Genomic DNA, 56,017 nt, shown 5'->3' with positions numbered 1-56,017 from the left:
CGATTCCTGTCCGGCCTTCACATCTGGGGAGCTAGACCTTTTCACACTCCAGCTTTTCCTGCAGTGCCTTGATGGCAAGGTCTAGAGCAGGGATAGACTTGGCGGTGGCATACTGCTTCATGTGCTCCAATTCCCGGATGGCTTCTTTAGTGGTCATAGCGGTCACACTCCCTCAATCATTTTTTACTATTATAGCATGGGAGGGAGAAAATGTAAATCACCGGCGCTTTCGCCAGCCGCCGCCAAGGAGGACAAGGCCGGCGGCCAGGGCAAAGAGGAGCCAGAACAGAAAACTTCCACTGGGGATGGTGTCCGTAAAGGCGAGCGCCACCAGGGTGACAGCTACGGCGCGGCCAGCCCAGATCAGGGGCATAATTTTTGGCATAGAGGTTCCTCCTTATCTCCGATGGGCCAGAGCGAAAGCTCCGGCCAGAGCCAGCAGTGCCAGGACCAGCACCCGCTCCACGGCGGTAGCGATCCAGGCGAAATGCAGGACAGACAGGGTGATGGATACCAGGCAGCCCGTCCATACCATCAGGACCCCGGTTTTCATATCAAAACTCCTTCTGTTCCATGATACGGCAGGAGATGAGGTAGGATAGCCCAAGTCCCAGGAGTGGGATCAGAGGGAGTAGGGAGCCCACGGCCAGAACAGTGCTCTCCGGCATCCGGTCCAGAGAGGAGAGGTCGATGCCCTCGAAGAGCCCCAACTTGTAGGCACCGAAGAACAGGAGCAGGGGGGCGAAAATGACGATATACATATAGGGGCGGGCCCGTTCCACCCCCAATTTATAGCACAGGGGGAGGAGAATATCAGCGATGATGAGTCCCAGCCCCAGAGATACCATCAGGCTCAACAGGTTTTCGGCCATGGCGCTCTGCCCTTTCCCAATGGACAGGACCACGCAGGCCACCAGGGAGTAGAGGGTTGCGGCGGCGGCCATCACCAGGGTGAACAGGTAGCGCGCGCCCACCAGACTCCTCCGGCCAGTGGGGAAAGTGAGGGCGTATCGGTCCCACTTGGCCAGTTCGTCGAAGGAGAAGGCGGACAGGGGCAGCATCATGATAATGATTTGAGTGACGGCGGTGATGGTGGAGATGGGAAAGAGTCCAATCACGGCCAGCAGCAGGTAAAAGGCTAGAAACAGCACATAAGTCTTAAGGGTCTTTCGCATCACGAGCATATCTTTTAGAACCAGTCCGGTCATTGTGCTTCCCCCTTTGCGATGAATAGCATGATGTCTTCCAGCGTGGTCCGCTCCACCAGCAGTTCTGGATACCGGCGGCGGAAGGCGGCCCGGTCGGCCACCAGGCCCTCGCAGCCGTAGGAGCTGCGGCGTACCCGGATCAAATCGTCTGGGGCCACAGAGTTCAGCTGTGCGACGGTGCAGGCCAGACGACCGTAATTGTCCAGAATACGATCCTTGGCGTCGGACAGGACCACCTGCCCCTGGTGGATATAGGTGATGTAATCAGCTGCCTTCTCCAGGTCGCTGGTGATGTGGCTGGAGATGAGGATGGCATGGTCATCGTCCTGGATAAATCCGAGAAACTCGTCCAGAATTTCATCCCGGACAATGGGATCCAGACCGGAGGTGGCCTCATCCAAGATCAGCAGCTTGGGGCGGTGGGACAGGGCGGCAGCCAGGGACAGCTTCATCTTCATCCCGCGGGAGAATTCCTTGACGAATTTGCGCTCCGGCAGCTGGAATTTGGACAGATAACGCTGGTAGAGGGCGCTGTCCCAACCTTGATATATCCGGGAGAGGATCAAATCGATGTCCCGGGGGCGGAGGGAGTCGTGGAAAAAGCATTCGTCCAGCACCACGCCGATCTCCAGCTTGGCGGCCCGCTCCTCCCTCTGGTTGTCGTGGCCCAGGAGGGTGATTGTCCCCTCGTCCCGGCGGATCAGGTTCAAAATACATTTGATGGTAGTGGTCTTGCCTGCCCCATTCTCGCCAATGAGGCCCATGATGGCCCCTCCGGGAACGGTCAGGTTGATATCCCGCAGAGAAAAATCGCCATAGGACTTGCGGAGCCCTTGTACTTCAATACTATTTGTCATAATTCGTCACCTTTATACAGAATATCCAATAGCTCATGGAGCTCATCGAGAGAGAAGGCTCCCTTCCGGGCCTCCTCCACCGCCTGGGTAAGCTTCTCCTCCACCCGGCGGAGCTGGGCCTCCCGCAGCAGCTCCCGGTTTTGGGGCGCCACGAAGCAGCCCTTGCCTGGGACGTTCTCCAAAAAGCCATCTCGTTCCAGCTCCTCGTAGGCCCGCTTGGTGGTGATGACGGAGATACGGAGCTCCTTAGCCAGCAGGCGCATAGAGGGCAGGGCATCCCCCGCCGACAGGGTTCCGGCCATGATTTGCTCCTTCACCTGGTCGGTGATCTGCTCGTAAATGGGTTTGACGCTGGAATTACTTAGAATGATGTCCATCTCATGCCCCTTCTAACAGTGGAGAGAGGGGAGAGCTGCCGGCCGGTACCAGGTCCAGCGCCCGCCCTCTGACGCACTGTTATTTTGTGTTTTCTGTATATATACTACATATACAATATAACAATAGAAAGCTGTTGTCAATAGGGCGGGTAAAAAATTTTTTGGCAGTGGTATGGCGGAAGGCGGAGCATGGGAGACAGCCGGCCTCCGCCATTAAGCATTTTGGCCAGTTTTCTGGAAAAAAAGCGGGAAATGCTATGGTTTTGCCTAATTTACAAGGAGAGAGGCCGGTGCTATAATTGCCAGCGCCTAGAGAAGACTTAGAAAAAGTGTGTGGAGAGGCGAAGAACGTGAAACTGGAAAATGATCTGGGCCGCGATCCCATCCGAAAGCTGGTCCTGAATATTGCGATTCCCAGTATGCTGGCCCAATTTGTCAGTGTGCTGTACAGCATTGTGGACCGCATCTACATCGGGAATATCCCGGAGATCGGCAACCTGGCCCTGGCGGGGGCCGGCGTCTGTGGTCCCGTGGTCACCATGATCGGCTCCGTGGCCTTTTTGGTAGGGGTCGGCGGTTCCCCCCTGATGTCCATTCGAATGGGCGAGGGTAACCTGGCCCAGGCCAGAAAGATACTGGCAAACTGCTTTCTCCTGCTTAACGTGCTGGCGGTGCTCCTGATGGCCGGTGCCCTGTTGACCAGGCGGCCTCTGCTCCTGCTTTTCGGAGCCAGTGAGACCACCCTGCCCTATGCTCTGGACTATTACACCTACTACCTGTTCGGCACGGTATTCGCCTTGCTGGCCAACGGAATGAACCAGTTTGTCATCTGCCAGGGCTTTGCCAAGAAGGGGATGCAGTCGGTGATGCTTGGGGCGGTGCTCAACATCGCCCTGGACCCAGTGTTCATCTTTGGGCTGAACATGGGGGTACGTGGAGCGGCCATCGCCACTGTAATCAGCCAACTGGGCAGTTGCCTGTTTGTCCTCCATTTTCTCTTTGGCCCTGTACCCCAGGTGCGCATCACCTTCGGGGGATACAGCCGGAAGATCATCTCCAGGGTCCTGCTCACTGGGCTGGCTCCCTTCCTCATCATTGCGCTGGACAATGTGATGATTATCGCGCTGAACGCTGTTCTCCAGAACTACGGCGGACCGGAGCAGGGAGATATGCTGGTAGCCGCCGCTACCATCGCCCAGTCCTTCATGCTCATTATCACCATGCCCATGGCGGGGATCACCGGCTCTACCGGCTCCATTCTGGGCTATAACTTTGGGGCTGGCCGCCCCGACCGCATTCTGGAGGCCCAGAAGTACATCCTGGCCCTTTGTCTGGCCTTTACCACCGTGCTGTTCCTGGTGGGCCAGTTCCTGTGCGCCCCCTTTACCCACATTTTCACTCCCGACCTCCAGGTGTCCGCTCTGGCGGTCCAGGCCATCAAGATATGCACCATTGGCCTCATCCCACTGGCCTTCCAGTACACCTTGATCGACGGGTTCACCGGCATGGGGATGATGCAGTGGTCTCTGCCCCTGTCTCTGCTCCGCAAGGGCGTGTACTTCACCGCCCTGTTCCTGCTGCCGGCAGTCTTCGGCGCTACTGCCGCTTTCTTCGCGGAGACGGTGTCCGACCTGTTTCCGCCCCTGGTCACCATGGTGGTCTACTGGAAGCGGCGGAACTGGATTATCCAGGAGGCGGCTAGCCACCGCCGTCTGGAGAGTGACGCCCAGACCGCAGTGCAGCAGCCAGCGGCATTGGGTCAGGCTCAGGCCATATAAAAAGAAGCTCTCTGTCAAACCTATCTGACAGAGAGCTTTTTTATGGATATCGTTATGGCCGCCGGCTCATGGCAAAGCCTAGGCAGGCCCCGCACAGCCCGCCCACCACATGGGTGAGCTGGGATACGTTGTCCCGGAGGGTGATGGCGTCAACCACCTCGCCTCCCAAATAGAGGACGGCCACCAGAATAAGGGTCAGAGGGATAGCCCCCGCCCGCATACCGGACAGGGAGGAGAGCAGGATCAGCATGAATACGATGCCGCTGGCCCCAAGCAGAGCTGTCTTAGGAAAACACAAAAACTGGACCAGCCCGGAGATAAGGGCCGTGACCAGGATGCACAGGAGCAGGCGGCGGGAGCCGTACTTTTCCTCCAGGGGAGGGCCCACCACCAGCAGGAGCATCATGTTGCTCAAGTAGTGGGCATAGCCGGAATGGCCCAGCACATGGCCCACCAGACGCACATAGGTCAGGGGGTCAGACAGGGGAGAACGATAGACACAGAACAGATGCAGGGTGGTCCAGCCACCGGTGGCCCACCCCAGGGCCAGAGCGCCGAGGGAGAGGAGAGCAAAGGTGAGGACCACCGGGGAGTTGTACTGGATATGGGGCCGCATCAGTGGTTCAGCACCCGGACACGGATCATATTGGGGATGGCCCGCAGCTCATCCGCCACTTCGTCAGTCAGCCGGGTGTTCACATCTACGATGGTGTAGGCATAGTCCTTTCTGGACTTATTCGTCATATTTTCCACGTTGATGCGGTCGTCAGAAAGGGTGGACATGATCTGGGTCAGCATGGCGGGCACGTTCTTATGGATCAGGCACAGCCGGGCGATGCCGCTCCACTCCTGTGACACGTTGGGCAGGTTTACCGAGTTGGTGATGTTGCCGTTAACCAGATAATCCTGGAGTTGGCGGGCGGCCATGACAGCGCAGTTCTCCTCGCTCTCTGGGGTGGAAGCCCCCAGGTGGGGCAGGGCGATGACGTTCTTTACCGTGGTAATGCGCTCGTCCGGGAAGTCTGTGACATATTTGGCGACCCGGCCGGATTCCAGGGCGGCAATCATATCCTCGTCATTGACCAGGCCGCCGCGGGCCAGATTGAGGACGCGCACCTGGCCCTTCATTTTGGAAATGGCCTCGGCGTTGATAAAGTCCTTGGTGTTGTTGTTATAGGGGACGTGAATGGTGATGTAGTCAGACACCCGGTACAACTCATTCACGTCCTTGACCACATGGACATGGCGGTCCAGCCGGAGGGCCGCGTCCACAGATAGGAAGGGGTCATAGCCGTATACATCCATCCCAAGGTCCAGGGCGATGTTGCACACCAGGGCGCCGATGGCGCCCAAGCCGATAACGCCCAGGGTCTTGCGGTAGAGCTCTGGCCCCACAAAGGCGGATTTGCCCTTCTCCACAGCGGCGGCCACATCCACCTTAGGAGTGTGGGCCTGCTCCTGGACCCAGTCCGCCCCTCCCAGAATATCCCGGGAGGCGATGAGCATGGCGGCGATGACCAGCTCTTTCACCGCGTTGGCGTTTGCGCCGGGGGTGTTGAACACCACGATGCCGTTCTCGGAGCAGCGGTCGATGGGGATGTTATTGGTCCCGGCGCCCGCCCGGGCAATGGCCCGGAGGGCGGGGGGGAAGGAATAGTCCTGCATGGGGGCGGAGCGGACCAGGATGCCATCCTCGTTCTCCACTTCCGTTCCGATCTGGAAGCGGCTTTTGTCCAGCTGGTCCAGCCCGGCGGAAGAGATTTTGTTCAAAGTCTTAATACGGTACATACGATCACCTTATTTTATGTTATAGGAGCGGCCATGTCGGCCGCGTCGGTCCTTCCGGTCAAACGCCTGGATAAAATCGCACAGCTTTTTAACGCCCTCCACAGGCTTGGCGTTGTGGTTGGCGCAAAGTTCGCTTCGCTCGGGACGCTCTGGCAGTATTCCTCGCTGCGATTCCTTGCGCCTCCTCTCCCCATGGGACCCACTGCGCGGGGCTCCTATGGGGGCCCCGTCAGTTCGCTTTATCGAAGGCCTTGATAAAGTCGCAGAGCTTTTCCACGCCTTCGACGGGCATAGCGTTATAGATAGAAGCCCGCATCCCGCCGGTCTTCCGGTGGCCCTTCAGATTGACAAAGCCGGCCTGGGCCGCCTGGGAAACGAACTTGGCGTCCAGTTCCTCGCTGCCGGTGCGGAAGGTGACGTTCATGCCGGAGCGGGAGCCCTTTTCCCCGTGACACCGGAACAGCTTGGAGTTGTCCAGCGTGTCATAGAGCATATTGGCCCGCTGCCACTTCAGCTTCTCCATACCGGCCAGTCCGCCGTTCTCCTCCACCCAGTCCAGAGTGAGGCCCAGCATATAGATGCACCAGCAGGGGGGTGTATTGTACATGGAATCCTTGTCGATCATGGTCTTGTAGTTCATGATAAGGGGGGTATAGGGCAACTCATGCCCGGCTAACTCCTCCTTGATGATGACCACAGTGAGGCCGGCAGGGGCCATGTTTTTCTGTGCCCCAGCATAGATAAGGCCGAATTTGGATACATCCACCGGCATGGACAGGATGTCGGAGGACATATCACACACCAGGGGCACGCTGCCGGTGTCAGGGACATATTGCCACTCGGTGCCATAAATGGTGTTGTTGGCGCAGTAGTAAAAATAGCTGGCCTCTGAGTCCAGCTTCAACTGGCTCTGGGCGGGGATGTAGCTGTGGTCCCGGTCCTCGCTGGAGGCGGCCAGATGGATCTGGCCGTACTTCTGGGCTTCCTTGTAAGCCAGGTTGGAGAAGTTGCCGGTGACGGCGTAGTCGGCCTTTCCCGTCTTTCCAATGAGGTTCAAGGGGATCATGGAGAACTGGCCGGAGGCGCCTGTCTGGAGAAACAGGATCTTATATCCCTGGGGGACGTCCATGATCCGGCGCAGTTTCTCCTGGGTCTCCTCAAAGATCTGGATGAAAACTTTTGACCGGTGACTCATCTCCATCACAGACATACCGGACCCCCGGTAGTTGGTGATTTCTGACCCGGCGCGCTCCAGTGCGGACAGTGGAAGCATAGACGGGCCGGCGGAGAAGTTGTAAACACGCTGGTCGCTCATTTGAAGAGCCCCTTTCCTATAAAAAATTGCCCCGCTCCGCAGAAGGGACCGGGGCAACTTTTAATTATAGACAACTGAAAAGGGAGTGTCAATGGCTGAACAGGGAAAAGGGGCCAGGAAACGATCTCTTTTCTTAGATTTGCCGAATGGAGAAGTCATATCGGACATACTGCTCCTGGCCCGGCAGGGAAACCAGCTGGCCCTTGTGGCTGTCATACCCCTTCAATTCTAGCTCCAGGGTGAGCTGCCAGCCGTCCACAGTCCAGCTCTGGGTGCCGGGACGGGGTTCCTTCAGGGCGGACAGCACCGGTTTCAGGGAGGGGTGGGCCAGCAGTTCGCCGTGACCCAGCAGGGCGTTCACCGTGTGCCATACCTGAGTGGTGGAAAGGGAACGGACGCCGCCCTGCTCCCGGTTCTCCATGGAGAAGGACAGACCGGTGACCGCCCCCTGCCGGCTTTGGATGTCCATATCCAGAGGGCCGGAGCCAAACAGAAAGATGGGGAAGCTGTTTGGGTCCGTCTGGAGCCAGGAGCCGTCTGGCTGGAGCATATAGCCGGGCTCCTCGGGGGCGGAGGCAAAGGTGGCTAGATGGTTGTAGTTGGCGGCAAATTCCTCCGGGGTCAGGGCGCCATGGTGCCGGGGGATAGCGGCAAACAGAGCGGCGCCCATAAGGAGGGCCACACAGAGCGCGTAGATGCCCGGATAGGCTGCCGCGCGGCATCCGGAGCGGGGCTGATCCCAGAAGCCCTGAGTGCCGTCGGTACCGTCGGACCAGGCCTCGTCCTCCAGGGCCCAGGGCTGCTCCCGCCCCTTTTTGCAGCGGACGTAGCCCAGGATCAGAGTCACAAGAGGGATGAGGGCGAGAATGGAAAGCGTGATGGTCAGACCCAGCCCCATAATGATTACCGACAAGGTCCGCCGAAAGCCCTCCTGGAGGGAGAGATAGCTGCCGTCTGACCGGGTGAGCTTCAGCCGGAAAAGGGCCTTGCCTGGGGTGGTCCCCCAGCGGTGGAGGAACAGGGGCTCCAGCGCCGCCATAAGGGTCAGGGTGGCCGCCGTATCCAGCAGATCCCCCAAAGGGCCCCGCCAGAGGATGTTGATCCGAAAGACCAGAGCAAGCAGTACGCTCCACAGAGTGCCATACAGCAGCAGGTCCAGGGAACGTGCGAAATACCGCCGCCAGGGGATGCGGAAGCGGATGTCGGCCACCTCATCCGCTGGGGTGGAAGGGGCCCAGGAGAGATAGCGGGCCGGGTCCATGGAGGACCAGTCCGCCCGGTCCTCCCGCAGCTTCTGGCACAGGGCCTTGGCCTGTTCCAGCTCGGCGTATCTGCCCTCCAGCTGGGCCAGCCTCTGCTCCAGGAGCTGATCCAGGGATCGTTCTCCCGCTTGGAGGGACCGGATGTCCTCCAGGGAGCAGTCCAGCTTCCGCAGCAGCTTGATTTTCAGCAGAGTCTGACAGTCCTCCTGGGAGTAGTCCCGATAACCGTTTTCCCCACGGCTTGGGGCGATCAGGCCCTGGGACTCATAGAACCGGATATTGGCCCGAGGCAGCCCGGTGCGGTCTTCTATTTCTTTGATGGTCATAGCTGTCTCCTTCCTGAAAATGAATGGCTTAGATGGGACCAGTGTAAAGTATGAAGTCCCTTTACAGTCAAGAGAAAAAGAAGAATATAATCAATTATATAAATATTTTCTGAAAACGACAAGAACTGCCGCCCAGAAAAGCCGGGCGGCAGTGTGAAAGGCGGCTATATAAAGCCTGGTCAGGCCATCTATTTTAGCACCCACTGGAGCATCAGCAGCAGGCCGAAGCCAGGTACGCCCAGCAGCCCCAGCACCAGGGCATTGACCAGGTTGACCCCCAAAGTCACGCCCAATGCCTGACCAACCTGGGAAAACAGGGCCAGGGCGGCCAGTCCCACTGAGGAGCGCAGAATCAGACGGATCAGCTGGGCCACAGGGCGGCGGAGGATCAACAGGGCGGTGCAGACCAGCAGTCCGGCCAGCCCCCAGGCTGCGAATCCCGGCAATCCTGTCATGAAACCCCCTCCAGCTGCTTGACCCGGCGCAGCAGGTAGTTGTACCGCGCCTGGAGGGCATTGATCTCAAAAACATAGGACTCGATGAGGTCCCCGTCGCTGGCTGTATTAAACCCCCCATAGGCCTGATTGATGAGGGTGCGGGTGTGGGCCAAGGAGGCCACCAGCTCCTGCCGCTCCAACTCCTGTGCGCTATCACACCGGCGGCGGGACAGAGAAAACGCCATATAGCCACGCTCCTTTCATTTCTTCCTGTGGACCATTGTATGGATAGTTTGGACAAATATTCCAGCCTTTAACCACACAGGGAAAAAAGAGCACGGACCCGGCCGGAAAACCGGCCAGGTCCGTTATGGGAAAGGTCAAAGCTCCAGGAGATCCTGACAGAAGCGATACAGAGCCACAGCCAGTTCCGCACGGGTGACGCCCTGTCCGGGATGGAGGGAACCATCCTCATAACCGGACAGCAGCTGATGGTCCACAGCCCAGCCCAGGGCCTCCCGTGCCCAGGAGGAGGTAGAGGGACCGTCGGTAAACAGCGCCAAAGACTGCCCACCCTCCATCTGGAGCCCGGTCCTGCGGGCGTATTGGTACAGGATCAGAGCTAACTGCTCCCGGCTGAGTACCTGGTTCGGGCCAAACCGCTGGTCGCCTACACCGGACATGACTCCCTCCTGGGCGCACCAGCAGGCGGCGTCAAGGAACCAATCTCCGGAGGAAACGTCGGTGAAGGAAACTTCCCGCCCTTCTTCAGAGCCGCCCAAGCGCCACAGAATCTGGGCCAGTTGGGCCCGTGTGACCGTGCCCTGGGGGGAGAAGGAGTCCTCGCCGGTGCCGGAGAAAAAGCCCTGGGCCAGACCATATTCCACAGCCTCGTAGTACCAGGAGCCAACGGGCACATCGGAGGGGATGATCACCGACTGGAACAGCTGGAGGTAATAGTGGAGCGTCTGGGGCTCGCCCCCGCCGGCAGGAACATAGGAAAGGGAGAGCAGGTAGATCAGATGGTCCGGGTCCACATCCTCCTGACCTGCCGCCAGCCGGCCTTGGAGGACAGCCTGTCCCCGGCTGGCCAGCAGATCGGCGGGGAGGGCAAAGATCTGGCCCTCCTCCAGCCTGTGATCCACCCCGTCCCAGGCGGTCAGCCGGCCGTCGGCGGTGACTACGTCACAGATGGGATCATCCTGTCCGTCTAACAGTTCATAGACACCATCACTGTTCGCGTCGGTCAGGTAGTCCACTGTCACCTGTACCCCGTCAGCATGGAGCTGGATATAAAAGGTGGTGTTCCCCGCGGTGCGATTGAGGGGGAAACTGCCGGCCACCTGGTCGGAGGGAACAAACGTCCCGGTTTGATCTCTCTGGTAGAGCTGGATATGCAGGGGGCGCTGGGGAAAGTCCATCTCATCCCCATCGATCAGGAAGGAGGCAAAGTCCGCTTCCGCGGCCTGAGCAGGCAGAGCCGGTCCGGCGAATAGAAGGAAGGCCAGAAACAGGCACAACCATCGGTTTTGTTTGATCATAGGAGACTCCTTTCATCCATGGAAAACACGTGAAAGAAATTATACCCAAAAGAGAATAGATTTACAAGGGCGGATGTTGTCGAAAGGCGAAATACGCAAATCGTCAACTGAAAATTTTTTTGGTTGACAGACTGTGGGGGGAGACGTATACTAAACAATGAAAATGGTTTACAATCTGGGGGGGATCAAAGTGAAAAAACTAGCTGAGGAGATCCGATCAGGCCGCCGCCTGAACCGGTCGGACGATCTGTCCCAACTCTTGATAGCGGACCTGGAAGAACTGCGGGCGGGAGCGGACACCATTCGGAGAGAGCTGTGCGGCGACCGCTTTGATTTTTGTACGATCATCAATGGCCGAAGCGGCCGGTGCGGGGAGGACTGCAAATTCTGCGCCCAATCCTGCCACCATAACACCCATGTGAAGGAGTACCCCTTCCTGCCGGAAGAGGATATTTTGGCCGAGGGAAAGCGAAACGAGGCTGCCGGCGTCCACTGGTACTCCATTGTGACGGCCGGCCGGGACCTCCACGGCCAGGAGCTGGAGCGCGGTCTGGCGGCCTACCGCCGGCTGCGGAAGGAGACGGGTCTGGCCCTGTGCGCCTCCCACGGTCTACAGACCCTGGAGGAGCTCAAGGCGCTGAAGGAGGCCGGTGTGACCCGCTTCCACGCCAATCTGGAGACCTCCCGTAGATATTTCCCCATGATATGCACCAGCCATACTTATCAGGATAAGATAGACAACATCCTCCGAGCCAAGGAGGCGGGACTTCAGGTGTGCTCCGGGGGGATCTTAGGAATGGGAGAGAGCTGGGAGGACCGCATCGATATGGCGTTGAGCCTAGCGGAGCTGGAGGTAGACTCCATCCCGCTGAATCTGCTCACCCCCATCCCAGGCACTCCACTGGAGCAGGTCGAGCCGATCTCCCAGGAGGATGTGCTGCGGGCGGTGGCCCTGTTCCGGTACATAAATCCCACCGCCTGGATCCGTATGGCGGCCGGCCGGGGTCGATTTCCCGATGGGGGCGAGGCGCTGTTTCGCTCTGGGGCCAATGCCGCGATTACCGGGGATATGCTGACCACCACTGGCACCAGCGTGGCGGGAGATATGGAAATGGCTATCCGGCTTGGCTATCAATTAGAACGGTAGATAGGGAGAGAAAATATGGAAACCAAAACAAGGAATAAAGTTTATCCGCTGGCGATGACCGCGGTTATGGCTGCCGTCATCTGCGTCCTGGGCCCCCTTTCCATTCCCGTGGGGCCGGTGCCCATCTCCTTTACGAATTTTGCCATTTACATCACGCTGTATGTTCTGGGCTGGAAACGGGGTACCGTCAGCTATCTGGTCTATGTGCTCATCGGCATGGTGGGAATGCCTGTGTTCTCCGGGTACTCCGGCGGCCTGGCCAAGCTGGCCGGCCCAACGGGCGGCTATATCGTCGGTTTCATCCCCATGGCGGTGATCGCCGGCCTTGTGATCGATAAATTCCGGAACCGGGGCGTACAGCTGGCCGGGATGATTGGAGCCACCGCCCTGTGCTATGCCTTTGGCACGGCCTGGTTCTGCTTCCAGGCGGAAAGCGATCTGCTGCCCGCCCTGACCATGTGCGTATTCCCCTTTATCCCCGGGGACCTGGTCAAGATGGTAGTGGCTATTGCGGTAGGACCGATGCTCCGGAACCGGCTGAAAAAAGCTGGGCTCCAGCCGGAGGGATAAAATAAAAATTGGCCAAGAGCCGCCGAAGCGGCTCTTGTTTTTTTTAGAAAAAAGGTTTAAACTCAAACGCTAGGTAGGTGTCAAAAAAACTTTTTCCACCGCGCAATAAAACGAGCGGCTTGTGCATTACTTGAATGACAGGAGAAATGGCCCATGCTGATGCTGCTTATGGCACAGACAACGGAAGGAACGGGCAAAGAGGACCGGGAGGCGCTGGACAGGCTGCTGATCGAGATAGCCGCCGGCAGCCGGGAGGCTCTGGCAGAGCTGTACCACCGTACCCGTACGGCGGTATATGGTATCACTTTGTCCTATGTGAAAAACGCCCATGACGCCCAGGATCTCACCCAGGACGCCTTTGTTCGGATCTGGGAGAAGGCGCCCCAATACCGCCCCCAGGGCTCGCCCATGGCGTGGATCCTGGCGGTGGCCCGGAACCTGGCGCTGATGGCTTTGCGGCAGAGAGAACGTCAGGCGGATCTGAGCGAGGAGGAGTGGGACGCCATTCCGGCCGAGGGTCCGGCCCTCTCCCCGGAGGAGCGGGAGTTGCTCCAGACGGCCCTGGCGGCGCTGGAGGAGCAGGAGCGGCGGATCGTGGTGCTCCACGCCGTCACTGGGCTGAAGCACCGGGAGATCGCGCAGCTGTTGGAGCTGCCTCTGGCCACGGTCCTGTCCAAATATCACAGAGCGCTGAAAAAATTGAAAGTACGGCTGGAAGGAGATGACACCCGATGACAGATAAGGAACTGGAACGCCGGCTGGAGCTGGCCCTGTCCGCTGCCGCCCCCGATGATCTGGAAGGGGTGCTCTCCCGCTGTGAGGCGCGGAAAGGAACCGTGATCCCTATGACGAAGAAACGTCCAAGCAGGACCATACGCAATCTGATGGCTGCCTGTCTGGCCCTGGCGCTGGTTGGCGGCGGAGGCGGCGCGTTTTATTATCAGGCAAACGCTGTGGCCTCTGTTGTTTCTCTGGATGTGAATCCAAGTATTGAGTTGAAGGTAAATAAAAGGGAGAAAGTCCTCTCCTGCACCCCCCTGAATGAGGAGGCCCGTACAGTCCTGTCCAGCATGGGGGATGGGGCAGACCTGAAGGGGACAAAGCTGGACGTGGCGGTGAACGCCATCGTCGGTGCCCTGGTGAGCAACGGCTATCTGGACAGTATCTCCTCCGCCATCATGATCTCTGTGGAAGATAAGGACCAGGCACGGGCGGTCAAGCTCCAGCAGGAGCTGACAGGTGCCGTGGACGCGGTCCTCCAGGCCCAGGCATCCAATGCGTCTATCCTTAGCCAGACAGTGGACGCCAGTGTGGAGCTGGACCAGCAGGCGAAGGCAAATAACATCTCCACCGGAAAGGCCAGCCTGGTCAACCAGGTGATCGCGCTGAACAGCGATCTAAAGTTTGAAGAGCTGGCCAAGCTCTCTGTGGAGGAGCTGAAGGACCTGGCCAAGATCGGCGCCCCCGCGATGCCGATTGGAAAAGAGGCGGCGTTCATCGCTGCGGAGGAATATGCGGGCACGATGGCGGTGAGCTCTGTGGTGGCCGATGTAGATCCTGAGTTGGACGACCGCGTACCCCACTATGAGGTGGAGCTTAAGACAGCCAGGGGAGAGTTTGAGTACCATATCGACGCTTGGACAGGAGAAGTTCTGAGCGGCCAGAAGGATATTCTGGACAGCGGGCAGAGCGGCGGTGCCGGGACGAAACCCAGCAGCGGCTCCAGTGATATTGGCCAGGAGAAGGCCAAGGAGGCGGCGCTGAAACATGCCGGCGTGTCTGAGAGCCAGGTCAGCGGGCTGCGGGTCCAGCAGGACTGGGATGATGGCCGGTTGGAATACGAAGTGGAGTTCTGGGTGGATACCACCGAGTACGACTATACTATCGCCGCCGCCGACGGCTCTGTACTGAAGCAGGAGCGGGAGACCCACCGGGCGCCGAATTACAGCGGTTCCGGCACTGGTGGCTCTGGCACCCAAGATGTGGGCGCAGAAGCGGCCAAGTCCGCCGCGCTGAAACACGCCGGTGTCAGCGAGTCCCAGGCCACCGATGTAAAGGTGAAGCAGGACTGGGACGATGGGCGGCTGGAATACGAGGTGGAGTTCTGGGTAGGCAGCACCGAATATGACTATACCATCGACGCTGTCGATGGCTCCGTGGTCGCCTATGATACGGAGAAGCACGCCAGTGCCTCCAGTACAGACATCGGCGCGGAAGCGGCTGAGTCTGCCGCCTTGGGGCACGCCGGCCTGTCCGAGAGCCAGGTCGCCGGCTTGCGGTCTGAGCGGGACTATGACGACGGCCGGCTGGAGTATGAGGTGGAATTTCGGTCCGGCGGCATGGAGTATGAGTACACCATCGACGGAGCCTCCGGAGCGATCCTGGAATACGAAAAGGACTGGGACGACTAAAAAAGAAAAGGCCCCGGCGCTCAACGAGCGCCGGGGCCTTTTGGCGGTCTAGGGACGGGACGGCATGGAGGCGGAGTCGTCTACCAGACGGTTGCCGCCCAAACCTACTCGGTGGTAGTAGACCAGAGTAACCACACTGCACATCAGCCAGCCAGCCGGATAACTCATGGCGATAGGAAGGACGGTGTTGGAGATGAAGTTCGCTGTGACGTACAGATAGATTTGACGGAATACCACAAAGGAAAAGAGCATGATGTACATAGGGACCTGACTCTTGCCCGCCCCCCGAAGGGCGCCGGCATAGATCTGATTGACACAACACAGCACATAGCAGGGACCCAGGGCCCGCAGGAAGAGGGTGCCGTAAGAGACCACTTCCGGCTTATCGTTGAAAAAGGCCACCAGAGCGGGCGCGGCGCAGAACGTCACAACAGAGAGGGCTACGGTGATGCCCAAAGAGAGACAAAAGGCGGTCCGGGTGCCCTCCTTGGCCCGGTCCAGTTGGCCGGTGCCCAGATTCTGGCCCACAAAGGTGGTGGCGGCCAGGGCCAGGGACTGCATGGGCAGGAACATGATCTGATCGATCTTCGTATAAGCGGTCCAGCCGGACATGCAGTCAGCCTGGAAGAAGTTGATATAGGACTGAACGAATACGTTGGAAAAGGCGGTTATGGCCATCTGCAGAGCAGCGGGGATGCCGACGCGGGCAATCTGCTTCAAAATGAAGGGGGTAGCCCGCAGGGCCCGCCAGTCCAGCTTGACGCAGGAGCTGGTGCGGACCAGGAGCAGCAGAGTGAGCAGGGCGGAAACGCCCTGGGAGATAATGGTGGCGTAGGCCACGCCCTCTACTCCCATATGGAACACAATGACCAGCAGTAGGTCCAGGCCGATGTTGAGCACGGCCGCCGCCACCAGAAAATAGAATGGGCGCTTGGAATCACCCACCGCCCGGAGGATGCCCGCTCCCATATTGTAGAGCATCAGGCCCATCACCCCTGAGAAATAGATGGTGAGGTAGGCCGTGGCCTCTGGAAAGACATCCGCGGGCGTTTTCATCAGCCCCAGGAGGAAGGGGGTGAGCAGGATGCCGGCAGCCGTCATGATTACGCCCAGCACCAGAGTCATGACAAGGGAGGTGTGGACGGCCTGCTTGACCCGCTCCATCTGTTTGGCGCCGTAATATTGGGAGATGACCACGCCAGCCCCGCTGGCAAGGCCCATAAAGGAGCCGATGAGCATATTGACGATGGGGGTGACGGTACCAACGGCGGAGAAGGCCTCATTACTGACGAAGTTGCCCACTACCCATGTGTCTACGGTGTTGTAAAATTGCTGAAAGATGTTGCCCGCCAGAAGGGGGAGGGCGAACATGACTAAATGGTGGGCCACATTTCCCTGCGTCATGTCCACATCGCCCCTCCGCTTGGGACGGGTCCCGAGCCGATGCATTTTACTGTCACATCCTTCCAGACTGGTTTGGGGAATAGAAGGCCGCACAGAGGGAGGCTCTGTACGACCTTGTAAAAAGCAGTTGCGTTTTTTATTGTTATATTAGATTATAGCAATAGACATGGCAAAAGGCAAGATGGAATCGACCTTTTGCGCGAATAGATGGGAAAATAAGTATTTTTTATAGACGGGTAAAATGTTGTAACGAAAGGGCCTGACAAGGAACTAACGGTCAGAGAGAGGGAGGTGAAGGCCATGGCACACAGGGGGGAGGACCTGTACGAGCAGCACGTCCGGCAGGTGTTCCGATATCTGTTCTCCATCACCGGGGAGCAGGATACCGCGGAGGAACTGACCCAAGAGACCTTCTATCAGGCGCTGAAGAACCTGGATGCCTTTCGGGGGGACAGCACGCCCCAGGTCTGGCTGTGCGCCATCGCCAAGCGCCTGTGGTACAAGGAGCTGGAGCGCCGGAAGAGGACGGCTCCGCTGGAGGAGGAGCGGCTGTCTACCCTGGCTGCCTCTGACGATCCAGTGGAGGAGACAGAGCGGAGGGAGGACCGTATGGCACTGTACCGGGCCATGCAGCGGCTGGACGGGGATACACGGGAGGTGATCCACCTTCGGCTGGCCGGCGATTTTTCCTTCCGTGAGATCGGGGACATTTTGGGAAAGAGCGAGGTGTGGGCCAGGGTGCGCTTTTACCGGGGTAAGGAGGAACTGGCCAAACTGATGGGAGGTGGATATGGTGGAAAACGGTCGCAATAATTTGGACTGCTGTGTGGTGCGGGACCTGCTGCCCGCCTATTTGGAGGGACTGACGGAGGAGGAAACTTCCGCTCAGGTGCGGGCGCACCTGGAGGACTGTGAGAATTGCAGGGAGCTGGAGAAGGATATGCGGGCGCAGGTGCCGCTGGAGAAGGCGCCAAAGGGGACGCTGAAGTTCCTGAAACGGGTGAAGCGGACCAGGCTGCTGGCCGCCGTGCTGTCAGTGGTGGTGGCCCTGTGGTGTATGTGGTGGCTCTATGACCAGGAGTTCCACTATCCCAATACCGAGGCCGGCCGGCTGGCCGCTGTGGAGGATTATGTATCCCGTCCATCAGACAGCCGGGACACAAAGGGAGTCCAGGAGGGAACGCCGATCCATGTGGGCGGCTGGCAGGAAATAGAAGGACAACTGGCAATTTTTTTCAAGGCGGACAACGCTAATAATGTAAATGGGATCGTACTGCTCAAGCGGGGGATATTTGGCAAATACCGCCCGGTCAGCGCCTCCTATTCCCCCTCCCCTTACACCGCCGGAGTATATTGCGGTAGATTGGGGACGGACCGGACACAGTTTATGATTGCCGGGTATGGGTGCCGGGAGATATTGTCCGCCCAGCTGGAATTCTGGGGCGGAAGCTGGGACGGGATCCAGCGGTGGACCACCACCCGGACCTATGACCTGGAGGAGCCTGACTTCCTGTGGCTTTATGACCAGGAAGAATTGATCCGGGACTTGGGCTGGGAATTCGGGGATGGTCAGGATCAGGTGTTTTGGCTGGATGTCCGGGAAATACGCCTTCTGGACAGGGAAGGAAATGACATTACCGGCCGGTACCGGGACGGATCGGTGACAGAAAGCTGGGGCGGCGGTATCGGTACAGCAGAGCAGTTTTTGCTCTATGTGTATATGGGGATCATAGCCCTGCTGGGGCTGACCATGGTCCGGTATTTCCTGCGGAAGGATTAAAGAAAACGGGGCCTCTGTCATAGACAGAGGCCCCGTCCCAATTTGTCGAAAAAGTGGCATAGCCACTTTTTCGACAGTCCATTGTTGTCCCGTTTTCTGTCAGACCGCTCCGTCCTCATAGGGCAGGCCGGTGAGATACCGCCGGGCCAGATCGAAGGCGTGATGGGCGGTCTGGGTACGCAGCCGGGCCCGGACCGGGCGGCTGCCCAGCTTCAAGGGACGCACATGGGTGCCGTCCGGGGTGGCGATGGCCACGAACATGGTGCCCACCTCGTTGTCCCAATCGTCCTTGTCCGGCCCGGCAACTCCGGTGGTGGCAAGAGCGATGTCACACCCAAGGGCCTTCCGGGCCCCCTCTGCCATGGCCAGCGCCACCTCGGGGGACACGGCCCCAAACTGGTCCAACAGGTGCTGGGGCACATGGAGCATCCCTGCCTTCACCTGGTTGGTGTAGGACACGATGCCACCCAGAAAGACTTGGGAGGCTCCAGCCACATCGGTCAGCCGCTTGGCCATCAGCCCGCCGGTGCAGCTCTCGGCCACGCCGATGGTCATTCCCTTCTCCCGCAGCAGCCCCTCGACCACCTCCTCCAAAGAGGACACATCCACCCCGTAGACCTTAGAGCCGAAGAGGGCCTTCACCTGTTCCACCGTAGGCTTCAGCAGGGCCTGTGCCTCGGCGTCGGTGGGGGCCTTGGCGGTGACCCGGAGCTCGCACTCCCCCTCCTTGGCGTAGGGGGCCAGGGTGGGGTTGGACATCGCGTTCATCTGATCCCGGAGCTGGGCCTCCATCGCTGACTCACCGATGCCAAACAGCTTCAGCGTGTGGGAGGCGATGACGCCCTCGGACAGGGATTGGAGATAGGGCTTTGCCCGGTATTGAAACATGGGGCGGCACTCGCTGGGGGGGCCAGGGAGCATGATGACATGGACCCCTTCGGCCTGAAAGGCGCAGCCGGGGGCAGTCCCCCAGTCGTTGGCCAGGACGGTGCAGCCCTCTGGCAGCATGGCCTGCTGCAGATTGTTGTCCGTCATGGGCCGTTTCGTCTTGGCAAAGTAGGAGCGGATACGCTCCGCAGAGGACTCGTCAAAGACGAGCTTTTTACCAAACGCCTCGGCCAGCACGTTCTTAGTCAAGTCGTCGCAGGTGGGGCCCAGCCCGCCGGTGGTGATGATGATATCCGCCCGCTTCTTAGCGATAGCCACCGCCTCCCGGGCCCGCTGAGGATTGTCGCCCACTACTGTGTGGTAGTAGACGTTAAGCCCCAGCTCGCTTAACCCTTGAGAGAGCGTCTGGGCGTCGGTGTTGGCGATGTTGCCGAGAAGCAGCTCGGTGCCTACGGAAAGGATCTCGACAGTGTGAGACATGGGAAAGACCTCCAGTCATTGGTTTATGGTACGCGGGGAATGGGAGCCGGTCTATTTTCCCGCCTGATAGGTCAGCACAGCGGTCTGGGCGGGGGTGTCACAGGTCAGCTCCAGGGTGTTGCCATCATAGCGGACCACGTGGTCACACAGGGCCAGAAAATCCTCCAGCCGGGCGATGACATCAAAGCCAAAGGAGTCGGAGCGGTAATGCATAGGCACCACCACACGGGGCCTCAACGCGCGGACCAGTTCATGGGCCTGCTGGGCGTCGATGGTGTAATAGCCCCCCACAGGGAGGAGTAGAGCGTCCAGCCCCATCAGCCGGTCCATCTGCTCCGGAGTGGGGAAGCAGCCCAAATCACCTAGATGGGCCACCCGCAGTCCCTGGGAGGAGAGGATGTGGATGGTGTTTTTCCCCCGCTGGCTGCCTTGGGAATCGTCGTGGAAGGCGTCCAGCCGATCCACTTGAAAAGCGGCGGTGCGGCCGGTGAGCGCTACCGTCTCCCTGGCCCCGTGGTCCCGGTGTTCATGGCTGCACAGCACCAGGTCGGCCGTCAGAGACAGGGGGCTCAGACCGGGCACAGACCCGTCCTGATAGGGGTCTAGTACCAGGGTGCCATCCTCTGATTGAATGGTGAAACAGGAATGCCCGTTCCAGATAAGCTTCATAAATGCCGCCTCCTTTTGGGGAGCAGAGCTCCCGCAAGCATAGATTTGTGGAAAATGCCCATATCTTTTAGACCTGGCACCATTATAGCACGAGTTTGAAAGAAAGGGGAATAGGAGGAGCAAAAAAGAGCCAAAATTTTTAAGTGAGCGGCGGAAAAAACTGGGTATGGGGTTGGAAGAAGAAGGATAGGAACTGTATTAAAGAGAAAAACCGGGCATTAAGATGAGAGCAAGGACGGGAAAAGAATAGTTTAATAAGAAATAAAAAAATAGGAGCCCCGCTTTTTGGGGGCAGAATGAAAAATGGCCCTGTTTTTTGATTTTTTGCAATTTTTCGACCAAATTACAGTTGAAATTCCCGATAAAATGGAATACAATGATACCCGCGAAATCAAGGGGGGTCCTGCTGTGCTGAATATCGTGCTGGTAGAACCAGAGATCCCGCAGAATACCGGGAATATCGCACGGACCTGCGCCGCTACCCGCAGCCGCCTCCATCTGATCAAGCCTCTGGGTTTTGATATCAGTGAAAAAGCCGTGCGTCGGGCCGGGCTGGATTACTGGAATATGGTGGATCTTCAGGTCTATGAGGGGTTGGACCATTTCTTTGAAGTCAATCCTGCCCCGGATTTGTGGCTGGCCACGACGAAAGCGCCACGGGACTATACCCAGGCAGTCTTTCGAGATAATTGCTGGCTGTTCTTTGGGAAGGAAACTGCGGGGCTGCCGGAGGGATTTCGCCGGCAGTACCCGGACCGGTGTATCCGCATCCCGATGCGGCCGGACGCCAGAAGCCTGAATCTGGCCAATTCAGTGGCCGTCCTCACCTATGAGGCGCTGCGGCAGCTCGACTTTCCGGGGCTGTCGGGCGAAGGCGAGATGGCGGAGAAAGGGAGATCCCAAGTTCTATAACCCTTTTGTTTTAAGAAAGGAGCCAAGAGATGAACTACAATAAAAAGACGGTGAAGGACATCGATATCAAGGGGAAAAAGGTCCTGTTGCGCTGTGATTTCAATGTGCCGATGGCGAAGGACGGAAGCGGCGTTATCACCGATGACAAGCGCATCCGGGCCGCCCTGCCCACGATCCAGTATCTGCTGGACCAGGGGGCGGCGGTGATTGCCTGCTCCCACATGGGTAAGCCGGCGGCTACCTTTGATTCCTATGTGAAGAAGCAGACTGAGAAGGGGAAAGACCCCGCCTCTCTGACCGAGGAGAAGTGGAAAAAGTCCCTGGCAGAGCTGTCTCTGAAGCCGGTGGCCGCCCGCCTGAGCGAACTGCTGGGCAGGCCGGTGCTCATGGCGGAGGACGTAGTAGGGCCCGACGCCCAGGCTAAGGCCGCCGCGCTCCAGCCTGGCCAGGTGCTGCTGCTAGAGAACACCCGCTTTGAGAAGGGGGAGACCAAGAATGACCCCGCCCTGGCTAAAGCCATGGCCTCCCTGGCAGACGTCTATGTGTCCGACGCCTTTGGCGCCGTCCACCGGGCCCACGCCTCCACCGCCGGGGTGGCCGGCTATCTGCCCGCCGTGTCCGGCTTTCTGATCCAGAAGGAGCTGGAGATCATTGGCGGCGCCCTGGCCAACCCCAAGCGGCCTCTGGTGGCTATTCTGGGCGGGTCTAAGGTGTCCTCCAAGATCGGCGTCATCAACAACCTGCTGGAGATCGCCGATACCATCATCATCGGCGGCGGCATGGCCTACACCTTCTCCGCCGCCCAGGGCGGTAAGGTGGGCGACTCCCTGCTGGAGGCCGACTGGATGGACTACTCCAAGGAGATGGTCCAGAAGGCAAAGGACAAGGGCGTTAAGCTGCTCCTCCCTGTGGACACAGTGTGCGCGGACAAATTTGCTCCAGACGCCAACACCCAGGTGGTGAAGGCCGGGGCAATCCCGGACGGCTGGCAGGGACTGGATATCGGCCCGGAAACGGTCAAGCTCTACTGTGACGCTGTAGCTGACGCGGGCACCGTCATCTGGAACGGGCCTATGGGCGTGTTTGAGTTCCCCGCTTTCGCTAAGGGAACCGAGGCGGTGGCCGAGGCCCTGTCCAAGACCAGCGCCATTACCATTATCGGTGGAGGCGACTCCGCGGCCGCAGTGCAGCAGCTGGGCTATGCCGACAAGATGACCCATATCAGCACCGGCGGCGGTGCCAGCCTGGAGTTTATGGAAGGGAAGGAACTTCCAGGAGTGGCCTGCCTGCTGGACAAGTAAGGCTTTGTCCCGTCCCACGACAGACCAGAGAGATCTGTCATAAAAAAGGGAGGCGGAGTCCTCCAAAGCGGCTTGCCCGCAGGTGACGCTGAACAAAGAGCGAAGTCAGGAGCGTGAACGGCGGAAAACAGAGAGACACAGGAGACGCCTGTACTTTTGTTTTCCTCTCTCTGCTGCTTTGCTCTATTACAAAATATACAAAAGGAAAAGATAGGAGTAATCGCCATGAATCGTCGTTATCGTAAGACTATCATCGCCGGCAACTGGAAGATGAACAACACCCTCTCCCAGACCAAGGCATTTGCTGAGGAGATCAAGCCGATTATGCCCAAGGGCAAGTGGTGCAACGTGGTGCTCTGTGTCCCCGCCACCAACATCCAGGCGGCTGTCCGTCTGTTCAAAGACTGCCATATCGCCATCGGCGCCGAGACCTGCCATTACGAGGACCACGGTGCCTATACCGGAGAGATCACCGCCGAGATGATCAAGGAGGCCGGCGCCAAGTATGTCATCATCGGCCACTCCGAGCGCCGCCAGTATTATAACGAAACTGACTTTACTGTGAACAAGAAGGTCCACGCCGCCATCAATGCCGGCCTTACCCCCATCATCTGCGTGGGCGAGAGCCTAGAGCAGCGGGAACTGGGCGTCACCATGGAGCTGATCGCCTATCAGGTCAAGTGCGCTCTGGCCAATGTGCCCGCTGAAAAGATGCGCCATGTGGTCATCGCCTACGAGCCCCTGTGGGCCATCGGCACTGGCAAGACCGCTACCGCCGAGCAGGCCGGTGAGGTCTGCCAGGCGATCCGTGCCGTCATCCGCAAGCTGTATGGCGCCCATGTGGCCCGGTCCGTCACCATCCAGTACGGCGGCTCTATGAACGCCAAGAACGCCGCCGAGCTGCTGGCCCAGCCCGACGTGGACGGCGGCCTGATCGGTGGAGCCTCTCTGAAGCCCGCCGATTTCGTGCAGATCATCAACGCGGCGAATCAGGAGTAATCTTGCGGCCGCTGCCCATACCGGACCAGCGTGAACGTGAGTGTAAGGCGGGCGGCAAAGCCGCCCCAGAATGGGAGGCCGCCAAAGGCGGTGTGACCATGAGTACCCTGAAAAGAAAGGTTTGTTATGAAAACACCTACGACTCTTATCATTATGGATGGCTTTGGCACCGGGGCCCAGTCCGCCGGCAACGCCATAGCCAATGCCCCTACCCCTAATCTGGACCGTATTTTTGCCGAGTGCCCCGGCTGCCGTCTGTCTGCCTCCGGGCTGGATGTAGGTCTGCCTGAGGGGCAGATGGGCAACAGTGAGGTGGGACATACCAACATCGGCGCGGGCCGGGTGGTGTTCCAGGACCTGCCCCACATCAGCCGTGATATTCAGAGCGGCGAATTTTTTAAAAACACCGCCTATACAGAGGCGATGGAGAACTGCCGGGAATGGGGTTCTGCCCTGCACCTGATGGGCCTGCTGTCTGACGGCGGTGTCCACAGCCACATCACCCATCTTTTTGCCCTGCTCCAGATGGCCAGGGAGCAGGGAATTGAAAAGGTTTATGTCCACTGTTTTCTGGACGGACGGGACGTGCCTCCCACCTCCGGCAAGCACTTTGTCGAGCAGCTCCAGGCCAAGCTCCAGCAGCTGGGCGTGGGACAGATCGCCACGGTGATGGGCCGGTACTACGCCATGGACCGGGATAAGCGATGGGATCGGCTCCAGCGGGCCTATGACGCCATGGTCTGCGGGCAGGCTCCCTATGAGCCCGACCCTGCGGCTGCGGTTCAAAAGTCCTATGACGCCGGCGTCACAGATGAGTTCATGGAGCCCGTGGTTTGCGCCAAGGGGGCCCAGTTCCAGGACAATGATTCGGTGATCTTTTTCAATTTCCGCCCTGACCGGGCCAGGGAGATCACCCGCACTATGGTGGACGAGGACTTTACAGATGTCCAGCGTACGACCGGCTTTGTACCGGTCCACTTCGTCTGTACCACCGAGTATGACGCCACCATGCCCAATGTCACGGTGGCCTATCCCCGCCAGAAGCTGGAGAATATTTTTGGAGAGTATATCTCAAAGCTGGGACTGACCCAGCTGCGCATCGCGGAGACGGAGAAGTACGCCCATGTCACCTTCTTCTTCAATGGAGGTGTGGAGCAGGTATTCCCAGGGGAGGACCGGGTGCTCATCGCCTCTCCCAAGGTAGCCACCTATGACCTGAAGCCGGAGATGTCCGCCTACGAGGTGATGGAGGAGGCGGTGCGCCGAATCCTAAGCGGAGCCTATGACGTCATCATTCTCAACTTCGCCAACTGCGACATGGTGGGCCACACCGGGATTTATGAGGCCGCCTGCAAAGCGGTGACTACGGTGGATGAATGTGTGGCTAAGGTGGTGGAGGCCACCTCTAAAATGGGGGGCATTTCCCTGATCACCGCCGACCACGGAAACGCGGAGCGGATGATAGATACAGATGGTGAGCCCTTCACTGCCCACACCACTAACCCCGTGCCCTTCTATATCGTGGGTGCCAACGTGCGGCTGCGGGATGGACGGCTGGCCGATATCGCCCCCACTATGCTGGACCTCATGGGCCTGGAAAAGCCAGCAGAGATGGATGGGGAGACCCTGATTGTGACCTGATCCCGGGGAAGTTGAAGTTCCAAGCCAAAGGGGCTTTTCCAGGCCGGTTAAATTCTGAGCGGAGCGAGGAATTTCCGGAGGGGCAATTTATTTGCCCCGAGGACTCAAAATCAAAGGGCCCCCAAACGGGCCTGCCCGTTTGGGAAAGCTGGAAAAGCCGGCAGAGATGGATGGGGAGACCCTGATTGTGACCTGAGCGTATTCGGGCGGCCACAGGCCGCCCCTACGGATACCGGCGGCGTTCAATAGCAGGGGCGGCCTGTACCGCCCGGCGTGCCGCCGGAAAAATGAAAGGAGATAAAATCATATGAAGCAGATGATCGAAATTGTGGACGTAGTCGGCCGCGAGATCCTGGACAGCCGCGGTAACCCCACTGTTGAGGTAGAGGTGTATCTGGAGGACGGCACTATGGGCCGTGCCGCCGTGCCCTCCGGCGCATCTACCGGCATCTATGAGGCCTGTGAGCTCCGTGACGGCGACAAGGGCCGCTACATGGGCAAGGGCGTGGAGAACGCTGTGAAGAACGTGAATACTGAGATTGCCGAGGCCCTGATTGGCACCAACGTGCTGGACCAGGTGGCTATCGACAAAATGCTCATCGACCTGGACGGCACCCCCAACAAGAGCCGCCTGGGCGCAAACGCCATTCTTGGCGCCTCCCTGGCCTGCGCCAAGGCCGCCGCTGAGAGCCTGGGCACCAGCCTGTATAACTATATCGGTGGAGTGAACGCTAAACAGCTTCCTGTCCCCATGATGAACATTTTGAACGGCGGCGCCCACGCCACCAACAACGTGGAGATCCAGGAGTTCATGATTATGCCCGTCTCCGCCCCCTCTTTCCGTGAGGCCCTCCGCCGCTGTGCCGAGGTGTTCCACACCCTGAAGACCGTTCTGAAGGAGAATGGCACCCCCGCTGCCGGCGTGGGCGACGAGGGCGGCTACGCCCCCAATCTGAAGAAGGATGAGGACGCCCTGAAGGTCATTGTGGCCGCCATTGAGAAGGCTGGCTACAAGCCCGGCGAGGACTTCAAGATCGCCATCGACGCTGCCTCCTCCGAGTGGTGGGACGAGGAGCAGAAGTGCTATGTCCAGCCCAAGTCCGGCAAGAAGCTGACCCAGCAGCAGCTGGTCAATATGTGGAAGAAGTTTGCCGACACCTACCCCATTATTTCCCTGGAGGACGGTATGGCCGAGACAGACTGGGAGGGCTGGGCCATGCTCACCAAGGCCATCGGCGACCGGGTCCAGCTGGTGGGCGACGACCTGTTCGTCACCAACGTGGAGCGCCTGTCCACCGGCATTGAGAAGAAGGTGGGCAACGCCATCCTCATCAAGGTCAACCAGATCGGCACCCTGACCGAGACTTTGGACGCCATCCAGATGGCCAACCGGGCCGGCTACACCGCCATCGTGTCCCACCGCTCCGGCGAGACCGAGGACGCCACTATCGCCGACATCGCCGTGGCCCTCAACGCCGGCCAGATCAAGACCGGCGCCCCCAGCCGCACCGACCGCGTGGCCAAGTACAACCAGCTCCTGCGCATTGAGGAGGAGCTGGGCGACATCGCCGAGTACCCCGGCATGAAGGCCTTCTTCAATCTGAAGTAAGCTTCCAAGCTTCCGAGCAAAGCCGCCCAACGGGCGGCTTTGCTTTTCCCGTCGCCCAGCTCCTCGGGGCCCCATCGCAGATGGGGCGCGCGCAGCGCGTACAAGCGTTTTCGCAAAGGCGAAAACCTTGGCGCAGGCGGAATTCATTTCCGCCGAGCATTTTAAGCCTTCGGGTCCCCAATGTGCGCCGGGTGCATATTGGGTGCTGGGCGACATCGCCGAGTACCCCGGCATGAAGGCATTCTTCAACCTGAAGTAAGCAATTTTACGTTAAAAGGCAGGACCGCTGAAGCGGTCCTGCCTTTTTGTATACAAAAAGATCCACCGGCTATGCCGGTGGATCCTCGTGACCGTAAGCGGCCAGCACCCGATCTACCTGCTGCTGGTCAAGCTGGCAGAAAGGGAGGACAGGCTGGGGGTCCGCGTCGTAGGGAGCCAGACTCTTCTCAAACCACAGCACGTCTCGCCACTGACCAGCCTTGTAGCCGGTATTTTTATGTACGCCAATCAACCGGAAGCCCAGGGATTTTTGGAGGGCCTCGCTGGCCGGGTCCGGAGAGGTCACAACCCCGTATACGGTACGGACGCCCTGAAGGGACAAAAGGTCCAGCAGAGCTTGGTACAGCCGTCTGCCATAGCCCTTTCCAACAGCGGCAGGGGCCAAATAGATGGACAGCTCCGCGTTCCACTGATAGGCCTTCCACTCACGCTCTGGATGGGCGTAGGTGTAGCCCAACAGCCTGCCCTGGTCCTCCAGCACCAGATAGGGGTATTGTTTCAACGCATCGGAAATGCGCCGGGTAAATTCCTCCAAGGTGGGCAGCTCATATTCAAAGGTAATGGGGGTCTGAATATACTGACGGTAAATCTCCAACAGAGCCAGAGCATCTCCAGGGACAGCAAGTCGGATCGTCATGGCTGACCGTGCTCCTTTCCCTCTTTCCATCAGACTTGGACGCGCTCAATGCCCTCCACCGCCGCCTGGACCATGGCGTCGACGTCCAGCTTTTCCTCCGCCGCCTCCACCTCGGTGAGAATGGGGCGGAGCCGGGGGTGCCGGGGAGTAAAAACGGTGCAGCAGTCCTCGTAGGGCAGGATGGAGGTCTCAAAGGTGCCGATCTTCCGGGCGATCTGGACAATCTCCTCCTTGTCCAGCCCCACGACTGGCCGCAGAACAGGCAGGGCGGCCACAGCCCCCGTGACGTTCATCGCCTCCATGGTCTGGCTGGCCACCTGGCCCAGACACTCACCAGTGACCAGGGCCTTGGCGCCGCACCGTTTGGCCACCTCCTGGGAGATGCGCATCATGAACCGGCGCATGATGATGGTGAACAGCTCCTCCGGGCAGGAGCGGCGCAGCTCCTCCTGGATGGCGGTGAAGGGGACCACATGGACCGTGAGCCGCCCGCACCAGGGAGTGAGCAGCCGGGCCAGCTCCAGCACCTTCTCCTTGGCCTCCGGGGAGGTATAGGGGTAGGAGAAGAAGTGGACCATCTCCAGTGCGACGCCCCGCTTGGCAATCATCCAGGAGGCCACTGGCGAGTCAATGCCGCCGGACAGCAGGGATACCGCTCTGCCGTTGATGCCCACCGGCAGGCCGCCCGCGCCTGGCTCCGGGTCGGCGTGGACGAAGGCGGCGTAGTCCCGAATCTCCACATAGACGGTCAGCTCCGGGTGATGGACGTCCACTTCCAGATTGTCATAGGCCTCATGGAGCTCACCGCCCACATACTGGCTTACCTGGATAGAGGTCATGGGAAAGGTCTTGTCCGCCCGCTTGGTCTCCACCTTGAAGGTCCTGGCGGAGCGGAGCTGGCTGTCCAGATACTCCCGGCAGGCGGCCAGGATGGCGTCCTTGTCCTTCTCACAGGAGCGGGCCCGGGACAGCCCCAGGACTCCAAAGACTTTTTTCATGGCCTCCCAGGCCCCGTCCATGTCGCAGTCCGCATTCATGGGCTCCACATAGGTGGTGGACTGGCGGGTATATACCCGGAACTGGCCCAGGCCGTTTAAGCGGCGGTGGATGTTGGCCTGGAGCTTATCCTCAAAGCTGCGGCGGTTCAGACCCTTCAGGACCAGCTCGCCCAGCTTGAGCAAAATCATTTCATTCATATTTGGTCGGTTCCTTTCCTGTTGAACACTGGTGATTAAACCATCATAGCAGATTTTTTTCCGGGGGACAAGGGGGAGCATCGGTATGTAGGATCACCGCAGGCAGGCGTTTACGAATTTCATAGGTACGTCCATTCGGACAGCGACCTGGTCTGGCGTCATCCCACTGGCCAGAAAGCGCCTGCAGACCGCCTTCATATTTTCCCCGACCTCAATGATATGCCGGTCAGGGTCATAGAAGCGGATCACGCGCTGTCCCCACCTATGCTCCTTGACGGGGTGTACATAGTCCACCTGGAACCCCTTGAGCCGGTCAGCAAACTGGTCAAAATCATCTTCTTCAAAGTAGAGCTCGAAGTTGTTGCCGCCGAAGGAGATGGCCCTGTCTCCGATAAATTCCTGATAGGTTTCCGCGGTCTGGAGGGCCAGACCGCCTGTTAAGGTCTTATTCGCGCCAAAATCCATAATTACATGGAGCCCAAACACCCTGTTATAAAATTCCACAGACTGATCAATGTCCCTCACCACCAGCATGGGATTTTTTAATTTCATGGTATATTCCTCCATAAATTTCCAAGTAATCGGGGGAACGCCCTGGTTTTACCTCACCGCCGCAGGTACTCCGGTGGGCGGAACTGCAGGGCCTCGGCCAAGTGTTGGGGCTGGATGGCCTCGCTTCTCTCCAGATCGGCGATGGTCCGGGCCACCCGCAGGATTCGGTCATAGCTCCGGGCGGTGAGCCCAAGGCGGTCGAAGGCTCCCCGCATCAGCTTTTGGCAGTCTTCATCCAGGGCACAGAAGCGGTCCAGCTCCACCCGGCCCAGCTGGGAATTGCAGGGGGAGCCGCTTCGGCGGGTCTGTACCGCTCTGGCCCGGTCCACCCGGGCCTTGATCACGGAGGATGGCTCTGCCTGCTCCCGCTGGGACAGCTCCTCAAAATTCAGGGCATCCACCTGAACAAAGAGGTCGATACGGTCCAGCAGGGGGCCGGACAGGCGGGAGAGATACTTTTTTACCTCGTGCTCCGTACACCGGCATCGGCCGGAGGGGTGGCCGTACCAGCCGCATTTGCAGGGGTTCATGGCGCATACCAGCATGAACCGGCTGGGATAGGTGACTGTGCCGGAGGCCCGGGAGATCTGGACCTGGCCGTCCTCCAGGGGCTGGCGCAGCACCTCCAGCACCTCCTTGGGGAACTCGGGCAGCTCGTCCAAAAAAAGCACGCCGTTGTGTGCAAGAGAAATTTCACCTGGCCGGGGATTGGAGCCGCCCCCCGCCATTCCCATAGGGGATACGGTGTGGTGAGGGGAGCGGAAGGGTCTGATATCGATCAGGGGCCGCTCTCTGGAGGTCAGGCCCATTACCGAGTGAATCTCAGTGGTCTCCAGCGCTTCCTGCCGGGACATGGCAGGCAGAATAGAGGGCAGTCGGCGGGCCAGCATGGACTTGCCGGAGCCGGGTGGGCCGGACATGAGTACATTGTGCCCCCCGGCCGCGGCGATCTCCAGAGCCCGCTTTACCAGGTCCTGCCCCTTCACCTCGGAGAAGTCGGGGCAGCAGTCGGATTCCGGGGAGGGGGACCACGGGGGCGCGGGGATGATGGCTTCCTCGCCGGACAGGTGGCGTACCAGCTGGGCCACATCCCGTACAGGGTAGACGGCGGGACCATCGGCCAGAGTGGCCTCGGCAGCGTTATCCTCTGGGACGAAGAGGGCGCGGATGCCCTCACGCTTGGCCTGTAGGGCCATAGGCAGCATCCCAGCGCAGGGCCGCAGCTCCCCTGAAAGGGAGAGCTCCCCCACAAAGGCGCAGTCCCGGTCGCGCAGCTTCAGTTGGCCGCCGGCGCACAGGATTCCCACCAAAATGGGGAGGTCGTAGAGAGTGCCGGACTTTTTCACATGGGCGGGCGCCAGATTGACGGTGATGCGGCTCACCGGGAAGGTGAAGCCGCAGTTTTTGATGGCCGCCCTTACCCGGTCTCTGGCCTCGTTGACAGCAGCGTCGGGGAGGCCCACCACATTGAAGGCGGGCAGTCCGCTGGACAGATCACATTCGGCGGAAACAGAATAGCCGGACACTCCATGGAGCCCCAGGGAACGGATGGTGAAGACCATGGGAAAACCTCCTGTTGCCGGGCCGAAGGCCCGGATGGGTTGCTTGATTTCTATTTTACTTGTTTCTCCCAAAAATTTCAATGGAAGGTATAGCTTTTTCTATATATGTCGAGGAAAAAAGCAAGAAAAATTTCATCCATTGGATTTACAAACGGGGGAAAAAATGATAAACTAGGAGCGGTCAAGAATACTGCTCCGCTCCCCTACTGCCGGGGGGCGGCACTGTCATGTGCTCCCATAAGAAAACACCTATAACTATCATAGGCGTTTTACAGGGGGGGCATTGGCATGCTTAGGGCAGAAATGTCTGGAACATGGACGAGCGTTCCCCGCCCGTCCGCCAAAATATGAAGAAAGTAGGGAACTCTCATGGCAAGAAAATTCAAAACCATGGACGGCAACAATGCTGCGGCATATGTCAGCTACGCCTTCACCGAAGTGGCCGGCATCTACCCCATTACCCCGTCCAGTCCTATGGCCGACTATGTGGATCAGTGGGCGGCCCAGGGCCAGAAGAACATCTTTGGCACCACTGTCAAGGTGATCGAGATGCAGTCTGAGGCTGGTGCCGCCGGTACTGTCCACGGCTCTCTGAACGCGGGCGCCCTGACTACCACCTACACCGCCTCCCAGGGCCTGCTGCTGATGATCCCCAATATGTACAAGATCGCCGGCGAGCTGCTGCCCGCGGTGTTCCATGTATCCGCCCGTACCGTGGCCGCTCAGTCCCTGAATATCTTTGGCGACCACTCCGACGTTATGGCCTGCCGCCAGACCGGCTTCGCCATGCTGGCTGAGGGCAACGTGCAGGAGGTCATGGACCTGGCTCCTGTGGCCCACCTGTCCGCCATCAAGGGCCGCGTCCCCTTTATCAACTTCTTCGACGGCTTCCGTACTTCCCACGAGATCCAGAAGGTTGCCATCTGGGACTATGCCGACCTGGCTGAGATGGTGGACATGGACGCCGTGGCTGACTTCCGCAAGCGTGCGCTGAACCCTGAGCATCCCACCATGCGCGGCTCCCACGAGAACGGCGATATCTTCTTCCAGCACCGCGAGGCGTGCAACAAGTACTATGACGCTCTTCCTGAGATCGTTGAGGAGTACATGGGCAAGATCAACGCCAAGCTGGGCACCAACTACCAGCTATTCAACTACTATGGCGCTCCCGATGCCGACCGGGTCATCATCGCCATGGGCTCCATCTGCGACGTGGCGGAGGAGGTCATTGACTACCTGAATGCCCACGGTGAGAAGGTTGGCCTGATCAAGGTCCGTCTGTACCGCCCCTTCAAGGCGGACAAGCTGATCGCCGCCATTCCCGCCACCGCCAAGAAGATCGCTGTTCTGGACCGCACCAAGGAGCCCGGAGCCCTGGGCGATCCCCTGTACCTGGATGTCATTACCGCTCTGGCTGGCGCCGGCATCACCGATAAGGTGGTCGTGGGCGGCCGCTACGGCTTGGGCTCCAAGGACACCCCGCCCAAGAGCGTCTTTGCTGTGTATGAGAACCTGGCTCAGGACAAGCCCAAGGACCACTTCACTATGGGCATCGTGGACGACGTGACCGGCAGCTCCCTGGAGGAGCACAAGGCGCCCAACACCGCCGCGGAAGGCACCATCGAGTGCAAGTTCTGGGGTCTGGGCGGCGACGGCACTGTGGGCGCCAACAAGAACTCCATCAAGATCATCGGCGACCACACCGACAAGTACGTGCAGGCTTATTTCCAGTATGACTCCAAGAAGACCGGCGGTGTGACCATCAGCCACCTGCGCTTCGGCGATAAGCCCATCCGCTCCCCCTACTATATCAATAAGGCCGACTTTGTGGCCTGCCACAACCCCTCCTATGTGACCAAGGACTTCCCCATGGTCCGTGACGTCAAGCCCGGCGGCGTGTTTATGATCAACTGCCAGTGGTCTGACGAGGAGCTGGCCCACCACCTGTCTGCCGAGGCCAAGCGGTATATTGCCGAGAACGATATCCAGCTGTATACCATCAACGCCATCGACCTGGCCCAGCAGATCGGCATGGGCAAGCGTACCAATACCATTCTCCAGTCCGCCTTCTTTACTCTGGCCAAGGTCATGCCCCAGGAGGAGGCCATCCAGTATATGAAGGATGCCGCCACCAAGTCCTACCTGAAGAAAGGCCAGGATATCGTGGACATGAACCACAAGGCCATCGACCTGGGCGCCACCGCTTTCAAGAAGTACGATGTGCCCGCCGACTGGAAGAACGCCAAGGACGAGGTCAAGGTCAGCAAGCACACTGGCCCCGCCAAGCTGGTGGACATGGTCAACAGCATTCTGGACCCCGTGGACCGCATGGATGGCGACAGCCTGCCTGTTTCCGCCTTCGTGCCCCATGCGGATGGCACCTTCGAGCTGGGCGCCGCCGCCTACGAGAAGCGCGGCGTGGCCGTCTCCGTGCCCACCTGGGACTCCTCTAAGTGTATCCAGTGTAACCAGTGCTCCTATGTCTGCCCCCACGCCACTATCCGTCCCTTTGCCCTGACTGAGGAGGAGGCCGCCAAGGCTCCCGCTTCCGCCAAGATCGTGGACGTGAAGGCCGGCAAGGGCAAGGGTCAGTACAAGTTCTCCATCGCCATCAGCCCCCTGGATTGTATGGGCTGCGGCGTGTGCGCCAACATCTGTCCCACCAGCGCCCTGACCATGGTGGGCCAGGAGGAGGAGCTGCCCCAGCAGGACGCCTTCAACTACATGGTGGCCAATGTTTCCGTCAAGGAGGATGTGGCTGACCTGACTGTTAAGGGCTCCCAGTTCAAGAAGCCTCTGCTGGAGTTCTCCGGCTCCTGCGCCGGCTGCGCCGAGACCGCCTATGCCCGCCTGATCACCCAGCTGTTCGGCGACCGGATGTATATCTCCAACGCCACCGGCTGTTCCTCCATCTGGGGCGGCCCCGCCGCTACCTCTCCCTATGCCACTACTGCTGAGGGCAAGGGTCCCGCCTGGGCCAACTCTCTGTTTGAGGACAACGCCGAGCATGGCCTGGGTATGTATCTGGGTCAGAAGGCCATCCGCAACCGGCTGGCCGCTAAGACCGAGGCTCTGATCGCGGTGGAGTGGGCCCGTCCCGAACTGAAGGAGGCCGCCCAGAAGTGGCTGGATACCATGGAGGACGGCACCGCTAACGGCGAGGCTGCCAAGGCCTATGTGGCCGCTCTGGAGGCCAGCCTGTGCACCGTGGACGAGCTGCTGGCTAACTCCAACCCTGAGATCCAGGCGTTTGGCAAGGAGCTGCAGGCCAAGGGTGAGAAGCTGTGTCAGTGCGACGCCTGCAAGCTGGTGGCGGAAATCCTCCAGGAGAAGGATTACCTGGCCAAGAAGTCCGTCTGGATCTTCGGCGGCGACGGCTGGGCTTACGACATCGGCTTCGGCGGCGTGGACCACGTCCTGGCCTCCGGCGAGGATGTCAATATCTTCGTCTTTGACACCGAGGTGTACTCCAACACCGGCGGACAGGCGTCCAAGGCCTCTAACATCGGCCAGGTGGCCCAGTTTGCCGCCGCCGGTAAGACCGTGGCCAAGAAGAGCCTGGCTGAGATCGCCATGACCTACGGCTACGTTTATGTGGCCCAGGTGGCCATGGGTGCCAACCCCAACCAGACACTGAAGGCCATTGCCGAGGCCGAGGCCTATCACGGCCCCTCCCTCATCATCGGCTATGCCCCCTGTGAGATGCACTCTATCAAGGGCGGTATGACCAACTGCCAGGCTGAGATGAAGAAGGCTGTGGAGTGCGGCTACTGGAACCTGTTCCGCTTCAACCCCGCTGCCAAGGCGGAGGGCAAGAATCCCTTTACCCTGGACAGCAAGGCGCCCGCCGGCGGCTATCAGGAGTTCCTGATGAACGAGGCCCGCTACTCCAGCCTGACCCGGTCCTTCCCCGACCGCGCCAAGGAGCTCTTCGCCCTGAACGAGGAGACCGCCAAGAAGCGCTACGAGAAGCTGACCCGTCTGCAGAAGATGTACGAGGAATAAAGATCCCCGGCACATCCTTGCCACAACAAAAAGAGCCTGTGTCCCACGGGACACAGGCTCTTTATATATCACTTATTGGTCTTCCGCTGTGAAGAACACGAAGAAGGTATCGCCCTCAGAGTTGTCGTCAAACTGCTCCAAATAGGAAATGGAAAAATCCCGGTTGCCGGCGGGTACCTCGTATACCAGCAGGCCGGTCACTTCCTCGTCCACCGACAGAGGGTAAGTACCGGGGAGCTGCTCGTCAGTCAGAGGAGGCAACTCCTCAAACGTCTCCGGGTCAGTAGTGATGGGATAGCAGAAGGCGTTCTCGTCATCGCTGTTCCACTGGACCTGGAAGTCAGTATCATACATTTCAATGCTGGAGGTGCTGGTATTTTTTACAGTCACCTCAGCCACCAAAAGCTCATTGCCTTCAGCGGGGAGATATCCCTCGTACTCCTTGGCCATGTGGGCGCTGTTGACCGTATAATCAAAGAAATAAGTGTGTACAGTGTCCGCGATCCGTCCCTCGCCATAGCCGTCTTCCGCGTGTACGTTGCCGCTGCTGTCAGCGGTCCCGCCAGTGGAGGGAGTGCCGCCTGTGCCACAGGCGGCCAGAGTGAGGGAGAGCGCCAGTGCCGCCGCGATAGAGATAAGTTTTTTCATGTTTTACAGTCCTTTCAATATCCTCTGATTTAAAATTAAAAAGGTGTGCTTTTATAAAGGGGATGGAAATGGAAAAATGTTGAAAAAAACTTGCCCAATCAGGTGCCTTGTGATATATTTAGGAACTGGAAAGGTGTGGAGCAAAAATTTGTAAAGGTACACCTTTTCAAAATATTTCTATCCGGAGAGAAACATACTGCTTATCTTTCCAACTATGACACATACCCCTTCTGCCCTGGAGCGACCAGGACAGAAGGGTGTTTTTTTACAGTTCTCGCTGTAAATAGTGTAGTAGGCTGGACAGATCATCAAATTTTTTCCAGATCAGCGAATCCAACTCAGGGGAAGAGGGGATCAGGTCTGGTATCATCACAGCGGTCATCCCCGCACTGAGGGCGGAGCGGATACCGTTGGGGGAGTCCTCAACAGCAACCGCCTTGGCCGGAGAGACGCCCAGCCTCTGGCAGGCCGCCCGATAGATCTCCGGGTCCGGCTTGCTCTTGGATACCTGGTCCCCGGTCACAACGGCCTGGAAGTATCGGCCCAGACCGGAGTGCTCCAACCGGTATATGGTCCGGTCGTAATAGGTGGAGGTTGCCAGCGCCAGGGGCATCTGCCTTGACTGAAGAAACTCCAGAACCTCACGGGCGCCCTCCTTGACCGGGACGCCCTCCCGCTCCATCCGCTCGGTGGCTAACCGGGAGCGGAGCTCCATAAAGGGCTCGTGAGGAAAGTCGGGCCCCAAGAGCCGGGGCAGAAGGGCCAGCACATCCCCGCGGCCCCGGCCCACTACCTCTGGATAGCAGTCTGCCGCCTGAGGGCAACCCATCTGCCGGCCGGCTTCCTCCCAGGCCCAGTAACCCAGACGCTCGGTGTCAAAGAGGGTGCCGTCGGCGTCAAATACTACGCCCTCCAATTCTTTCTTGTTCATACCTTCCCGATATCGGTGCGGAAGTGCATATCCTGGAAGGAGACGGGCTTGACCGCCTCATAGGCCCTAGAGATGGCCTCCTCCAGATTGGACCCGGTGGTGGTGACCCCCAGTACACGGCCGCCCGCGGTGAGGATCGAGCCGTCCTTGCCAATCTTTGTGCCGGCGTGGAATACGGTGGCCAGCCTGCCCGCCTCATCCAGCCCGGAGATAGGGTAACCGCTCTGGTATTTCACCGGGTAGCCTCCGGAGGCCAGCACCAGACAGCAGGCGGCGCCCTTCTTCCATTTGATTTCGCACCGGTCCAGGGTGCCGTCCACACAGGCCTCGAAGATGTCCAGCAGGTCGCTGTCCAGCATGGACAGGATGGGCTGGGTCTCCGGGTCTCCAAACCGGGCATTGTACTCTACCACTCTGGGGCCGTCCTTGGTGAGCATTAGGCCGAAGTAGATGACCCCCTTAAAGGGACGCCCTTCCGCCTTCATAGCAGCCACAGTGGGCAGAAAAATCTTGTCCATGCACTCCTTCGCAATCTCCGGGGTGTACTTGGGAGAGGGACAGAAGGCACCCATGCCCCCGGTGTTGGGTCCCTGGTTTCCGTCATAGGCCCGTTTGTGGTCCTGGCTGGACAGCATGGGGACCAGGTGCTCCCCGTCACAGAAGGCCAGCACAGTCACCTCAGGGCCTACCATACACTCCTCGATGACCACAGTGGAGCCGGAGTCACCGAACTTTCTGCCCTCCATCATGTCTCGGACGGCGGCCTCGGCCTCCTCCACAGTGGCGGCCACCACTACCCCCTTGCCCAGAGCCAGGCCGTCGGCCTTGACTACGATGGGAGCCCCCTGCGCCCGAATATAGGACAGGGCGTTGTCTAAGTCGGTAAAGGTCTCATATTTGGCGGTGGGGATGTGGTACTTCTTCATCAGCCCTTTGGAAAAGGCCTTGCTGGCCTCGATGATGGCGGCGTTGGCACGGGGGCCAAAGGCGCGGATGCCCGCCGCCTCCAGGGCGTCTACCATACCCAGGGCCAGGGGGTCATCCGGGGCCACCATGACAAAGTCCATGGCGTTCTCCCTGGCCCATTGGACCATGCCCTCCACATCGGTGGCTTTGATGGGGACACACTTGGCCACCTGGGCGATGCCACCGTTGCCGGGGGCGCAGTATAACTCCGTGACCCTAGGGCTCTGGGCCAGCTTCCAGCAGATGGCGTGCTCACGCCCGCCTCCGCCGACGACTAAAACTTTCATAATATGCTCCTTTCATACGGGCGGCCATAGACCATCCAGTTTAGCGGAGTTTCTACCAAAGGCAGAAAGGATATTAATGCTGTCCGAAAGCGAATTTATTTTGCCGCAGGACACTATGCCCCCTGGCCGTGCGGCGGTTAAAAGCATCTTTTTCATTGAAAAGGCAAGGGGGGTATCGGCGGCGGCTCCCTTAAGAACCGACGCCGTATCCAGAGGGGCAAAGCCCCCACTGAAAGTGCTTAATGGTGGAACAGTCTGATTCCGGTAAATGCCATGACCATGCCGTACTTGTCCGCCGTGGCGATGACCTGATCGTCCCGGATGGAACCGCCGGGCTGGGCAATATACTGAACACCGGACTTCCTGGCCCGCTCCACGTTGTCCCCGAAGGGGAAGAAGGCGTCGGAGCCCACGGTGACGCCGGACATCTGGGCGATCCAATCTTTCTTTTCCTGCTCTGTCAACACATCGGGCTTCACTTTGAAGGTGTTCTGCCACACGCCTTCGGCCAGCACGTCGTCGTGCTCGTCGGAGATATAGATGTCGATGGCGTTATCCCGGTCAGGGCGGCGGATGTGGTCTACGAACTGCAGCCCCAAAACCTTGGGGTGCTGACGCAGCCACCAGATATCCGCCTTGTTGCCCGCCAGACGGGTGCAGTGGATGCGGCTCTGCTGGCCGGCACCTACACCGATGGTCATGCCATCCTTGACATAGCACACGGAGTTGGACTGGGTGTACTTCAAAGTGATGAGGGACAGGAGCATATCGTTTTTGGCCTGCTGGGACAGCTCCTTGTTTGCGGTGACCAGGTTAGAGAGCATCTCCTCGCTGATATCCAGGTCGTTATAGCCCTGCTCAAAGGTGATACCGAAAATGTTGCGGCGCTCAATAGGGGCGGGCTGGTACTCCGGGTCGATCTGAACCACATTATAGCTGCCCTTGCGTTTCATTTTCAGGATCTCCAGGGCTTCATCAGTATAGCCGGGGGCGATGACGCCGTCGGACACCTCGGCGGCCAGGAAGCGGGCGGTGTCTCCGTCACACACATCAGACAGGGCGGCCCAGTCCCCGAAGGAGCACAGCCGGTCGGCACCTCGGGCCCGGATATAGGCGCAGGCGATAGGGGACAGGTCCCCTTCTGGAGCGAAATAGATGTGCCGCTCGGTATCGGACAGGGGCAGGCCCAGGGCGGCTCCGGCGGGAGAGACGTGCTTGAAGGAGGCGGCGGCGGGCAGGCCGGTGGCTTTCTTCAGAGCCTTCACCAACTGCCAGGAGTTGAGAGCATCCATAAAGTTGATATAGCCCGGCTTGCCATTGAGCACCTTGAGGGGCAGATCGCCCTGCTCCATAAAGATGCGGGCGGGCTTCTGGTTGGGGTTGCAGCCGTATTTCAGTTCCAGTTCATTCATGTGAGCGTACTTCCTTTCTGGCGGTGTTCAGCCATGCTTGTTGATGATGACGGTCTCCCTGGCGCCGCTGGCCAGGTCGATGTACTGGACGAACAGGGATACTTTATTGTCGTGGTTCAGGTTGGCCCAGAGCTCTTCCGCCCAGGTCTGAGCGTCCGGGGCCTCGATGGCCACCTTCCGGGGCTCGCCCTCGAAGGAGGGCAGAGGGTCCAGGTTCTCCTGATAGGTGTGGATGAAGTGGCCAGTGCCGGCCACAGGGGCGTCGTACTCATAGAAGTAGCGGTGGTTGCAGCTGGGATCACCGTCAGCCGACTTCAGGATGGATAGCTGATAACTGCCGTCGGCCTCCACCACACCAGAGATGCGGGGGGTGTAGTTGGGGGGATCGGGCTCAAAGCAGCGGGTGCGAAGGGCCTCGATATAGCTCTTGCCATCCAGAAGGAACCGCTGGATGGTGTCGGTCTGGTCCCCGTTAGTGACTACGGTGGCCCCGTTTACCACCCTCACAGGATGGTAGATAATGAGAGAGGGGTCCACCATCTTGCTCTCGTCAAATGCCTTGGTGCGGATGCCGTCCTCGGTTTCCTCAAAAACCCGGTTGCGGCTGTTCTCACTGCGGCCCATAATGAAATAGGCGATGGCGGCCTTGCTGTTGTCGGCGGTGCGGCCCAGGACGATGCCGCGGCCAGGATAGGGATGGTTGGAAAGGATCTCCTTCAGATCATGTGTCTTCACAGTATTCCTCCTTTGTTGTAAAAAAAGGGCGCACCAGTTCTGTGAATTGGTGCGCCCAGACGGTCGGCCTTGTATTACGCGATACTCCCCGTGGTCATTTCCACTTACCGTCAGTCATATCGCACAGTTACATTGTAGCAAAAAAGGGTAAGAAAAGCAAATTCATTCTGCGTTCCGCGTTCCGCGTTCTGGATGCTCCAAAACACGGACGGTCCGCCCCTCCACCTTTAGCCGGTCCTGACAGAACAGGGACACGGCTTGGGGGAGCAGCTGCCACTCGCACTGCTCCATGATGCGCCGCTGGAGTACCTCCGGCGTGTCGTCGGGGAGGACCTCCACCGCCTTTTGAGAGACGATGGGGCCGCCATCGCACTCCTCGCTGACGAAGTGGACAGTGGCGCCGGACAGCTTGACCCCATACTCCAGGGCCTTCTCATGGACATGGAGGCCGTAGCACCCTGGGCCGGCGAAGGAAGGGATGAGGGCGGGATGGACATTGAGGATGGCGTTGGGGAAGGCGCGGACCATCTCGCCAGTCAGAATGACCATAAAGCCGGCCAATACCACCAGGTCGATATCCAATCCCTTCAGCTTGTCTACCAGGGCCGCAGTCATGGCCTGGCTGGAGGGGTAGTCCTTTCGGGCCGCCACATAGCCGGGGATGCCGGCGGCCTTGGCCCGCTCCAGGGCATAGGCGCTGGGGGTGGAGGAAATGACAGCGGTGATTCGACCGTTGATCAGCTCACCCCGCCCCTGGGCGTCGATGAGAGCCTGGAGATTGGTGCCGCCCCCGGATACCAAAACCGCGATATTTTTCATTTGACTAACTCCACACCGTCGCTGCCAGAGACCACAGAGCCGACCTGATAGGCATTCTCGCCCGCATCCGTCAGAGTGGAGAGAGCCCGCTCCGCCTGAACAGCGGGGATGGCCAGGATCATGCCCAGGCCCATGTTGAAGGTGTTGTACATATCCCGCTCCGGGATGTTTCCCTTCCGCTGGATCAGATCAAAGATGGGCAGCTTGGGGAAGGTCTTGAGATCAATGCGGGCGGTGAGGCCGTCCGTCATCATTCGGGGCACGTTCTCGTAGAACCCGCCGCCGGTAATATGACTGATGGCGTGAATATCTACTCCGGCCTTCAGCAGAGCCTTGACCGCCTTGACATAGATGCGGGTGGGGGCCAACAAAGTCTCGCCCAGGCTCCGGCCGCCCAGCTCCTCCATGGGGGAGGTCAGGTCAGTGTGCTCCACATCCAGCACCTTGCGGACCAGAGAGAACCCGTTGGAGTGGACGCCGGTGGAGCCAAGTCCGATGAGCACGTCGCCGGTGGATAGGCGCTTGCCGTCAATGATATTTTCCTCGTCCACGATGCCCACAGAGAAGCCGGCCAGGTCATAGTCCTCGTCGGGCATGACGCCGGGGTGTTCAGCGGTCTCGCCGCCCACCAGGGCGCACTCAGACTGGCGGCAGCCCTCGGCGATGCCGGCGACGATTTCGGCAATACGGGCGGGGTCATTCCGGCCACAGGCGATGTAGTCCAGAAAAAACAGGGGAGAGGCGCCGCCGCAGATGATGTCGTTGACGCACATAGCCACGCAGTCGATGCCGATGGTGTCGTGCTTGTTCAGCAGCATGGCCAGCCGCAGTTTGGTGCCCACGCCGTCGGTGCCAGACACCAGCACTGGTTTTTTCATGCCGGCCATGTCGGGGGCAAACATACCGCCGAAGCCGCCCAGAGTACCCATGACACCGGGAATATAAGTGGATTCCACCATAGGCTTGATGCGCTGAACAGCCTCATAGCCAGCGGTGACGTCTACGCCGGCGGCGGCATAGGAAGCGGAGTGGGAGTTTTTCATCTTCAGACCTCCAGATCAAATTAGAACTTAAAAGTCAGGAATTGTGGAGTGCGCCCCAGACGGAACAGTGGAGTTCAGCCCGGCAGGACCGGAGCCATTCTGACTTCACATTCCGGTTGGGATGGCGTGCTGACGCCTATTCTTTGCCGCTCCAGCAGTAAGTACACACCTTGTCCCGGTCCAGACCGATGGCCTCCAGCAGGCCATCCAGAGACTGGTAGCCGAGAGAGTCAAAACCGAGCTTCTCACAGATGGCCTTGAGCATGCACTGGCCTCGTTCAGTGCGGGCGTCAGAGTACTCCTCCAGGTGGAGCTGGCCCTCGTCCCCCTCCAGCTCCTGGACCGTACGGCGGGCCAACAGGTCCATGTCCGAGTTGCCACGGGAGAAGTTGAGGTATTTGCAGCTGTACATAATGGGGGGGCAGGCGGAGCGCATATGGACCTCCTCCGCCCCGGACTCATAGAGAAATTCCACCGTTTCCCGGAGCTGGGTTCCCCGGACGATGGAGTCGTCCACGAAGAGCAGTTTCTTGCCCTCAATGAGCTCGGGTACCGGAATCTGCTTCATCTTGGCCACCTGATTCCGAACGTCCTGGTTGGTGGGCATAAAGGAACGGGGCCAGGTGGGGGTATACTTGACAAAGGGGCGGGCAAATGGCTTGCCGCTGCGGTTGGCATAGCCGATGGCGTGGGGCACGCCGGAGTCGGGCACACCGGCCACATAGTCCACCTTGGGGAGAAGACCGTGGAGAACCTCATCCCGGGCCATAATCTCGCCATTCTGATAGCGCATGACCTCCACATTTTTCCCCTCATAGTTGGAGTTGGGGTAGCCGTAGTAGGTCCACAAAAAGGCGCAGATCTTCATCTCCTCGCCGGCGGGGGACAGGGTTTCATACCCGTCAGCCGTAATACGCACGATCTCTCTCGGCCCCAGCTCATAGGCGTCGGCATAACCCAGCTTATGGTAGGCGAAGGACTCGAAGGACACACAACAGCCCTCCTGGTTCTGGCCCACCAGGACCGGCAGCCGGCCCAACTTGTCCCGGGCGGCGATGATCTCCCCCTTGTCGGTGAGGACGAGCAGGGTCATGGAGCCCTTGATTTCGTCCTGGGCGTGGAGGATACCGGACACCAGATCATCTTTCTGATTGATGAGGGCCGCGGTCAGCTCAGTAGCGTTGACCTTGCCGGAGCTCATGGCCATAAACTGATGTCCGTGGTCGGAGAAATACTGCTGGATTAGCTCCTCGGCATTGTTGATGATGCCCACGGTGGTGATGGCGTACAGGCCTAAGTGGGATCGGACCAGCAGGGGCTGAGGATCGGTATCGCTGATGCAGCCGATGCCGCTGCAACCGTGGAAGTCAGACAGATCCTTCTCGAACTTGGTGCGGAAGGGGGTGTTCTCGATGGAGTGGATCTGGCGCTGGAATCCGTCCTGGGGGTCATGGATCAACATACCGCCCCGGCGGGTACCCAGATGGGAGTGGTAGTCCACTCCGAAAAAGATATCAAGGGTCACGTCCCGCTTGGAAACGGCCCCAAAAAAACCACCCATTTATTTGCTCCTTACTTTTTGCGTTTGTGCAGGAAAAACCAGGCAGCTCCAACCAGTCCCGCAAGGATCAGCAGCATGAAAGGCAACGCGATGGGGCTGCTGCTGATAAGAATGGCGGTGGGGCCGTCCTGCCCGCCAATGATACCGACGTCCACGATTTAGGCGAAGAACAGCTTGGACAGGGTCATGGGATCGATGTACTTGCCGTCCTTGTAGACCCGCATATTGCCGGAGGCCACCTCGTCGATGAGCATAACCTTGCCGTCCGCGTCGTAGCCGAACTCGAACTTGATGTCGTACAGGACCATGCCCTTCTCCTTCAGGTCGTCGGCCACAATCTGGGTGATCTTCTGAGTCTCCTCCTTGATGGCGTCGTACTGCTCCTCGGTCATGACACCCAGAGCGACCAGACCGTCCTTGGTGACCAGGGGATCGCCCAGGGCGTCATTCTTAAAGGTAGTTTCCACATAGGCGGGCAGGTCGGCACCCTCGGCGATGTACTCCCCATAGCGGCGGAGGAAGGAGCCCACTGCCTTGTGGCGGCAGATGACCTCCAGCCCGTGGCCAAACACCTTGGCAGGCTTGACCTCCATGGTGGTGTTCTTCAGGTCGGCGGACACATAGTGGGTGGGGATGCCGGCAGCGTTGATTTTTTCAAAGAAATAAATGGACATCCGAAGGTTTACGTCGCCCACGCCATCGATGGTCAGGCCCACAGAGTTTTCGCCGGGATCGAACACGCCGTCCTTGCCGGTGCAGTCGTCCTTGAACTTCAGCAGGTAGTTGCCGTTGTCCAGAGCAAACACGTCCTTGGTCTTACCAGTGTAAACAAGCTTCTTTTCCATGATGACATTCCTCCATGTATGAAATTGAAATGGATGCTGAGTGTATTTGGGATAAAAAATGGAACAGGCGAAAAGGAAAACGGGGATATAGACAAAAAAGGAGCACAACGAAACAAAGAGGAGGGCGAATCCGCCTCCACCGCCCAGAGAGGCCTCTGTCTGAAAGACGGCCCGGTAGATCTCATTCGGGGTGGGGAACAGCATTCCCCAGAGGGGGGTGGAGAGGATCCACAGGAGCAGTACCCCGCCATACCGTCCCCTCCCAAGGGGGAGATAGAGAGCGGCCATGGCCACGGCACAGACAGCCGTAAAGAGGGCGGCGAAGAAAATATCCATGCCCGCGGGGATGGACCACAGGGCGATGCAGCAGTAAAAGACCTTCTGCAGATGGGAGATCAGGGCGGACAGGGCGCCGAGAACAGCGCCAATCAAGCAGATAGGAATCGACTTCTTCATGACGCGCCTCCACAGTGAGCGGGCTGCCTCTTACTACCCCAGCTCGGCCTGGAGCTTCTTCTCCTTTTCGGCGATCTGGGCGGCCATGCTCTCCCTCGCCTGGTCCAGCCGGGCGGCCAGCTCGTCGTCGGAGACAGACAAAATCTGGGCGGCCAGTACAGCGGCGTTCTTAGCCCCGTTGATGGCCACAGTGGCCACAGGAATGCCGCTGGGCATCTGGACGGTGGCGAGCAGGGCGTCCAGCCCGTCCATAGCGCCCCCCTTCATGGGGATGCCGATGACCGGCAGGGTGGAGTTGCCCGCAAAGGCCCCGGCCAGGTGGGCCGCCATGCCGGCGGCACAGATGAGGACACCGAAGCCGTTTTTACGGGCGCTTTTGGCAAAGTCGGCGGCAGCGGCGGGGGTGCGGTGGGCGCTGAGGATATGGGCCTCGAAGGGGATGCCAAAGCTCTGGAGCTGCTCACAGGCTCCCTTCACCACCGGCCAGTCGGAATCCGAGCCCATGATGACAGCGACTTTTTTCATCAAAACCTCTCCTTTGTCAAAAAAGATTCAGGCTATCTGCGGGTACAGATAGCCTGATAGAATGTTAGTGTTCGGCCTTGGGCAGATTGGGGCCGTAGCCAGTGACGAACCTAGGAGAAAACACCCGGATAAAGCCCATGACTAAGCCCCCTTCCATCCATTAGGGTTCCATTTTATCGAAAAAACGCGGGCTTTGCAAGAGAGGGAATGAATTTCGTAGGCTTGTACAAGGAATTGCGAAATACGGGACAAAAAAGTTGGCATCCTCTGCTCACAGCAGGCCGGCGGTGTCCAAAATACGGGATACCGCAGCGGCTCGGAGGGACCAGGCCGCCGCCGCGCCGTAGCTCTGGCGGCGCTGAGAGACGAAGCCGGGGGCCTCCTCCAAGGCGTGCTGACAGAGGGTGAGGAACTCCCGCTCGTCATGGGCTCCGTAGACCACGTCGGGGAAGATCTCTACCTGCTCGGGCCACAGCATAGACACGATGGGCTTCCCGGTAGACAGGTACTCATACAATCGACCAGAGATCACATCGCTGTCCGGCCGGTCCTCCCGCAGCAGCTCCAACAGCACATCGCAGCGGAACAGCCAGTCGGGTACCTCATTGAGAGGGCAGGGGCCGGCCAGCGCCACGTTGGGCTGCCGCCTGAGTCGAGGAAGGAGGGGATTGTCCTCCTGCCGGCCCAGCAGCAGGAAGGTCCAGCCAGGCCGCTCCCTGGCGGCGTAAAGGATGGGGGACAGATCGAGTTCCCGGTGGATGACCCCGGCCCAGCCCAGCACCGGGCCGTGGACCTGGGGCAGAGGGTCCGACTGAATAGAGCCCCCCTCGCCGGAGAACATGGGGTAGTTGACCCCGTTGGGCAGTTGAGCGATGTTAGAGCTGCAGGGGGACAGCCGGTCGGCCAGCAGGGGGGAGGCGGCGAAGACTATGTCGGCGTTGTTGGCCAGGGCGCCCTCCCACAGTGGGGGCAGCTCCTCCCAATCCCGGTCGCAGTCGTAGACAAGCCCGTCATATTCCAGGTGGTCCAGCAGGTGGACATGCTCTGGACTGGTGGTCCACAGCAGGGGTGATTGGAAACGGTGGCGGGCGGCCTTGTCGGCGATGAATCGGCCCAGCTTCCTCTGGTTGCGCAGGAACAGCCGGGAATACTGCTCCGACACCGGGAATAGGGTGGGGGGAAGGGTGTAGACCGTCACGTTGGGGCGCACCTTCTGCCCCTTCTGCCGAAAGCTCCGGTCCCGTCTGCCGGCAGGGGGAGCGAAATATAAGATCTGTGTGTCCCGCAGCCGGGAGAGGAGCTGCTGGGTCCGGCCCGGAGAGGTGCTCCAGGGCTCGTTGGATAGACATAGGATCTGCTTCAAAGAGGAGACCTCCCGGTAAAATGACATTGACTTATGAAACCTTTTTACCTATTATAGTATGGAGAGGGAGATACCGTCAAGCGGGCGGTTTTTCCTGCCCCCCCTCTGGCTGGCGGAGCCGGGGGTGGCAGGGGCTCCGTCTGGAAAGGAAACGAGAATGCTGGAAGCCTTATTGAATTTGGATGCCTCGCTGCTGCTGGCCATTCAGGACCTGCGCTTGGACTGGCTGGACCCCGTCGTGGCCTTCTACACCCAGCTTGGCAACGCCGGGCTGATGTGGATCGTACTGTCCCTTTCCATGCTGTGCTGGCGGCCTACCCGGCGGGCGGGGGCCCTGGCGCTGACAGCTATGGTGCTGGGACTGCTGGTTACCAATGTGACCATAAAGCCGCTGGTGGAGCGGACCCGCCCTTGGCTGGACCTGCCCATCCTTCCCCTGGTGGTGGAAAACGACCCCCATTCCTTCCCCTCCGGACATACCTGTGCCGCCTTTGCGGCCGGGGTGGCTTGGGCCAAGACCCTGCCCTGGCGCTGGGGACGGATCGGGGCTGTACTGCTGGCGGTCCTGATGGGGCTGTCCCGGCTGTATGTGGGAGTCCACTATCCCACGGATGTGCTGGCTGGGGCTTTGATCGGAACACTGTGCGCCTGGGTGGCACTGAAGCTGGACGGTTACAGGACGGATCGGTTGAAAGAAAATAGGAAAGGAGCCAAGTGATATGTGGAAGAACGTCGGTTATTACAACGGAGAAATTGGCCCTCTGGAGGAGATGAAGGTGCCCATGGGGGACCGGGCCCTCTACTTCGGCGACGGCATCTATGAGGCCGCCTGTGTGGCTAACCGCGTCCCCTTCGCGCTGGAGGACCATCTGGACCGGATGTATAACAGCCTCCGGCTGCTGGAGATCCCCTTCTGGATGGAGCGGGACCAGGTGCGGGCCGAGCTGCAGAAGGTCATCGAAGCGGCGGAGGAGGCCCCCTACCACTTCTTGTACTGGCAGGTGTCCCGGGGCGTAGCCCCCAGAGGGCACGCCTTCCCTCCGGCAGAGGTGGCCCCCACTTTGCTGGCCTATGTGCGGCCCCACAGGATGAAGGACCTGAATCAGCCCTATCGGCTTATCTCCCTAGAGGATAACCGGTACAAGCTGTGTCATATCAAGACACTGAATCTGATCCCAAGCGTACTGGCCAGCCAGCGGGCGGCGGAGCGGGGATGTGACGAAGCTGTGCTCCATCGAGGCAGCCGAGTCACCGAGTGCGCCCACAGCAATATCTCCATGCTGAAGGACGGAGTGCTGCGCACCGCCCCCACAGACGAGCTCATCCTCCCCGGCATCGCCCGGAAGCATCTGATTGCCCTGGCGAAAGAGAACGGCGTCCCGGTGGTGGAGGAACCCTTCTCCATGGTGGAGCTGATGAACGCGGACGAGGCCATTGTCACCAGCTCCAGCGCCCTGTGCATGGGAGTGGAGTCCATCGACGGCATCCCTGTGGGTGGCAGGGATCGGGAACGATTCCATTTACTCCAGAGCGCCTGTATGGAGGAATTCCAGCGAGAAACCAAGGCCAGGTGAGATGGACGTTAATAAAGAGCGCGGACAGAAACCCTGTCCGCGCTCTTTTTCGTTTATGAACAAAATCAGCGGGGGTGAATCGTCTGCCGCAGCCGGTTCCAGAGCCAATAGAGAAGGAAGGAGCCCAAATAGGCGGCAACTAGACGGCCAATTAGCAGCAGAGAGAGGGAGTGGACGCCCAGCTTCTGCAGGATAGCGGTGGCGTAGGTCAGCACCAGGCAGTGGACAAAGAACACAAAGAGAGAGGCCTGGTACAGCCAGTTGAGGAACCGCCGGAGCAGAGGGCCGCAGTTCTTCAAGGCGGCGCACAGCTCCATCAGCAGGTAAATGGACAGGAGGTTGGAGAGGGGCTTCATCAGCTCCAGGTTAAAAAATACCACCCCGGCGGAAAATTCCAGATAGCACAGGCCCAGATAGGTCAGCACCACCAGCCCTGAGCCCAGGATGGCCCACAGCCGGCGGGCCGGGGCCGGGCGCTCCGGCCGGAGATAGCCGGCGTACAGACCGGCCACCCAATAGAACAGATAGGTAATGAACAGCTTGCCCTGATAGGGCGCGAACCAGGGAAGGGCCCGGGCGGCCGCGCCCTGGAGCCAGAGAGCGGCCAGCATGACCACCAGGGCGCCCGCACAGCCGGCCAGCCAGCCCACACGCCGGACCAGCTGCCGCCACAGGGGGCGCAGGAGATAGAGCTGCATGACCACCAGTACATAATAGAACTGGGCCGACAGGGAGCCGAACCATAAATAATTTCCCAGCTCTGCCAGACTGCCCCGCACATAGCCGATGGGCAGAAAGCAGAGATAGTAGAACAAAGTCCAAAAGAGGTAGGGGAAATAGACCTTTTTGGCCCGGCGCAGGATATAGGGCCCGTAGGGGGACAGGGTGTCCCTCGCCAGCTCCAGCCCCATCTTCATCCCGCCGCTGAACAGAAAGCCGGGGACAGCACACCGGCTGAGAAGCCAGGGGACAAAGACCACCGCCCCCTGCCAGGAGGTGGGGTCGGCGTCGGTGATGCCTAGAGACATGACGTGGATCATGATGACCAGCAGGCAGCACAGGGCATTGAAGTCATCTAAAACAGGCAGGCGGGAGGGGGGACGCTCCAGCCCGACGGACGGATGAGCGGTGTTGTGCAAGGCGGACACTTCTCTCTCTCCGGCCGAAGCCGGGTGATGGACGGCGTTCTTCGCCAGAATTCGTTTTTAGTATAAGGAACTGGCAAAATAAAGTCAAGAGCGCCCCCGCCTGGATTCAGGCAGGGGCGCAAGCGGCAGGATCAGGGGATGATGAGCCAGGCGTCGAACTGGAAGCCCTCGGGAGAAACATCGTGGCTCCAGCATCCCAGACACCAGATGTTCCAGGCGTCCTCCAGGAGATGGTGCCCCACCAGCAGGTCGCACCCGTCCGGGACGGGGACGGCGGGGTTGGGGAGATACATCTCGTCGCCGTTTTCGTCTGTTTTGGTGGAGTAGTAGGTGGCCTCAATAGGCTGTCCGTCCACCAGGATGGTGGAACTGCCCGCTGTGGCGGTGATGGTCACCCCGCGGTACCGAGCGGTGGCGGTCTGGCTGTCCTCGTCCCAGCGGTACTCCGCACCCAGCCTCTCGCAGAGCTGGCGGAGGGACAGATGGCCCAAGCGCAGCCCCTCCAGGTCATAGACCGGGCTGGGCGGGTCCATCAGGAAGGGCCGCAGACGGGGGTCCAGTTCCGCCTCTCTGGTGGGGGAGCCGTCCACGGGGAACTCCCACTGGTCAAAGACGATGGAATCCACCTGGGTCAGGTCCACCACCTGTTCAAACTGATGGTTCACGTCTCCCAACTGTGCCAGAGTCAGGATGGAGCCGTCCTTCATCTTCAGATAGAACAGGTCGGTGGCAACGCCCAGGTCAGTGATAGAGTCGGCGTAGGAGGACCAGTCCCCGAGGCGTTCCAACTCGTAGGAGTAGGACACTGGGGTGAGGATAAGCTCCTTCAACCGGCCCCGGAGCCCCAGAAACTCATTGGAGATGACCTCCAGGTCCGGGGTGACGCGGATGGGCTCCACCACAGAATCCATAGGCAGCCGTACGGCGTAATCCCGGCCCATAAAGGCCAGCCATACATTCAGAGGCTCCTCCAAAGGGCCGACATACTCGCCGAACTGAATGTCGATCTGCCAGGAACGGCTGGTGCCGCTGGGATTGGGGAGGTCATGGATTCCCATACTGCCCGAATGGGTGCGAAGATCGTAGGAGATCCCATCGGGGCCGGTGCTGCCGCTCTCCAGCAGCCTGCTTACCATATCCTCCCCCCAGAAGTCCCGGTGGGCCTCGGCAAAGGCCCGGTTGCTCATCAGGTCGTCGATAGCCTGCTGATTCAGCCCTTCCACAGTGAGAACAACAAAGACGTTTTGACCGTCATAGAGCATACTGTCCGCCGTCAGGCGGTAGTCCTCGTTTTCCACGCTTTTGATGGTGTCCTGTACATAGGGCTCCACCACGCTGGCGTCCCCCCGTGTGAAAAACAGGTCCAGTACCCCCATCTGGTAGGCCGCCGCCAGGGCGGCCCCCGTGGTCAGTGCCAGGGTGGCGGCCAGCAGGACCGCCCATTTCATTTTTTTCTTCATACTGTTCTGCCTTGGACCTTCCGGCGGAGCGGAAGCCGCCTCTTCCTGCTCCAGTGCGGCCTCGACACGGGAGAGGATAGCTTCCGGGTCCAGCTCGGGGTACTCCTCGGGCAGACCTAAGTCGTTCCACAGCTCATGAATGTGACTGGACACAGGGCGTCCCTCCTTTCCCACACAGGGCCTCCCGCAGCTTATGCCGTCCCCGTGCCAGCCGGGTCCGGGCAGTGGCCTGGTTCAGCCCCATCTCTTTGGCCACCTGGTGCAGCGGCTCCTCCTCAAAGTAATAGCGCCGGAACAGAGTCCGGTCCGGCTCCTCCATGCTGTCCACCAGCCGCCGGAGCTGACTGTGGAGCTGGTGCCGCTCCGCCAGCTCTTCGGGGCCCGGCCGGCTGTCGGGAAGATGGTCTGGAATGGCGTCCGTTTCCCGCCGCCTTCTGACCCGGTCGATGGCCAGATTCCGGGCGGTCACCGCCAGCCATGGCCGGAGGGAGCGGACCGGGTCCAGCGATTCCCGGCTGCGCCACAGGGCGAGAAAGGTGTCGGAGACCACTTCCTCCAAATCCTCCCTCAGCGGCTCAGGGGCCAGGGCCCTGGCGGCTACTGCGGCCACATAATGGGTATACCGCCGGATGGTATCCTCCAGCGCGGCGCGGTCGCCCTGGGCCAGCGCCAGGACCAGACCTGTTTCGTCCAAGGAGCTTCCTCCTCTCTGTTTCAGTAGGGTGTAGACCATTCGTACGTTTGGTTCTGCTTATAGGTACGGCTGGGGGTGGGGCGGCGTTTCACAGTATCGAAAAAAATCTGCCGGCAGAGCAGCTGCCGGCAGAACAACGTCAATAGGTCCGTTCACAGATCGCCTGGATCTTGGCCTGGAGGCCCTTTAAATCCTCAAATGTTTCCGGCCGCCGCCGGGGGTCCCGGAGGATGGCCGCCGGGTGGAACAGGGCGGTCATATGGATACCGGCCTTTTCGAACCACTGGCCGTGCTCCTTTGAAATCTTAAAGTCCTCCTTGATCAGACGGATGGCGGCGACGCGCCCCAGACACACAATGATTTTGGGGCGAATCAGGGCGACCTGGTTGCGGAGATAGCCGATGCAGGCGTCCTGCTCCGAGTTGAGAGGGTCACGGTTCTGGGGCGGGCGGCATTTGACGATATTGGCGATGTATACGTTCCTCTTCCGGTCCAGGTCGATGAGCTCCAGCATATCGTCCAGCAGCTTCCCGCCCCGGCCTACGAAGGGCTCGCCCTGCAAGTCCTCGTTCTCTCCAGGGCCCTCCCCGATAAACATGACTTCCGCGTTTGGCACACCTGCCCCAAAGACCACGTTGTGCCTAGTGTCCGCCAGGGCGCATTTCTGACAGGACATACAGGCCTGTTCCAGAGGTCCCCAATCCAGCATCGCCACCGCTGATCACTCCTTTCTATATCTCAAAGCTCCTTGCTTTCAGTATAACACGATTTACCTGCCGCGCAAAGAAAAAGATTACTCCAGACCCTATAAAAACAGGATAGTTCCTGAATCAAACTCTGCAAATAAAGAGAACACATCCTAGAAAATCCCAGTCTTCACACAAAAATACAATTTTTCCTGCAAAAAACGGGAATACTTGTCAGATGAGGCATTGTCAAGCAACAGGATATTGTGGTATGATACCGATTGAAAAAGAATCTTATCTGTATCTTTCTAAGGAGGAAACTGGGATGCGAGGAGTGCATACCGTAGTCAACGACATTCGCCGCAAGGTTTTTACCGAGGTGGCGAGGATGTCCTTTGAGGGCGGCGACTATGGGGAGACGCTTAGACGCCTGCCCCATAAGATCATCCCTGGCGAGGTGGCCCGTTACCGCCAGAATATTTTGGTGGAGCGCGCCATCGTCAGCGAGCGGCTGCGCTTGGCCATCGGCCTGCCTCTGCGGGATCTGAATGAATACGCCCCTACCATCGACCATCTGGAGGACAGCGTGGTGGCGGAGAAGTACTATGAGCCCCCGCTGATCAACATTATTCCCTTTGCCTGCAACGCCTGCCCCCCAAAGCAGGTCCGGGTGAGCAATATGTGCCAGGGCTGTCTGGCCCATCCCTGTCGGGAAGTCTGTCCTAAGGATGCCATCAAGGTGGTCCAGGGTAAGAGCGTCATCGACCAGGAGAAGTGCATCAAGTGCGGCAAGTGCGTGGACCAGTGCCCCTATAACGCCATTATCAAGTTTGAGCGGCCTTGCGCCGAGGCCTGCGGCATGGATGCCATTAGCTCTGACGAGCTGGGCCGGGCCAAGATCGACTATGACAAGTGCGTATCCTGCGGAATGTGTCTGGTCAACTGCCCCTTCGGCGCCATCGCGGACAAGAGCCAGATCTTCCAGATGATTCAGGCCATCAAGCGGGGGGATCGAGTCGTCGCCGCTGTGGCCCCCGCCTTCGTCACCCAGTTCGGTGAGAATGTGTCCGCCGCCCAGATGCGGGAGGCTATGCTCCAGGTGGGCTTTGCCGATGTGCGGGAGGTGGCGGTGGGCGCCGACCTGTGCACCATCGAGGAGGCCAAGGACTTTTTGGAGAAGGTGCCGGACGAGCTCCCCTTCCTGGCTACCTCCTGCTGTCCCTCCTGGTCTGTGATGGCTAAAAAGCTGTACCCCCAGTTCAAGGACAACATCTCCATGGCCCTGACGCCCATGGTGCTTACGGCCCGGCTCATCAAAAAGGAGGACCCCGAGGCCCGTGTGGTATTCATTGGCCCCTGCGCCGCTAAGAAGCTGGAGGCCTCCCGGCGTACCATCCGAAGCTATGTGGACTTCGTCCTCACCTTTGAGGAGATGCAGGGCGTGTTCGACGCTAAGGGCGTGGACCCCAGCAAGATGCCCGGCGATCCCGAGAACGACTTTATGCGAGCCACTGGCGCTGGCCGTGGCTTCGCGGTGACGGGGGGAGTGGCCGCCGCGGTCAAGGCTGCCATCAAGGAGCTGGACCCCGAAAGAGAGGTTCTGGTGGAGCACGCCGATGGTCTGCGGGAGTGCCGGAAGATGTTGGCAATGGCTAAGGCCGGCAAGTATAATGGCTATCTATTGGAAGGGATGGGCTGTCCCGGCGGCTGTGTGGCCGGCGCGGGAACCATCACTCCGGTGAAGAAGAGCACCACCGCTGTGGCCGCCTATATGCAGACATCCTGTAGCCAGAGCGCGCTAGAGTCCCCCGTAGCCCAGCGATTGGAGGAGCTGGAGAGGCTGGAGGATGAGGCTGAAGTCAACTGAACCCCTGTTTGTCGGAGATGACAATGGATCCGTCCGCGCCCGTTCCGGGTGCGGACGGACTTTTTTTGTCAGAAAAGAAAAACGAGCACAATATATTGCGATGGAAAGAAGAGAGTGGCACAAGATATCAATGGGACTGGACTGGTTGGAAGTTATTGTAAACTAAATGGAACAGATGTTTTTGTAAAGAAACCGCCGATTTCGAAGGAAAGCGGCGGTTTTTTCTATAAAAAACCATGAAAAAAAGACTTGCATTTTATGTCAACACCTTTTATACTAAAAGGCAAGGTGGAGTAAAGTGGAGTAAAATCCCTATATAAACCACTAAAGTGGGGGAGAGGTGAGGAACATGACCGGCACATACGAGCACAGCATCGATGCTAAGGGCCGGCTGTTCATCCCCGCCAAGCTCCGGGAGGAGCTGGGGGTCACCTTCTACCTGGCTATGGGCGTGGACGCCTGCCTGGCCATCTATCCCCAAGCCACCTGGGATCGCTTTACTGAAAAATTCGCTTCCCTGCCAATGAGCCAGTCCAAGGCCATGCGGCCGCTGTTCGCCAACGCCGCCAAGTGCGAGCTGGACAGCCAGGGGCGCATCGTCATCCCCCAGAAGCTGCGCAAATATGCCGGCCTGGAGAAGGATGTAGTCATCATCGGAGTCAATGACCGGGCGGAAATCTGGTCCGCCGATGCCTGGAATGCCCAGGAGGAGGAAGAAATGACGCCGGAGAAGATGGCTGCCTGTATGGCGGAGCTGGGATTCTGATATGAGTGAGTTTACCCACTACCCCGTTCTGCTCAATGAGTGCATTGAGGGGCTGAATATCCGCCCGGACGGCGTGTATCTGGACGGGACCTTGGGCCGGGCAGGCCACAGCCGGGAGATCGCAAAGAGATTGAATACCGGGCGGCTCATCTGTGTGGACCGGGACGAGGCGGCCTTGGAGTCTGCGGGTCGGCGGCTGGACGAATACATGGATAAGGTCACCCTGGTCCACAGCAACTTTGACCGGGTGGGCCAGATTGTAGAGGAGCTGGAGTTGTCCGGTGTGGATGGGATGCTCTTTGATTTAGGGGTGTCCTCCCCGCAGCTGGATGACAGCTCCCGTGGGTTCTCCTACATGGCTGACGCCCCCCTGGATATGCGGATGGACCGGTCTGAGGGGCTGACCGCCGCGGAGGTGGTCAACACCTGGAGCCAGGAGGAGCTGCGGCGCATCCTCTTTCAGTACGGTGAGGAACGCTGCGCTCCTCAGATTGCCGCTGCTATCGTCCGCCGCCGGACGGAGAGGACTATCCTCTCTACTCTGGAGCTGGTGGACATCATCAAAAGCGCTATGCCCGCCAAGGCGTTGAGAGAAAAACAGCACCCCGCGAAGCGGACCTTTCAGGCCATTCGGATTGCGGTCAACGACGAACTGTCTTCTGTGGACCGGATGCTCCAGGGGGCGGTCTCCCATCTCAACAGAGGGGGAAGGCTGGCGGTGATTACGTTCCACTCTCTGGAGGACCGCATTGTCAAGACCAGCCTGGCCGGTTTTGCCAGGGGATGTACCTGCCCGCCGGATTTTCCCGTCTGCGTCTGCGGCAAGATGCCGGACATCCGGCTGGTGAATAAAAAACCCATTCTCCCCTCTGCCCAGGAATTGGAGGAGAATCCCCGCTCCCGCAGCGCCAAGCTGCGGGTGGCGGAAAAATTGTAAAGGGCACGTCCGGCGTGCCCGCTTCCTACCAAAGAGAAGGAGTGAGCGCTATGGCCGCCCGCCGTCGCAGCACAACCGTATATAACACCTATGGCAGCGTGGCCTATGCCCCCGCCTATGACGGCTCTGCCGTCCGTGCCCCCAGAAGGGAGGAGGAGCTTCAGCGCCGTCCCCAGCCCAAGACACGGGAGCACATCCGCCGCAAGCAGCTGACCCGCACCCAGGTCCAGGTCCGAGAGGCCGGTCAGGTGGCTCCCTTCGCGGTGGTGGGATTCATTGCGGTGGCAGTCTTTGCGGCCCTGCTCATTACCAGCTTTGCCCAGTTTACCGCCCTAAATGGGGAGGTGGTATCCCTCCAAAACC

The 56,017-nt window shown here is 59.4% G+C and carries 54 protein-coding genes and 1 riboswitch (1 of these 55 cut by a window edge); of the genes, 19 read left to right on the top strand and 35 right to left on the bottom strand.

Annotation, left to right across the window (positions count from 1 at the left end; translation table 11 throughout):
• Window positions 1–31: 31 nt before the first annotated feature.
• Genes ACEVJK_RS07615 through ACEVJK_RS07590 form a run of 6 tightly spaced genes read right to left on the bottom strand, consistent with a single transcriptional unit; the run spans window position 32 to window position 2,442 of the window.
• The gene (locus tag ACEVJK_RS07615) at window positions 32–157 is read right to left on the bottom strand and encodes a hypothetical protein (protein ID WP_262669713.1); all 126 of its coding nucleotides are present in this window, start codon (window positions 155–157) and stop codon (window positions 32–34) included.
• A gap of 60 nt (window positions 158–217) precedes the next feature.
• Window positions 218–385, bottom strand: coding sequence for a hypothetical protein (locus ACEVJK_RS07610; RefSeq protein ID WP_240288312.1), 168 nt, complete (start codon window positions 383–385; stop codon window positions 218–220).
• 12 nt (window positions 386–397) lie between these two features.
• On the bottom strand, window positions 398–553 hold the full coding sequence (locus tag ACEVJK_RS07605; RefSeq protein WP_186851899.1) for a hypothetical protein: 156 nt from the start codon (window positions 551–553) through the stop codon (window positions 398–400).
• 1 nt (window position 554) lies between these two features.
• The gene (locus ACEVJK_RS07600) at window positions 555–1,208 is read right to left on the bottom strand and encodes an ABC-2 transporter permease (protein WP_147571632.1); all 654 of its coding nucleotides are present in this window, start codon (window positions 1,206–1,208) and stop codon (window positions 555–557) included.
• Window positions 1,205–2,065, bottom strand: coding sequence for an ABC transporter ATP-binding protein (locus tag ACEVJK_RS07595; protein WP_147571631.1), 861 nt, complete (start codon window positions 2,063–2,065; stop codon window positions 1,205–1,207). The genes ACEVJK_RS07600 and ACEVJK_RS07595 overlap by 4 nt, the downstream gene beginning before the upstream one ends.
• Window positions 2,062–2,442, bottom strand: coding sequence for a GntR family transcriptional regulator (locus ACEVJK_RS07590; protein ID WP_147571630.1), 381 nt, complete (start codon window positions 2,440–2,442; stop codon window positions 2,062–2,064). The genes ACEVJK_RS07595 and ACEVJK_RS07590 overlap by 4 nt, the downstream gene beginning before the upstream one ends.
• Window positions 2,443–2,792: 350 nt before the next feature.
• Between ACEVJK_RS07590 and ACEVJK_RS07585 the strand changes: the two genes are divergently transcribed.
• The gene (locus ACEVJK_RS07585; RefSeq protein ID WP_147571629.1) at window positions 2,793–4,220 is read left to right on the top strand and encodes an MATE family efflux transporter; all 1,428 of its coding nucleotides are present in this window, start codon (window positions 2,793–2,795) and stop codon (window positions 4,218–4,220) included.
• Window positions 4,221–4,272: 52 nt separating this feature from the next.
• Here the strand turns inward: ACEVJK_RS07585 and ACEVJK_RS07580 are convergent, their stop codons facing one another.
• The 7 genes from ACEVJK_RS07580 to ACEVJK_RS07550 all read right to left on the bottom strand — a co-directional run bounded on the left by ACEVJK_RS07580 (window position 4,273) and on the right by ACEVJK_RS07550 (window position 10,889).
• Window positions 4,273–4,836, bottom strand: coding sequence for a rhomboid family intramembrane serine protease (locus ACEVJK_RS07580; protein ID WP_147571628.1), 564 nt, complete (start codon window positions 4,834–4,836; stop codon window positions 4,273–4,275).
• Window positions 4,836–6,008 carry a phosphoglycerate dehydrogenase gene (locus tag ACEVJK_RS07575; RefSeq protein WP_147571627.1) on the bottom strand — a complete coding sequence of 391 codons (1,173 nt, stop codon included), beginning with the start codon at window positions 6,006–6,008 and terminating at the stop codon, window positions 4,836–4,838. Before ACEVJK_RS07575 ends, ACEVJK_RS07580 begins: the two co-directional genes overlap by 1 nt.
• A gap of 229 nt (window positions 6,009–6,237) precedes the next feature.
• On the bottom strand, window positions 6,238–7,323 hold the full coding sequence (serC, locus tag ACEVJK_RS07570) for a 3-phosphoserine/phosphohydroxythreonine transaminase (protein ID WP_374740320.1): 1,086 nt from the start codon (window positions 7,321–7,323) through the stop codon (window positions 6,238–6,240).
• Between the two features lie 133 nt (window positions 7,324–7,456).
• On the bottom strand, window positions 7,457–8,911 hold the full coding sequence (locus ACEVJK_RS07565) for a MerR family transcriptional regulator (RefSeq protein ID WP_374740319.1): 1,455 nt from the start codon (window positions 8,909–8,911) through the stop codon (window positions 7,457–7,459).
• Window positions 8,912–9,099: 188 nt separating this feature from the next.
• Complete coding sequence (locus ACEVJK_RS07560) at window positions 9,100–9,366, bottom strand: pro-sigmaK processing inhibitor BofA family protein (RefSeq protein WP_147571623.1); 267 nt, start codon at window positions 9,364–9,366, stop codon at window positions 9,100–9,102.
• On the bottom strand, window positions 9,363–9,593 hold the full coding sequence (locus ACEVJK_RS07555; protein WP_147571622.1) for a DUF2508 family protein: 231 nt from the start codon (window positions 9,591–9,593) through the stop codon (window positions 9,363–9,365). The genes ACEVJK_RS07560 and ACEVJK_RS07555 overlap by 4 nt, the downstream gene beginning before the upstream one ends.
• A gap of 135 nt (window positions 9,594–9,728) precedes the next feature.
• Window positions 9,729–10,889, bottom strand: coding sequence for an S-layer homology domain-containing protein (locus ACEVJK_RS07550; RefSeq protein WP_374740318.1), 1,161 nt, complete (start codon window positions 10,887–10,889; stop codon window positions 9,729–9,731).
• 190 nt (window positions 10,890–11,079) lie between these two features.
• On the opposite strand from ACEVJK_RS07550, the gene bioB reads away from it, so the two are divergent.
• The 4 genes from bioB (at window position 11,080) to ACEVJK_RS07530 (ending at window position 15,017) form a co-directional block, all read left to right on the top strand.
• Window positions 11,080–12,036 (top strand): biotin synthase BioB, encoded by a 957-nt coding sequence (gene bioB / locus ACEVJK_RS07545; RefSeq protein WP_374740317.1) that lies wholly within the window; start codon window positions 11,080–11,082, stop codon window positions 12,034–12,036.
• Window positions 12,037–12,051: 15 nt separating this feature from the next.
• On the top strand, window positions 12,052–12,606 hold the full coding sequence (locus tag ACEVJK_RS07540; protein WP_147571619.1) for a biotin transporter BioY: 555 nt from the start codon (window positions 12,052–12,054) through the stop codon (window positions 12,604–12,606).
• Window positions 12,607–12,759: 153 nt separating this feature from the next.
• Window positions 12,760–13,341 carry an RNA polymerase sigma factor gene (locus ACEVJK_RS07535; protein ID WP_374740316.1) on the top strand — a complete coding sequence of 194 codons (582 nt, stop codon included), beginning with the start codon at window positions 12,760–12,762 and terminating at the stop codon, window positions 13,339–13,341.
• Entirely contained in the window at window positions 13,338–15,017 is a 1,680-nt protein-coding gene (locus tag ACEVJK_RS07530; protein WP_374740315.1) for a PepSY domain-containing protein, read from the top strand. The genes ACEVJK_RS07535 and ACEVJK_RS07530 overlap by 4 nt, the downstream gene beginning before the upstream one ends.
• Before the next feature lie 48 nt (window positions 15,018–15,065).
• On the opposite strand, the gene ACEVJK_RS07525 is transcribed toward ACEVJK_RS07530, so the two are convergent.
• On the bottom strand, window positions 15,066–16,466 hold the full coding sequence (locus tag ACEVJK_RS07525) for an MATE family efflux transporter (RefSeq protein WP_186851905.1): 1,401 nt from the start codon (window positions 16,464–16,466) through the stop codon (window positions 15,066–15,068).
• Between the two features lie 255 nt (window positions 16,467–16,721).
• Between ACEVJK_RS07525 and ACEVJK_RS07520 the strand changes: the two genes are divergently transcribed.
• Complete coding sequence (locus ACEVJK_RS07520) at window positions 16,722–17,234, top strand: RNA polymerase sigma factor (RefSeq protein WP_374740314.1); 513 nt, start codon at window positions 16,722–16,724, stop codon at window positions 17,232–17,234.
• Window positions 17,212–18,201, top strand: coding sequence for a zf-HC2 domain-containing protein (locus ACEVJK_RS07515; RefSeq protein WP_374740313.1), 990 nt, complete (start codon window positions 17,212–17,214; stop codon window positions 18,199–18,201). The genes ACEVJK_RS07520 and ACEVJK_RS07515 overlap by 23 nt, the downstream gene beginning before the upstream one ends.
• A gap of 99 nt (window positions 18,202–18,300) precedes the next feature.
• On the opposite strand, the gene ACEVJK_RS07510 is transcribed toward ACEVJK_RS07515, so the two are convergent.
• Together ACEVJK_RS07510 and ACEVJK_RS07505 are read right to left on the bottom strand one after the other, a co-directional pair.
• Entirely contained in the window at window positions 18,301–19,569 is a 1,269-nt protein-coding gene (locus ACEVJK_RS07510) for a competence/damage-inducible protein A (protein WP_374740312.1), read from the bottom strand.
• Between the two features lie 51 nt (window positions 19,570–19,620).
• A complete protein-coding gene (locus ACEVJK_RS07505; RefSeq protein ID WP_262669705.1) occupies window positions 19,621–20,238 on the bottom strand; it encodes an MBL fold metallo-hydrolase in 618 nt (205 codons plus the stop codon).
• 408 nt (window positions 20,239–20,646) lie between these two features.
• Between ACEVJK_RS07505 and ACEVJK_RS07500 the strand changes: the two genes are divergently transcribed.
• The 5 genes from ACEVJK_RS07500 (at window position 20,647) to eno (ending at window position 26,700) form a co-directional block, all read left to right on the top strand.
• Window positions 20,647–21,150: a tRNA (cytidine(34)-2'-O)-methyltransferase gene (locus ACEVJK_RS07500; RefSeq protein ID WP_147571604.1), complete on the top strand. Its 504-nt coding sequence runs from the start codon at window positions 20,647–20,649 to the stop codon at window positions 21,148–21,150.
• Window positions 21,151–21,179: 29 nt separating this feature from the next.
• Entirely contained in the window at window positions 21,180–22,451 is a 1,272-nt protein-coding gene (gene pgk / locus ACEVJK_RS07495; RefSeq protein WP_340405452.1) for a phosphoglycerate kinase, read from the top strand.
• Window positions 22,452–22,676: 225 nt separating this feature from the next.
• Window positions 22,677–23,450 (top strand): triose-phosphate isomerase, encoded by a 774-nt coding sequence (tpiA, locus tag ACEVJK_RS07490; protein WP_147571600.1) that lies wholly within the window; start codon window positions 22,677–22,679, stop codon window positions 23,448–23,450.
• Window positions 23,451–23,576: 126 nt separating this feature from the next.
• Window positions 23,577–25,091 (top strand): 2,3-bisphosphoglycerate-independent phosphoglycerate mutase, encoded by a 1,515-nt coding sequence (gene gpmI, locus ACEVJK_RS07485; protein ID WP_147571598.1) that lies wholly within the window; start codon window positions 23,577–23,579, stop codon window positions 25,089–25,091.
• A 307-nt stretch (window positions 25,092–25,398) separates the two neighbouring features.
• Window positions 25,399–26,700, top strand: coding sequence for a phosphopyruvate hydratase (eno, locus tag ACEVJK_RS07480; protein WP_186851911.1), 1,302 nt, complete (start codon window positions 25,399–25,401; stop codon window positions 26,698–26,700).
• Window positions 26,701–27,028: 328 nt separating this feature from the next.
• Here eno and ACEVJK_RS07475 read toward each other — a convergent pair whose 3' ends face one another.
• From ACEVJK_RS07475 to ACEVJK_RS07460, 4 genes are all read right to left on the bottom strand, one after another.
• Window positions 27,029–27,616 carry an N-acetyltransferase family protein gene (locus ACEVJK_RS07475; RefSeq protein WP_374740311.1) on the bottom strand — a complete coding sequence of 196 codons (588 nt, stop codon included), beginning with the start codon at window positions 27,614–27,616 and terminating at the stop codon, window positions 27,029–27,031.
• A gap of 29 nt (window positions 27,617–27,645) precedes the next feature.
• Window positions 27,646–28,812 (bottom strand): tRNA uracil 4-sulfurtransferase ThiI, encoded by a 1,167-nt coding sequence (thiI, locus tag ACEVJK_RS07470; RefSeq protein WP_374740310.1) that lies wholly within the window; start codon window positions 28,810–28,812, stop codon window positions 27,646–27,648.
• 93 nt (window positions 28,813–28,905) lie between these two features.
• Entirely contained in the window at window positions 28,906–29,364 is a 459-nt protein-coding gene (locus ACEVJK_RS07465; protein ID WP_374740308.1) for a VOC family protein, read from the bottom strand.
• Window positions 29,365–29,417: 53 nt separating this feature from the next.
• Window positions 29,418–30,926 carry a YifB family Mg chelatase-like AAA ATPase gene (locus ACEVJK_RS07460; protein WP_374740306.1) on the bottom strand — a complete coding sequence of 503 codons (1,509 nt, stop codon included), beginning with the start codon at window positions 30,924–30,926 and terminating at the stop codon, window positions 29,418–29,420.
• A gap of 369 nt (window positions 30,927–31,295) precedes the next feature.
• Between ACEVJK_RS07460 and nifJ the strand changes: the two genes are divergently transcribed.
• Window positions 31,296–34,931, top strand: a complete 3,636-nt coding sequence (nifJ, locus tag ACEVJK_RS07455; protein WP_186851915.1) for a pyruvate:ferredoxin (flavodoxin) oxidoreductase — start codon at window positions 31,296–31,298, stop codon at window positions 34,929–34,931.
• A gap of 72 nt (window positions 34,932–35,003) precedes the next feature.
• Here nifJ and ACEVJK_RS07450 read toward each other — a convergent pair whose 3' ends face one another.
• The 11 genes from ACEVJK_RS07450 to ACEVJK_RS07400 form a co-directional block, all read right to left on the bottom strand.
• Complete coding sequence (locus ACEVJK_RS07450) at window positions 35,004–35,579, bottom strand: DUF4352 domain-containing protein (RefSeq protein ID WP_147571584.1); 576 nt, start codon at window positions 35,577–35,579, stop codon at window positions 35,004–35,006.
• A gap of 265 nt (window positions 35,580–35,844) precedes the next feature.
• Window positions 35,845–36,510 carry an HAD family phosphatase gene (locus ACEVJK_RS07445; protein WP_262669699.1) on the bottom strand — a complete coding sequence of 222 codons (666 nt, stop codon included), beginning with the start codon at window positions 36,508–36,510 and terminating at the stop codon, window positions 35,845–35,847.
• A complete protein-coding gene (gene purD / locus ACEVJK_RS07440) occupies window positions 36,507–37,763 on the bottom strand; it encodes a phosphoribosylamine--glycine ligase (protein ID WP_262669698.1) in 1,257 nt (418 codons plus the stop codon). Before purD ends, ACEVJK_RS07445 begins: the two co-directional genes overlap by 4 nt.
• A gap of 239 nt (window positions 37,764–38,002) precedes the next feature.
• Complete coding sequence (locus ACEVJK_RS07435) at window positions 38,003–39,175, bottom strand: phosphoribosylaminoimidazolecarboxamide formyltransferase (RefSeq protein WP_240288282.1); 1,173 nt, start codon at window positions 39,173–39,175, stop codon at window positions 38,003–38,005.
• A gap of 27 nt (window positions 39,176–39,202) precedes the next feature.
• On the bottom strand, window positions 39,203–39,910 hold the full coding sequence (locus tag ACEVJK_RS07430) for an IMP cyclohydrolase (protein ID WP_147571576.1): 708 nt from the start codon (window positions 39,908–39,910) through the stop codon (window positions 39,203–39,205).
• 46 nt (window positions 39,911–39,956) lie between these two features.
• Window positions 39,957–40,038, bottom strand: a riboswitch (ZMP/ZTP riboswitch).
• Window positions 40,039–40,072: 34 nt separating this feature from the next.
• On the bottom strand, window positions 40,073–40,729 hold the full coding sequence (gene purN, locus ACEVJK_RS07425) for a phosphoribosylglycinamide formyltransferase (protein WP_374740303.1): 657 nt from the start codon (window positions 40,727–40,729) through the stop codon (window positions 40,073–40,075).
• A complete protein-coding gene (purM, locus tag ACEVJK_RS07420; protein ID WP_147571571.1) occupies window positions 40,726–41,772 on the bottom strand; it encodes a phosphoribosylformylglycinamidine cyclo-ligase in 1,047 nt (348 codons plus the stop codon). Before purM ends, purN begins: the two co-directional genes overlap by 4 nt.
• Before the next feature lie 136 nt (window positions 41,773–41,908).
• Window positions 41,909–43,333: an amidophosphoribosyltransferase gene (locus ACEVJK_RS07415; protein ID WP_147571569.1), complete on the bottom strand. Its 1,425-nt coding sequence runs from the start codon at window positions 43,331–43,333 to the stop codon at window positions 41,909–41,911.
• 158 nt (window positions 43,334–43,491) lie between these two features.
• Window positions 43,492–44,634: a phosphoribosylaminoimidazolesuccinocarboxamide synthase gene (locus tag ACEVJK_RS07410; RefSeq protein ID WP_374740301.1), complete on the bottom strand. Its 1,143-nt coding sequence runs from the start codon at window positions 44,632–44,634 to the stop codon at window positions 43,492–43,494.
• A gap of 33 nt (window positions 44,635–44,667) precedes the next feature.
• A complete protein-coding gene (gene purE / locus ACEVJK_RS07405; RefSeq protein ID WP_262669697.1) occupies window positions 44,668–45,162 on the bottom strand; it encodes a 5-(carboxyamino)imidazole ribonucleotide mutase in 495 nt (164 codons plus the stop codon).
• Window positions 45,163–45,430: 268 nt separating this feature from the next.
• A complete protein-coding gene (locus ACEVJK_RS07400; protein WP_262669696.1) occupies window positions 45,431–46,522 on the bottom strand; it encodes a hypothetical protein in 1,092 nt (363 codons plus the stop codon).
• Window positions 46,523–46,679: 157 nt separating this feature from the next.
• Between ACEVJK_RS07400 and ACEVJK_RS07395 the strand changes: the two genes are divergently transcribed.
• Window positions 46,680–47,240, top strand: a complete 561-nt coding sequence (locus ACEVJK_RS07395) for a phosphatase PAP2 family protein (protein WP_147571563.1) — start codon at window positions 46,680–46,682, stop codon at window positions 47,238–47,240.
• A 1-nt stretch (window position 47,241) separates the two neighbouring features.
• Entirely contained in the window at window positions 47,242–48,096 is an 855-nt protein-coding gene (locus ACEVJK_RS07390; protein WP_374740298.1) for an aminotransferase class IV, read from the top strand.
• A gap of 65 nt (window positions 48,097–48,161) precedes the next feature.
• On the opposite strand, the gene ACEVJK_RS07385 is transcribed toward ACEVJK_RS07390, so the two are convergent.
• The 4 genes from ACEVJK_RS07385 to ACEVJK_RS07370 all read right to left on the bottom strand — a co-directional run bounded on the left by ACEVJK_RS07385 (window position 48,162) and on the right by ACEVJK_RS07370 (window position 52,107).
• Window positions 48,162–49,244, bottom strand: a complete 1,083-nt coding sequence (locus tag ACEVJK_RS07385) for an acyltransferase (protein WP_186851922.1) — start codon at window positions 49,242–49,244, stop codon at window positions 48,162–48,164.
• 131 nt (window positions 49,245–49,375) lie between these two features.
• Window positions 49,376–50,857, bottom strand: a complete 1,482-nt coding sequence (locus ACEVJK_RS07380; protein ID WP_374740297.1) for a stalk domain-containing protein — start codon at window positions 50,855–50,857, stop codon at window positions 49,376–49,378.
• Window positions 50,838–51,398 (bottom strand): RNA polymerase sigma factor, encoded by a 561-nt coding sequence (locus tag ACEVJK_RS07375; RefSeq protein WP_240288267.1) that lies wholly within the window; start codon window positions 51,396–51,398, stop codon window positions 50,838–50,840. Before ACEVJK_RS07375 ends, ACEVJK_RS07380 begins: the two co-directional genes overlap by 20 nt.
• 139 nt (window positions 51,399–51,537) lie before the next feature.
• Window positions 51,538–52,107 (bottom strand): uracil-DNA glycosylase family protein, encoded by a 570-nt coding sequence (locus ACEVJK_RS07370; RefSeq protein ID WP_147571706.1) that lies wholly within the window; start codon window positions 52,105–52,107, stop codon window positions 51,538–51,540.
• A 302-nt stretch (window positions 52,108–52,409) separates the two neighbouring features.
• Between ACEVJK_RS07370 and ACEVJK_RS07365 the strand changes: the two genes are divergently transcribed.
• The 4 genes from ACEVJK_RS07365 to ACEVJK_RS07350 all read left to right on the top strand — a co-directional run.
• Entirely contained in the window at window positions 52,410–53,951 is a 1,542-nt protein-coding gene (locus tag ACEVJK_RS07365) for a 4Fe-4S dicluster domain-containing protein (protein ID WP_147571553.1), read from the top strand.
• Between the two features lie 349 nt (window positions 53,952–54,300).
• On the top strand, window positions 54,301–54,717 hold the full coding sequence (gene mraZ / locus ACEVJK_RS07360; protein ID WP_147571551.1) for a division/cell wall cluster transcriptional repressor MraZ: 417 nt from the start codon (window positions 54,301–54,303) through the stop codon (window positions 54,715–54,717).
• A 1-nt stretch (window position 54,718) separates the two neighbouring features.
• The gene (rsmH, locus tag ACEVJK_RS07355; protein WP_374740296.1) at window positions 54,719–55,654 is read left to right on the top strand and encodes a 16S rRNA (cytosine(1402)-N(4))-methyltransferase RsmH; all 936 of its coding nucleotides are present in this window, start codon (window positions 54,719–54,721) and stop codon (window positions 55,652–55,654) included.
• A 50-nt stretch (window positions 55,655–55,704) separates the two neighbouring features.
• On the top strand, window positions 55,705–56,017 hold the 5' portion of the coding sequence (locus ACEVJK_RS07350) for a hypothetical protein (RefSeq protein WP_374740295.1). Its footprint extends 251 nt past the window's final position; the window shows 313 of its 564 coding nt (coding positions 1–313); its start codon is at window positions 55,705–55,707; its stop codon lies off the right edge, out of view.

The sequence above is a fragment of the Flintibacter sp. P01028 genome (assembly GCF_041925235.1).
Taxonomy (GTDB): Bacteria; Bacillota; Clostridia; order Oscillospirales; family Oscillospiraceae; genus Lawsonibacter; species Lawsonibacter aceti.
Note: the sequence above shows the minus strand (reverse complement) of the source record. Positions and strands in the feature narration are given on the sequence as shown.

What these genes read in the sequence shown, in the direction of transcription:
- ACEVJK_RS07615 (WP_262669713.1), bottom strand. Translation starts at nt 157, where the DNA reads ATGACCACTAAAGAAGCCATCCGGGAATTGGAGCACATGAAGCAGTAT.
- ACEVJK_RS07610 (WP_240288312.1), bottom strand. Translation starts at nt 385, where the DNA reads ATGCCAAAAATTATGCCCCTGATCTGGGCTGGCCGCGCCGTAGCTGTC.
- ACEVJK_RS07605 (WP_186851899.1), bottom strand. Translation starts at nt 553, where the DNA reads ATGAAAACCGGGGTCCTGATGGTATGGACGGGCTGCCTGGTATCCATC.
- ACEVJK_RS07600 (WP_147571632.1), bottom strand. Translation starts at nt 1,208, where the DNA reads ATGACCGGACTGGTTCTAAAAGATATGCTCGTGATGCGAAAGACCCTT.
- ACEVJK_RS07595 (WP_147571631.1), bottom strand. Translation starts at nt 2,065, where the DNA reads ATGACAAATAGTATTGAAGTACAAGGGCTCCGCAAGTCCTATGGCGAT.
- ACEVJK_RS07590 (WP_147571630.1), bottom strand. Translation starts at nt 2,442, where the DNA reads ATGGACATCATTCTAAGTAATTCCAGCGTCAAACCCATTTACGAGCAG.
- ACEVJK_RS07580 (WP_147571628.1), bottom strand. Translation starts at nt 4,836, where the DNA reads ATGCGGCCCCATATCCAGTACAACTCCCCGGTGGTCCTCACCTTTGCT.
- ACEVJK_RS07575 (WP_147571627.1), bottom strand. Translation starts at nt 6,008, where the DNA reads ATGTACCGTATTAAGACTTTGAACAAAATCTCTTCCGCCGGGCTGGAC.
- serC (WP_374740320.1), bottom strand. Translation starts at nt 7,323, where the DNA reads ATGAGCGACCAGCGTGTTTACAACTTCTCCGCCGGCCCGTCTATGCTT.
- ACEVJK_RS07565 (WP_374740319.1), bottom strand. Translation starts at nt 8,911, where the DNA reads ATGACCATCAAAGAAATAGAAGACCGCACCGGGCTGCCTCGGGCCAAT.
- ACEVJK_RS07560 (WP_147571623.1), bottom strand. Translation starts at nt 9,366, where the DNA reads ATGACAGGATTGCCGGGATTCGCAGCCTGGGGGCTGGCCGGACTGCTG.
- ACEVJK_RS07555 (WP_147571622.1), bottom strand. Translation starts at nt 9,593, where the DNA reads ATGGCGTTTTCTCTGTCCCGCCGCCGGTGTGATAGCGCACAGGAGTTG.
- ACEVJK_RS07550 (WP_374740318.1), bottom strand. Translation starts at nt 10,889, where the DNA reads ATGATCAAACAAAACCGATGGTTGTGCCTGTTTCTGGCCTTCCTTCTA.
- ACEVJK_RS07540 (WP_147571619.1), top strand. Translation starts at nt 12,052, where the DNA reads ATGGAAACCAAAACAAGGAATAAAGTTTATCCGCTGGCGATGACCGCG.
- ACEVJK_RS07535 (WP_374740316.1), top strand. Translation starts at nt 12,760, where the DNA reads ATGCTGATGCTGCTTATGGCACAGACAACGGAAGGAACGGGCAAAGAG.
- ACEVJK_RS07530 (WP_374740315.1), top strand. Translation starts at nt 13,338, where the DNA reads ATGACAGATAAGGAACTGGAACGCCGGCTGGAGCTGGCCCTGTCCGCT.
- ACEVJK_RS07525 (WP_186851905.1), bottom strand. Translation starts at nt 16,466, where the DNA reads ATGCATCGGCTCGGGACCCGTCCCAAGCGGAGGGGCGATGTGGACATG.
- ACEVJK_RS07520 (WP_374740314.1), top strand. Translation starts at nt 16,722, where the DNA reads ATGGCACACAGGGGGGAGGACCTGTACGAGCAGCACGTCCGGCAGGTG.
- ACEVJK_RS07515 (WP_374740313.1), top strand. Translation starts at nt 17,212, where the DNA reads ATGGTGGAAAACGGTCGCAATAATTTGGACTGCTGTGTGGTGCGGGAC.
- ACEVJK_RS07510 (WP_374740312.1), bottom strand. Translation starts at nt 19,569, where the DNA reads ATGTCTCACACTGTCGAGATCCTTTCCGTAGGCACCGAGCTGCTTCTC.
- ACEVJK_RS07505 (WP_262669705.1), bottom strand. Translation starts at nt 20,238, where the DNA reads ATGAAGCTTATCTGGAACGGGCATTCCTGTTTCACCATTCAATCAGAG.
- pgk (WP_340405452.1), top strand. Translation starts at nt 21,180, where the DNA reads ATGAACTACAATAAAAAGACGGTGAAGGACATCGATATCAAGGGGAAA.
- tpiA (WP_147571600.1), top strand. Translation starts at nt 22,677, where the DNA reads ATGAATCGTCGTTATCGTAAGACTATCATCGCCGGCAACTGGAAGATG.
- gpmI (WP_147571598.1), top strand. Translation starts at nt 23,577, where the DNA reads ATGAAAACACCTACGACTCTTATCATTATGGATGGCTTTGGCACCGGG.
- eno (WP_186851911.1), top strand. Translation starts at nt 25,399, where the DNA reads ATGAAGCAGATGATCGAAATTGTGGACGTAGTCGGCCGCGAGATCCTG.
- ACEVJK_RS07475 (WP_374740311.1), bottom strand. Translation starts at nt 27,616, where the DNA reads ATGACGATCCGACTTGCTGTCCCTGGAGATGCTCTGGCTCTGTTGGAG.
- thiI (WP_374740310.1), bottom strand. Translation starts at nt 28,812, where the DNA reads ATGAATGAAATGATTTTGCTCAAGCTGGGCGAGCTGGTCCTGAAGGGT.
- ACEVJK_RS07465 (WP_374740308.1), bottom strand. Translation starts at nt 29,364, where the DNA reads ATGAAATTAAAAAATCCCATGCTGGTGGTGAGGGACATTGATCAGTCT.
- ACEVJK_RS07460 (WP_374740306.1), bottom strand. Translation starts at nt 30,926, where the DNA reads ATGGTCTTCACCATCCGTTCCCTGGGGCTCCATGGAGTGTCCGGCTAT.
- nifJ (WP_186851915.1), top strand. Translation starts at nt 31,296, where the DNA reads ATGGCAAGAAAATTCAAAACCATGGACGGCAACAATGCTGCGGCATAT.
- ACEVJK_RS07450 (WP_147571584.1), bottom strand. Translation starts at nt 35,579, where the DNA reads ATGAAAAAACTTATCTCTATCGCGGCGGCACTGGCGCTCTCCCTCACT.
- ACEVJK_RS07445 (WP_262669699.1), bottom strand. Translation starts at nt 36,510, where the DNA reads ATGAACAAGAAAGAATTGGAGGGCGTAGTATTTGACGCCGACGGCACC.
- purD (WP_262669698.1), bottom strand. Translation starts at nt 37,763, where the DNA reads ATGAAAGTTTTAGTCGTCGGCGGAGGCGGGCGTGAGCACGCCATCTGC.
- ACEVJK_RS07435 (WP_240288282.1), bottom strand. Translation starts at nt 39,175, where the DNA reads ATGAATGAACTGGAACTGAAATACGGCTGCAACCCCAACCAGAAGCCC.
- purN (WP_374740303.1), bottom strand. Translation starts at nt 40,729, where the DNA reads ATGAAAAATATCGCGGTTTTGGTATCCGGGGGCGGCACCAATCTCCAG.
- purM (WP_147571571.1), bottom strand. Translation starts at nt 41,772, where the DNA reads ATGAAAAACTCCCACTCCGCTTCCTATGCCGCCGCCGGCGTAGACGTC.
- ACEVJK_RS07415 (WP_147571569.1), bottom strand. Translation starts at nt 43,333, where the DNA reads ATGGGTGGTTTTTTTGGGGCCGTTTCCAAGCGGGACGTGACCCTTGAT.
- ACEVJK_RS07410 (WP_374740301.1), bottom strand. Translation starts at nt 44,634, where the DNA reads ATGAAGAAGTCGATTCCTATCTGCTTGATTGGCGCTGTTCTCGGCGCC.
- ACEVJK_RS07395 (WP_147571563.1), top strand. Translation starts at nt 46,680, where the DNA reads ATGCTGGAAGCCTTATTGAATTTGGATGCCTCGCTGCTGCTGGCCATT.
- ACEVJK_RS07390 (WP_374740298.1), top strand. Translation starts at nt 47,242, where the DNA reads ATGTGGAAGAACGTCGGTTATTACAACGGAGAAATTGGCCCTCTGGAG.
- ACEVJK_RS07370 (WP_147571706.1), bottom strand. Translation starts at nt 52,107, where the DNA reads ATGCTGGATTGGGGACCTCTGGAACAGGCCTGTATGTCCTGTCAGAAA.
- ACEVJK_RS07365 (WP_147571553.1), top strand. Translation starts at nt 52,410, where the DNA reads ATGCGAGGAGTGCATACCGTAGTCAACGACATTCGCCGCAAGGTTTTT.
- mraZ (WP_147571551.1), top strand. Translation starts at nt 54,301, where the DNA reads ATGACCGGCACATACGAGCACAGCATCGATGCTAAGGGCCGGCTGTTC.
- rsmH (WP_374740296.1), top strand. Translation starts at nt 54,719, where the DNA reads ATGAGTGAGTTTACCCACTACCCCGTTCTGCTCAATGAGTGCATTGAG.